The organism is Streptomyces sp. NPDC048600 (genome assembly GCF_055587025.1).
Window position 1 is genome coordinate 152023 of sequence record NZ_JBVJGZ010000014.1, and the last position, 57288, is coordinate 209310.

Annotated in this window: 46 protein-coding genes (1 of these 46 only partly in view); 14 read left to right on the forward strand and 32 right to left on the reverse strand. The window is 74.3% G+C overall.

The features are described 5' to 3' along the window. The first annotated feature begins 162 nt into the window (after positions 1–162). Both ACZ6SQ_RS20495 and ACZ6SQ_RS20500 read left to right on the forward strand, forming a co-directional pair. A complete protein-coding gene (locus ACZ6SQ_RS20495; protein ID WP_469563940.1) occupies positions 163–1389 on the forward strand; it encodes a chloride channel protein in 1227 nt (408 codons plus the stop codon). Between the two features lie 3 nt (positions 1390–1392). After that, a complete protein-coding gene (locus tag ACZ6SQ_RS20500) occupies positions 1393–3408 on the forward strand; it encodes a SpoIIE family protein phosphatase (protein ID WP_469563943.1) in 2016 nt (671 codons plus the stop codon). An 11-nt stretch (positions 3409–3419) separates the two neighbouring features. Here ACZ6SQ_RS20500 and ACZ6SQ_RS20505 read toward each other — a convergent pair whose 3' ends face one another. The 17 genes from ACZ6SQ_RS20505 to ACZ6SQ_RS20585 all read right to left on the reverse strand — a co-directional run bounded on the left by ACZ6SQ_RS20505 (position 3420) and on the right by ACZ6SQ_RS20585 (position 25467). Beyond that, the gene (locus ACZ6SQ_RS20505; RefSeq protein ID WP_469563946.1) at positions 3420–5051 is read right to left on the reverse strand and encodes a TRAFAC clade GTPase domain-containing protein; all 1632 of its coding nucleotides are present in this window, start codon (positions 5049–5051) and stop codon (positions 3420–3422) included. 1 nt (position 5052) lies between these two features. Further along, positions 5053–7620 carry a GTPase-associated protein 1-related protein gene (locus ACZ6SQ_RS20510; RefSeq protein WP_469563949.1) on the reverse strand — a complete coding sequence of 856 codons (2568 nt, stop codon included), beginning with the start codon at positions 7618–7620 and terminating at the stop codon, positions 5053–5055. Further along, positions 7572–8774: a TRAFAC clade GTPase domain-containing protein gene (locus tag ACZ6SQ_RS20515; RefSeq protein ID WP_386385918.1), complete on the reverse strand. Its 1203-nt coding sequence runs from the start codon at positions 8772–8774 to the stop codon at positions 7572–7574. The genes ACZ6SQ_RS20510 and ACZ6SQ_RS20515 overlap by 49 nt, the downstream gene beginning before the upstream one ends. A gap of 1 nt (position 8775) precedes the next feature. Beyond that, positions 8776–10581: an Hsp70 family protein gene (locus tag ACZ6SQ_RS20520; RefSeq protein ID WP_469563952.1), complete on the reverse strand. Its 1806-nt coding sequence runs from the start codon at positions 10579–10581 to the stop codon at positions 8776–8778. A 2-nt stretch (positions 10582–10583) separates the two neighbouring features. Continuing rightward, entirely contained in the window at positions 10584–12659 is a 2076-nt protein-coding gene (locus tag ACZ6SQ_RS20525; protein ID WP_469563956.1) for an AAA family ATPase, read from the reverse strand. Further along, positions 12656–14086: a hypothetical protein gene (locus tag ACZ6SQ_RS20530; RefSeq protein WP_469563959.1), complete on the reverse strand. Its 1431-nt coding sequence runs from the start codon at positions 14084–14086 to the stop codon at positions 12656–12658. Before ACZ6SQ_RS20530 ends, ACZ6SQ_RS20525 begins: the two co-directional genes overlap by 4 nt. After that, positions 14083–14760 carry a 4Fe-4S single cluster domain-containing protein gene (locus ACZ6SQ_RS20535; protein ID WP_469563961.1) on the reverse strand — a complete coding sequence of 226 codons (678 nt, stop codon included), beginning with the start codon at positions 14758–14760 and terminating at the stop codon, positions 14083–14085. The genes ACZ6SQ_RS20530 and ACZ6SQ_RS20535 overlap by 4 nt, the downstream gene beginning before the upstream one ends. Continuing rightward, positions 14757–15860 (reverse strand): hypothetical protein, encoded by a 1104-nt coding sequence (locus tag ACZ6SQ_RS20540; protein WP_469563963.1) that lies wholly within the window; start codon positions 15858–15860, stop codon positions 14757–14759. The genes ACZ6SQ_RS20535 and ACZ6SQ_RS20540 overlap by 4 nt, the downstream gene beginning before the upstream one ends. Beyond that, complete coding sequence (locus tag ACZ6SQ_RS20545) at positions 15851–16828, reverse strand: protein phosphatase 2C domain-containing protein (protein ID WP_469563965.1); 978 nt, start codon at positions 16826–16828, stop codon at positions 15851–15853. Before ACZ6SQ_RS20545 ends, ACZ6SQ_RS20540 begins: the two co-directional genes overlap by 10 nt. Continuing rightward, positions 16825–17586, reverse strand: coding sequence for a vWA domain-containing protein (locus ACZ6SQ_RS20550; RefSeq protein ID WP_389321580.1), 762 nt, complete (start codon positions 17584–17586; stop codon positions 16825–16827). The genes ACZ6SQ_RS20545 and ACZ6SQ_RS20550 overlap by 4 nt, the downstream gene beginning before the upstream one ends. Next, on the reverse strand, positions 17583–17792 hold the full coding sequence (locus ACZ6SQ_RS20555) for a hypothetical protein (RefSeq protein ID WP_389321582.1): 210 nt from the start codon (positions 17790–17792) through the stop codon (positions 17583–17585). Before ACZ6SQ_RS20555 ends, ACZ6SQ_RS20550 begins: the two co-directional genes overlap by 4 nt. A gap of 183 nt (positions 17793–17975) precedes the next feature. Next, entirely contained in the window at positions 17976–19067 is a 1092-nt protein-coding gene (locus ACZ6SQ_RS20560) for a macro domain-containing protein (protein WP_469563969.1), read from the reverse strand. A gap of 58 nt (positions 19068–19125) precedes the next feature. Continuing rightward, positions 19126–19869, reverse strand: coding sequence for an RES domain-containing protein (locus tag ACZ6SQ_RS20565; protein WP_469563972.1), 744 nt, complete (start codon positions 19867–19869; stop codon positions 19126–19128). Then, entirely contained in the window at positions 19869–20552 is a 684-nt protein-coding gene (locus ACZ6SQ_RS20570; RefSeq protein WP_469563974.1) for a hypothetical protein, read from the reverse strand. The genes ACZ6SQ_RS20565 and ACZ6SQ_RS20570 overlap by 1 nt, the downstream gene beginning before the upstream one ends. Next, positions 20549–23869 (reverse strand): CHAT domain-containing protein, encoded by a 3321-nt coding sequence (locus ACZ6SQ_RS20575; protein ID WP_469563977.1) that lies wholly within the window; start codon positions 23867–23869, stop codon positions 20549–20551. Before ACZ6SQ_RS20575 ends, ACZ6SQ_RS20570 begins: the two co-directional genes overlap by 4 nt. A gap of 25 nt (positions 23870–23894) precedes the next feature. Continuing rightward, positions 23895–24479: a hypothetical protein gene (locus ACZ6SQ_RS20580; protein WP_469563979.1), complete on the reverse strand. Its 585-nt coding sequence runs from the start codon at positions 24477–24479 to the stop codon at positions 23895–23897. A 130-nt stretch (positions 24480–24609) separates the two neighbouring features. Beyond that, positions 24610–25467 (reverse strand): LysR family transcriptional regulator, encoded by an 858-nt coding sequence (locus ACZ6SQ_RS20585; RefSeq protein WP_469563982.1) that lies wholly within the window; start codon positions 25465–25467, stop codon positions 24610–24612. Positions 25468–25640: 173 nt separating this feature from the next. On the opposite strand from ACZ6SQ_RS20585, the gene ACZ6SQ_RS20590 reads away from it, so the two are divergent. The 3 genes from ACZ6SQ_RS20590 (at position 25641) to ACZ6SQ_RS20600 (ending at position 28179) form a co-directional block, all read left to right on the forward strand. After that, entirely contained in the window at positions 25641–26444 is an 804-nt protein-coding gene (locus ACZ6SQ_RS20590; RefSeq protein WP_469564065.1) for an EamA family transporter, read from the forward strand. Between the two features lie 462 nt (positions 26445–26906). Next, positions 26907–27707, forward strand: coding sequence for a polysaccharide deacetylase family protein (locus ACZ6SQ_RS20595; RefSeq protein ID WP_469563985.1), 801 nt, complete (start codon positions 26907–26909; stop codon positions 27705–27707). A gap of 31 nt (positions 27708–27738) precedes the next feature. After that, a complete protein-coding gene (locus ACZ6SQ_RS20600; protein ID WP_469563988.1) occupies positions 27739–28179 on the forward strand; it encodes an SRPBCC family protein in 441 nt (146 codons plus the stop codon). A gap of 30 nt (positions 28180–28209) precedes the next feature. On the opposite strand, the gene ACZ6SQ_RS20605 is transcribed toward ACZ6SQ_RS20600, so the two are convergent. The 5 genes from ACZ6SQ_RS20605 to ACZ6SQ_RS20625 all read right to left on the reverse strand — a co-directional run bounded on the left by ACZ6SQ_RS20605 (position 28210) and on the right by ACZ6SQ_RS20625 (position 35007). Next, complete coding sequence (locus ACZ6SQ_RS20605) at positions 28210–29361, reverse strand: XdhC family protein (RefSeq protein WP_469563991.1); 1152 nt, start codon at positions 29359–29361, stop codon at positions 28210–28212. Positions 29362–29455: 94 nt separating this feature from the next. Next, positions 29456–30922, reverse strand: a complete 1467-nt coding sequence (locus ACZ6SQ_RS20610) for an NCS2 family permease (RefSeq protein ID WP_469563996.1) — start codon at positions 30920–30922, stop codon at positions 29456–29458. A gap of 217 nt (positions 30923–31139) precedes the next feature. Continuing rightward, on the reverse strand, positions 31140–33524 hold the full coding sequence (locus ACZ6SQ_RS20615) for a xanthine dehydrogenase family protein molybdopterin-binding subunit (RefSeq protein WP_469563999.1): 2385 nt from the start codon (positions 33522–33524) through the stop codon (positions 31140–31142). Positions 33525–33529: 5 nt separating this feature from the next. Continuing rightward, entirely contained in the window at positions 33530–34117 is a 588-nt protein-coding gene (locus tag ACZ6SQ_RS20620) for a (2Fe-2S)-binding protein (RefSeq protein WP_386385949.1), read from the reverse strand. Beyond that, positions 34117–35007, reverse strand: a complete 891-nt coding sequence (locus ACZ6SQ_RS20625) for an FAD binding domain-containing protein (RefSeq protein ID WP_469564002.1) — start codon at positions 35005–35007, stop codon at positions 34117–34119. The genes ACZ6SQ_RS20620 and ACZ6SQ_RS20625 overlap by 1 nt, the downstream gene beginning before the upstream one ends. Before the next feature lie 370 nt (positions 35008–35377). Between ACZ6SQ_RS20625 and ACZ6SQ_RS20630 the strand changes: the two genes are divergently transcribed. Further along, positions 35378–37081 carry a PucR family transcriptional regulator gene (locus ACZ6SQ_RS20630; RefSeq protein ID WP_469564005.1) on the forward strand — a complete coding sequence of 568 codons (1704 nt, stop codon included), beginning with the start codon at positions 35378–35380 and terminating at the stop codon, positions 37079–37081. Positions 37082–37263: 182 nt separating this feature from the next. Further along, positions 37264–38040, forward strand: a complete 777-nt coding sequence (locus ACZ6SQ_RS20635) for a hypothetical protein (protein ID WP_386385955.1) — start codon at positions 37264–37266, stop codon at positions 38038–38040. Positions 38041–38236: 196 nt separating this feature from the next. On the opposite strand, the gene ACZ6SQ_RS20640 is transcribed toward ACZ6SQ_RS20635, so the two are convergent. Beyond that, positions 38237–39028: a GntR family transcriptional regulator gene (locus ACZ6SQ_RS20640; RefSeq protein WP_469564008.1), complete on the reverse strand. Its 792-nt coding sequence runs from the start codon at positions 39026–39028 to the stop codon at positions 38237–38239. Between the two features lie 250 nt (positions 39029–39278). Here ACZ6SQ_RS20640 and ACZ6SQ_RS20645 point away from each other — a divergent pair, with 250 nt between their 5' ends. Together ACZ6SQ_RS20645 and ACZ6SQ_RS20650 are read left to right on the forward strand one after the other, a co-directional pair. Further along, positions 39279–40118: a (2Fe-2S)-binding protein gene (locus tag ACZ6SQ_RS20645; protein WP_469564010.1), complete on the forward strand. Its 840-nt coding sequence runs from the start codon at positions 39279–39281 to the stop codon at positions 40116–40118. Positions 40119–40425: 307 nt separating this feature from the next. Continuing rightward, positions 40426–41472: a DUF2637 domain-containing protein gene (locus ACZ6SQ_RS20650; protein ID WP_469564014.1), complete on the forward strand. Its 1047-nt coding sequence runs from the start codon at positions 40426–40428 to the stop codon at positions 41470–41472. Positions 41473–41570: 98 nt separating this feature from the next. Here ACZ6SQ_RS20650 and ACZ6SQ_RS20655 read toward each other — a convergent pair whose 3' ends face one another. The 3 genes from ACZ6SQ_RS20655 to ACZ6SQ_RS20665 form a co-directional block, all read right to left on the reverse strand. Beyond that, on the reverse strand, positions 41571–42044 hold the full coding sequence (locus tag ACZ6SQ_RS20655) for an ATP-binding protein (RefSeq protein ID WP_386385961.1): 474 nt from the start codon (positions 42042–42044) through the stop codon (positions 41571–41573). 126 nt (positions 42045–42170) lie between these two features. After that, entirely contained in the window at positions 42171–43913 is a 1743-nt protein-coding gene (locus ACZ6SQ_RS20660) for a pyruvate dehydrogenase (RefSeq protein ID WP_469564018.1), read from the reverse strand. A gap of 68 nt (positions 43914–43981) precedes the next feature. Beyond that, on the reverse strand, positions 43982–45502 hold the full coding sequence (locus ACZ6SQ_RS20665; protein ID WP_469564021.1) for a protein phosphatase 2C domain-containing protein: 1521 nt from the start codon (positions 45500–45502) through the stop codon (positions 43982–43984). Between the two features lie 367 nt (positions 45503–45869). On the opposite strand from ACZ6SQ_RS20665, the gene ACZ6SQ_RS20670 reads away from it, so the two are divergent. From ACZ6SQ_RS20670 to ACZ6SQ_RS20680, 3 genes are all read left to right on the forward strand, one after another. Beyond that, positions 45870–46853 carry a helix-turn-helix transcriptional regulator gene (locus ACZ6SQ_RS20670; protein ID WP_469564023.1) on the forward strand — a complete coding sequence of 328 codons (984 nt, stop codon included), beginning with the start codon at positions 45870–45872 and terminating at the stop codon, positions 46851–46853. A gap of 62 nt (positions 46854–46915) precedes the next feature. Beyond that, positions 46916–47398 (forward strand): DUF456 domain-containing protein, encoded by a 483-nt coding sequence (locus ACZ6SQ_RS20675; protein WP_469564026.1) that lies wholly within the window; start codon positions 46916–46918, stop codon positions 47396–47398. A 143-nt stretch (positions 47399–47541) separates the two neighbouring features. Beyond that, a complete protein-coding gene (locus ACZ6SQ_RS20680; protein WP_386385970.1) occupies positions 47542–47910 on the forward strand; it encodes a PPOX class F420-dependent oxidoreductase in 369 nt (122 codons plus the stop codon). Between the two features lie 24 nt (positions 47911–47934). Here the strand turns inward: ACZ6SQ_RS20680 and ACZ6SQ_RS20685 are convergent, their stop codons facing one another. From ACZ6SQ_RS20685 to ACZ6SQ_RS20705, 5 genes are all read right to left on the reverse strand, one after another. Further along, complete coding sequence (locus tag ACZ6SQ_RS20685; RefSeq protein ID WP_469564030.1) at positions 47935–48417, reverse strand: methylated-DNA--[protein]-cysteine S-methyltransferase; 483 nt, start codon at positions 48415–48417, stop codon at positions 47935–47937. Beyond that, positions 48414–49814: a DNA-3-methyladenine glycosylase 2 family protein gene (locus ACZ6SQ_RS20690; protein ID WP_469564067.1), complete on the reverse strand. Its 1401-nt coding sequence runs from the start codon at positions 49812–49814 to the stop codon at positions 48414–48416. The genes ACZ6SQ_RS20685 and ACZ6SQ_RS20690 overlap by 4 nt, the downstream gene beginning before the upstream one ends. 309 nt (positions 49815–50123) lie before the next feature. Further along, positions 50124–51221 carry a ribosome small subunit-dependent GTPase A gene (gene rsgA / locus ACZ6SQ_RS20695; protein ID WP_469564033.1) on the reverse strand — a complete coding sequence of 366 codons (1098 nt, stop codon included), beginning with the start codon at positions 51219–51221 and terminating at the stop codon, positions 50124–50126. Between the two features lie 240 nt (positions 51222–51461). After that, positions 51462–52955, reverse strand: a complete 1494-nt coding sequence (locus tag ACZ6SQ_RS20700; RefSeq protein WP_469564034.1) for a cellulose binding domain-containing protein — start codon at positions 52953–52955, stop codon at positions 51462–51464. Between the two features lie 175 nt (positions 52956–53130). Then, entirely contained in the window at positions 53131–54450 is a 1320-nt protein-coding gene (locus ACZ6SQ_RS20705) for a radical SAM protein (protein WP_386387462.1), read from the reverse strand. 147 nt (positions 54451–54597) lie between these two features. Between ACZ6SQ_RS20705 and ACZ6SQ_RS20710 the strand changes: the two genes are divergently transcribed. After that, complete coding sequence (locus tag ACZ6SQ_RS20710) at positions 54598–55848, forward strand: FAD-binding protein (protein ID WP_469564037.1); 1251 nt, start codon at positions 54598–54600, stop codon at positions 55846–55848. Positions 55849–55866: 18 nt separating this feature from the next. Here the strand turns inward: ACZ6SQ_RS20710 and ACZ6SQ_RS20715 are convergent, their stop codons facing one another. Next, the gene (locus tag ACZ6SQ_RS20715) at positions 55867–56394 is read right to left on the reverse strand and encodes a hypothetical protein (RefSeq protein ID WP_469564069.1); all 528 of its coding nucleotides are present in this window, start codon (positions 56392–56394) and stop codon (positions 55867–55869) included. A gap of 300 nt (positions 56395–56694) precedes the next feature. Between ACZ6SQ_RS20715 and ACZ6SQ_RS20720 the strand changes: the two genes are divergently transcribed. Beyond that, a protein-coding gene (locus tag ACZ6SQ_RS20720; protein ID WP_469564040.1) for a CHAT domain-containing protein crosses the window boundary here: on the forward strand, positions 56695–57288 show its start. The gene runs 3690 nt beyond the window's last position; 594 of the gene's 4284 nt are visible here — the first part of the coding sequence; its start codon is at positions 56695–56697; the stop codon falls past the right edge of the window.

The window sequence follows — 57288 nt, forward strand, 5'->3', positions numbered from 1 at the left end:
GGGGGGGGGGGGGGGGGTGGGGGGGGGGGGGGGGGGGGGGGGCGTCTGGGGTCCTGCCCCCCCCCCCCCCCCCCCCCCCCCGCTCCCGCGCCCCCGGATCTGCGCACCGTCCTGCTCAGCCGCCGCTATCTGAAGCTTCTGCTGGTGTGCGGGGTGCTGGGTGTGCCCATCGCGCTGGCCTGCTTCTTCTTCGTGAGCTTCCAGCACCAGCTCCAGCACTGGGTGTGGGAGTCGCTGCCGGAGGCCGTCGGGTACGACCGCGCCCCGTGGTGGTGGCCGCTGCCCGCACTGCTGCTCGCCGGACTGATCCTCGCGCCGATCGTCACCCGGATGCCGGGCGGCGGCGGCCACGTGCCGGTGCACGGACTCGGCGGCGGCCGGCCGCTCGGCCCGAAGGACCTGCCCGGTGTCGTGCTCGCCGCGCTCGCCACACTCCCGCTCGGCGTGGTCCTCGGCCCGGAGGCGCCGCTGATGGCGCTCGGCAGCGGACTCGCCCTTCTCGTCGTGCAGTTCTCCCGCCGGGCGCAGGAGCCGAAGGCGACCGCGATGCTCGCCACGGCCGGTTCCACCGCCGCCATCTCCACCATCCTGGGCGGCCCGGTGGTGGCGGCCGTGATGGTCGTGGAGGCCGCCGGGTTCGGCGGGCCGCAGCTCGTCGCCGTGCTTCTGCCCTGTCTCGTCGCCAGCGGCACGGGCGCGCTGGTCTTCACCGGCTTCGGCGACTGGACCGGGCTGTCCATCGGCGCCCTCGCGCTGCCGAACGTACCGCCGAACGTCAAACCGGACGCCGGTGACTTCCTGTGGGGCATCCCGGTGGCCGCACTGGTCGCGCTGGTCGTCGCGGGCGCCCACCGCATCGGCTACGGCACCGAGGCCTGGACCGGGCGGCACAAGGCGCGGCGCACCGTCGCGGTCGCGGTCGCGGCGGGTGTCTGTCTGAGCGCCTACGCCGTCGTCACCGGCCGCAACCCGCAAGAGGCCGCGCTCTCCGGTCAGGCCGCGCTCGGGCAGCTCGCCGCCGACCCGCAGAGCTGGTCGGTGGGGGCGCTGGTGGCGCTCGTCGTGTGCAAGGGCCTGGCCTGGGGCATCAGCCTCGGCGCGCTGCGCGGCGGCCCGATCTTCCCGTCCGTGCTGCTGGGCGGGGCGACCGCGATGGCCTTCTCCGGCCTGGCCGGTCTCGGCCCGACGCCCGCGCTCGCCCTGGGCATCACCGCGGCGGCCGCAGTCGTCACCAGACTTCCGCTGACCAGCGCGGTGCTCACCACCCTGCTGCTGGGCGGCGACGCCTACGACCAAATGCCGCTGATCGTCATCTCCTCGGTCGTCGCGACCGTCGTCGGACAGCTGGTGAACCCGCCCGAACCCAAGCCGCAGCCCGCGAGGGGGTAGGCCGTGGGACCCGACCCGGACGCCGAGAAGCACCGGCCGCCGCCGGACGAGGTGCTGCGCCCCCTCGGGGCGGACCTGTTCGACGTGCTGACCGCCGAGTCGCTGGTGGACGTGCATGTGCTCGACCGCGAGCTCGCCGTCGTGCGCTCCGCGTCGAGCCCCGCGCGGCTCGGACTCGCCCTGTCGGTCCCGGAGGTGCGTCAGGCGCTGCGCACGGCCCTGGCGACGCGTGCCCCGGTCCGTGATCTGCAGTGCGCGGTGCGGCGCGCCACGCTGTCCGTCTCGGCCTTCCCCCTGCGCGGCCCGGACGGCGGTGCGCTGGGCCTGGCCGTGACCGTCACCGACCTCACCGCGCGCGAGCGCGCCGGGCACCGCGTGGGCCTGCTGGAGCAGGCGTCCGTGGTGATCGGCAGCTCGCTGGACGTCTTCCGGACGGCGGCGGAGCTGGCCGACATCTCCGTGCCCGCCTTCGCGGACGCGATCGCCGTGGACGTGCTCGACTCGGTCCTGCACGGCGAGGCCCCGGCCCCCGGCCCGCTGCTGGACGCGGTCACCGTCCGCCGCGCGGCCTTCGCCGCGATGCCGGGTGCCGATGTCGCCGGGGTGCACGCCATCGGCGGCGTACGGCTGATGCGGCGTGCCACCCCCTACACGGACGCCCTCGCGGATCTCACCCCGCGGCTGGTGAACGACCTCACCGGGCTGGACCAGGAGGAGTGGCTGGAGCGCGATCCGAAGCGCGCCGAGCTGTTCCGGCGCAACAGCGCACACGCCATGCTCGTGCTGCCGCTCACCGCCCGGGGCGTGGTGCTGGGCCTGGCCGTGCTGTACCGGGCGGGCGAGTCGGAGCCGTTCGACGACGTGGACGTCGACATGGGCAAGGTGCTGGCGGCGCGGGCCGCGCTCTGTCTGGACAACGCCCGGCTCTACACCCGTGAGCGCACCCTCGCCCGGATCGCCCAGCGCGACCTGGTCCCGGCGCGGGTGCCCCACTCCCGGGCCGTCGAGACCGCCCACACCTATCTCCCCGTGGCCGCGGGCGGTACCTGGTTCGATGTGATCCCGCTGTCCGGCGCCCGGGTCGCCCTGGTCTCCGGCGACGTCCAGGGCAGCGGGCTGCGCGCCGCTACCGCGATGGGGCAACTGCGCACGGCCGTGCACGCGTTCGCCGCGATGGATCTGGAGCCCGCCGAACTCCTCACCCGGCTGCACGAACTGACGGCCCGTCTGGCGATGGAACAGCAGCACGGCGGTCCCGAGTACGAGCTCGCGGCGGGCTGTCTCTATGTCGTCCACGACCCGGTGGAGCTGCGCTGCGAGGCCGCCGCCGCGGCGCACCCGGCGCCCGTGGTGGCCGTGCCCGGCGCACCGCCGTACAGCCTCGACGTCGACCAGGGTCCGCAGCTGGGCAGCGGCACCGCCTCGTACCGTACGACGTCGGTGGCCATGCCGGCGGACAGTCTGCTCGCCCTGTTCAACCGGGGCCTGGTACCCGGCGGTGATCCGGCCGCGCTGGAGAGCCGGCTGGCCGGGCTGCGGGACCGACCGCTGCGGCAGGTGTGCGACGCCGTGGTGGGCGCGCTGCTGCCGCAGGGGCCCGAGGACGACGCCCTGCTGCTCCTGGCGCGCACCCGGGCCCTCGGCCCCGACACCACCGTCTCCTGGACCCTGCCCGACGATCCGCGCAGCGCGGCGCGGGCCCGGCGGCTGGTGGCCGGGCGGCTCGCCGAGTGGGGGCTCGACGGGGAGGTCGCGGAGGCCGCCGAGCTGATCGTCAGCGAGCTGGTCACCAACGCGGTGCGGTACGCCTCGGGGCCGCTCGATCTGCGGCTGATCCGGGACAACGTCCTGATCTGCGAGGTCACCGACACCAACAGCGCCTCCCCGCATCTGCGGCTGGCCGACGAGAACGACGAGGGCGGTCGCGGCATGTACCTCGTCGGCCGCTTCGCCGACCGGTGGGGCACCCGTGCGCTGGCCCGGGGCAAGACGATCTGGGCCGAGCAGCGGCTGACCTGAGACGGAAGGGCCTAGCGGCGCCGTGGGCGAGGGAGCAGGGGGCGGCGGCCGGGCCGGCGGAGGGTCGTGGTCTTCCCCGGGCGGACCGGCCGGTGCGGGCCGTCGGCCGTACCGTGCAGGCACCAGGCCACGAACGGTACGAGGCTCGGGTCGACCGCGCCGTCCTCGTCGGTCACGGCGGCCGTGAAGAAGTACCGCACCTCCCGGAACTCCAGCTCCATCGCCTGCACCAGGTTCCCCAGGCCGAGTCCCCCGGTCAGCCAGGCGCGGGCGGCGGCGCTGTCGTCGAGCCGCTCGGGGAGCACTCCGTGGCCCGCGAGCAGGTCCGTCTTGCTGACGGCGACGGCCAGCCGGGGCCGGGTGCCGCGCTCGCCGAGCCGGGCCACCGTCTGGGAGGCGTTGGCGAACACGGTGTCGGGCCGGTCCGTGGAGGCGAGGGTGCGGTCCACGGCGGGGCCGCCCGCGGCGTCGAGCAGTTCCCAGGTCACGTCCACGGCCAGCGGGTCCAGTACGAACACGACCGTGCGGGCGGCCCGTACGTAGCGCAGGGCGTCGGTGTCCTCGCCCTTGGCGAAGTGCTCGCCGGCCGCGTCGAAGAGGTGCACCAGCTGCTCGGAGCGTCCCCGGCCGAGGATCGCCGAGTGGGCCCTGGCGAGGTTGCGCTGGGTGGCGCGGGTGTGTCCGCGCATGGCCAGGACCTCCCGCAGCACCCGGTAGCCGGCCACCGAGTCCTCGTCCGCGAGCCGCAGTTCGGGCCCGCCGGACCCGGCCGCGGACTCCAGGGTCATCAGCATGGCCGCCATCAGCTGGGTCTTGCCGGCCGCCCGGCCGCCGACCAGCGGCACCGCGATCTCCCGGGCGTGCCCGGCGTCCCGGTTGAGCGGCTTGCCGCAGTGCGCGTGCGTACAGAACGCGGCGAGCCGGTTCCTGCGGCGCATCAGGATCAGCAGGGTCGGCATCCGGGCCCCGCAGGCGCAGCGGCGCCGGACGATGCCGTACCGGCCCGGCCGGATGTCGCTGTGCCGCCGTCGGCACTCCGCGCGCGGGCAGGCGTACGACGGGTAGGGCACGCGTTCGTAGCAGTGCGGGCAGAGCACGCCCCGGTCGAGGCCCTTCAGGCGCAGCACGGCCCGGTCGAGTCCGCGCAGCACGGCCGCGAGCAGCCGGGCCGCGAGGTGGAGCAGCAGGACGAGAAGCGCGTGCAGGCCGAGCAGGAGCAGCAGCAGCGGCAGGGACAGCACGGCGCCGAGGGCGAGACCGGCCAGCAGCGCCAGTGCCTGTGCGATCTTCAGCGCGCCCGGTTCCCTGGCCTGGGTCAGCCGTTCCTGGGCCAGTGTCCGGAAGCGGTCCCCGACGGACCGGCCCCACATGGCCGCGCCCAGATTGACGATCTGGTGCAGATCGCGGACGGCGGGCCCGAAGAGGTAGTTGCGGTACGCGGGGACGGGCTCGTCCTCGGGGCGGTACGGCGGGATCGTCCGGTACTCGGCCGTGCGCCGGACCATGACGCCGATGAGCAGCCGCCCGTAGCGCCACAGCAGCTCACCCACCAGGCCGAGCGCGCGCACCACGATCGTGCAGGCCCCGATCGCCACGAAGATCCCGAGCACCGAGGCGAGGATCACCACCCACGCTTCACCCATGTCATGCCCTCCCCTCGGGGCCGCGGCCGGGCCGTCCGAACCGGCGCAGGTCGGTGAGCCGGCGCCAGCCCTTCGTGGCGGCGCGGCGCTCGCGGGCCAGTTCCACGGCGGCGTCGGCGACGTCCGCGTCGTGCGGCCGGACGACGGCGGCGAGCCGCTCGATGTCCTCGCCCCGCCATTCGAAGACGGCCACGGAGACGATGCGGTCCACGAGGGTCGCATGGCTCTCGGGCAGCCCCAGGCGTCCGCGGCGGGCCAGAGCGAGGCCGCCGACATGGCCGAGCAGTCCTTCCGTGACGGGGTGCCCGCGTTCACGGGCCCGCACGGTCCGTCTGTGGAGCTCGCGCAGATAGCGGTCCGCGGTCTCGAAGGTGAGGTCGCGCAGCATCCCCGGGACCACTCCCGGCTCGACGGGCGCGACGGCCAGCGCCCCGGCGAGCCGCAGCTTGCGCAGCGCCCGGACCGGCGCGGGCAGCGGGTCCCCGGCGAACTCCGCCGCGAGCCGTGCCGCGTCCGGGGTCTCCTTCAGGCGCGCCTCCAGGTCGAGCGTGCGCCGCACGGTCGCGACGGTGTCCGGCGTCAGCCAGGCGCGGCGCTCCGGCGCGTCGAGCAGCCCGCACAGGTCGAGCAGCGTCGTCAGCCCGGCCTCGTCGGTGACCTCGCGCTGCACCGCCCGCCCGAACCACTCGGCGAGCGACCCGTCCCCGCCCCTCCCCCCTGCGCCGCCCAGGGGCAGCGCGGCCGCCAGCCGTACGGCCTCCCGGTGGGTCCACGGGGTGCCGCGCCACACGGCGCGCAGCAGCGCGCCGTCGGGGAGGGCCTGGCCGCGCACCTCGAGAATCCGCAGCAACGTCTGCGCCGAGATGGCCGGTTCCCGCTCCGCCGCCGCCAGCAGATGGTGCTCCTGGAGCAGCGGGCGGCCCGCCAGGTCTTCGAACCTCAGCAGTTCCGCGGGGAACTGGGCGAACAGCTCGTGCTGTCCGGCGCGCCCGTCGAGGAGTTCGTCGAGCCGGGCGAGCAGCGCGCCGCGGAACTCGGCGGAGACGGACAGCAGCCTTCTGACGTCGGCCCGCAGGGCCGGGTCCGGTGTCCGGCCCGTCGCCACGCGCAGGAGTCCGGCGGCCAGCTCGCGGCAGACCCGGGCCCGTTGCGCGGCCGGCGGCGCGACCTCGGCGTCCACGGCCCACAGCAGCAGCCGGGCCCGTTCCCGGGCCGTGTCCGCCTCACTGGCGAGCCGCTCCCACAACTCCACGGCCTTCAGCAGCAGTTCGGCGCTGCCGCTGACCGGCTCGGGCGCCACGGCGGTCGGCGCGCCACGCACATAGGCCCGCAACCGGGTTTCGAGCAGGGCTCCTTCGAGTTCGCGGTGCAGGTCGCGGTCGCCGCCGTCGCGGGCGGCGCGGGCGAGGGCGTCGAGCTGCGTCTCCCCGCTCGCGAGGCGGCCGCGCCACAGGTCGCGGGCCACGACCGCACGGGTGGTGCCGAGATGGGCGGCGCCGGGCAGCCAGTTCAGGACGGCCGCGACATCGGGCCGGGCCAGTCGCACCCCGCCCGCCGCGGCGGCGGCCGCGACCGGGGGATGCCAGTCGCCGGGGTGGTGTTCGGTGCCGTCGGTGTACTCCGCCGCCCAGGACCACACCGAGCGGACCGAGCTCACCCCGATCCGGGTGAGCAGCCGCACCACGTGGTGCACCGGGACCGTCTCGGGGAAGCGGCCCGCCGCGAAGTCGAAGAGCAGGAAGGCGTCCTCGTCGTCCGGCCCGATCTCCGGACGGGCCTCGGGCACGCTGCCGATGAGATGGTGCCGGCCCCGGGTCGGGCGCAGCATGTAGGTGGAGAAGGACAGCTGGCGGGCCAGCGGTGGCGGCAGCAGGAAGCTCACCGCGGCGAACCAGTGCGCGATCCGCTCGGTGGACCGGTCCACCAGCACAACCGAGGGCCCTCCGGCCAGCGCCTGGAACGCCGCCGCGAGCAGCTGGTCCAGCTGCTCGGCGTGGCGGCGTCCGGCGAGGAACTCCCCCACCGCGCGGGCGTCGAGCGGCCCGGCGGGCACCGGGCCGCGGTCGCCGCCGAGGGGCGGCAGTTCCGGGCGCGCCGACACGGCGGACGTCCACACCGGCGAGCCCCACAGCTCGATGGCGAGCCGTCCGCCGCAGGCCGCCGCGAAGTCCTCGGCCGACGGCGAATGCAGCGCGTGCGCGAAGTAGTTGCCGAACCGGCGGGCCGAGTCACGGCCCACGTAGCGGACGTTGACCAGGGTCGTGCCCTGTCCGGAGCCGGGTCCGGGCGCCGCCGGGGAGAAGCAGAGGGTGACCGGGCAGCGGGCCAGCTGCTCGGGGGTCTCCGACTCGGCGAGCGGGCGCGGCGGGTCGTAGCCGGCCAGGGACTCCACGGTGTGCATGGCCTCGGTGGTGACCCCGGGGCTCACGGCGTTGAACTGGAAGCCGGAGAAGCCGCTGAGCCCGCGCTCGCAGGAGGTGTAGTACAGCTGCTCCACGGCACCGTCCGCCGGACCGGGGGTCATCGGCGGCCCGTCCTCGGCACCGAGCCGTACTCGCTGAGCAGCCACAGCAGCGGGTCCGTCACCCGGTAGGGCTGGATTCCGGTGCGGGCGACCCGGGCGTCCGCCGTGGGGGTGTGGCCGAGGGCGGAGACCCCGAAGTACCGGTAGCGGCTGTAGGTGTTCTCCAGCAGCCGGTCGATCGGCACGCCGTCCCAGCCCTTGAGCAGGGTCCGCACCTCCTCGTGGACGCTGAGGCTGTCCTCCTCGTCGAAGCGGTCGCCGGACGGCGGGTGCGCCCGCAGCGGGCTGCCCTTGTCGAGCACGTGCCAGAAGGCGTCCATCTTCGTGAAGACCACCGCGACGGGTGTGTCGATGCGGGAGGTGCCGGAGCGTCTCGCCAGCCGGCCCTGGCCCGCCCGGGTGAGCAGCAGGTTGGTCACCTTGCTCACCAGGTTGTGCGGGCTGTCGACGCCCTCGGTGCCGGGCAGCGCGGTCCCCGGGCGCGACAGCGGCCGCGCGCCGGACATCTGGAGCGGGTCGAGCAGCAGCACGATGCCGTCGGCGCCCATCAGATAGCGGGTGTTGAGCTCCATGTTCTCGCGGGAGTTGAAGTCCTCGCCCGCGGTGTCGAAGAACGACAGGACGGTGTGCTGGGGCCGGTCCCCGAACAGTCCGCGGCGGCGCAGCCCGAACCGGAAGACCAGCGGATCGACCCGGTTGTCGTTGGTGACGGCCGTCCGGGTGCCCGCGAACAACTGCCCGTCGCGGTAGAGGTGTTCCTGGTAGTCGGTGTGGAAGCGCTGCAGGGTGGCGTCGTCGGCGCCGACCAGGGCGGCCCCGAACGCGGTCCCGACCCTGTTCATCATCTCGTGCAGCAGGACGGTGGTGTAGACGGTCTTGCCGGACGCCTTGGCGCCCACCATGGCGATCATCCGGTTCTCCACCATCCCGAACTGGGCGGGCAGGGTGGAGTGGCAGACCGGGCAGATCCGGAAGGTGGTCTCGCCCTCGCAGTCCGGGCACATGGCCGTCGCCGAGCGCCCGTCCGCCGTGAAGGCCGGTCCGACCTCGCCGCGCTGGCCCATCCGGTCGGCGAGGACGTCGTCGCGGCGCCGCACGCAGCGTTTGTGGGTGCGGCTGAGCCTGCTGTTGCAGCGGAAGGCGATCTCGCGGGCGGCGAAGGTCTCGTAGCAGTAGGGGCAGGTCAGTCTGCGCGCCATGTCAGGTCACCCGCAGTCGGTGGAGCGCCGTGGGGCGCACGTCGGGAGCGGAGTCGGAGTCGGTGGCGGCGTCCGGGTGGGCCGGGAAGCAGACCAGCCAGGACGTGCCACGGGTCGCGGGCAGCGGGAACTCCACCCGCAGCGGCACCCGCGCGGTGATCCGCTGCGCGGGCAGGTCGTGGACGACCGTGCCCTCGGCGGCGCTCGCGGGACGGTAGTGGCCGACGCCGTGCACGATCCGCAGGGCGGGCAGTTCGCAGCCGGTGTCGGAGGTGAAGGTGACCGTCGCGATCCGCCCGCCCAGCCGCCGCCGTACGGACGGCTCGTACTCGACGACGGGCGGTTCGGCGCCGACCAGCAGCGCGGAGGAGCCCTCGCAGTCCACGGCGGGCTCGGCGACCAGTGCCTCCACGGTGAGGGTCACGGCTCCGCGCCCCACCGGGAGATCGAGGCCGCCGTCGTGCTCGTACACCCGGCGCGGGCACTGGATGTCCCCGGTGTCCCGGGAGCCGCCCACGGTGTCCCCCTCGACCCGCCAGCGCACCCGCGCGGTGCGGGCGCCGGGCGGCCAGGCCCACAGCACGAGGAGATGGGTTCCGCGGCGGATGGCCTGGAGCTCGTCGACGGGGACGGCGAAGAGGGTCTCGGGGCCGGGGGTGACGGCCGGCTCGGGGGCGGGCGCGGGGGCCGGGGTGGGCGCGGGGGCCGGGATCGGCTCGGCCTCGGGCTCCGGCTCCGGCTCCGGCATCGGTGGCGAGGCCGGTATCGGGGTCGGGATCGGCTCGGGCTCGGGTTCCGGTTCCGGTTCCGGCGGGTGCGGGGTGCGGGACGCGGGCTCCGGGTCCTCGCGCGAGGCCGGGGACCACGGACGCGCGTCCTCGGGGCGTACGGTCGGCCAGGGCTCGGGGCCGGCCCCGTGCGCGGCGGAGCCCGGCTCCGGGTCCTCCCGGTGCGGGGCCGGGCCCTGCCTGACCCGCAGGGCGCCGAAGTCCGCGAGGTGCAGCAGGCCGCCGACGACGGCGTGGGCCGGGTCGGCGGCACGCACCTGGAGGCCGAGCGCGCCCTCCAGCCAGGCGTCGGTGCCCGGCGTCGCGGAGAGTCCGCCCGCGAGGAGCACGGCGTCCGGCGGGCTCGTGGTCCGCGCGCACAGGTCGGCGACCGCCCGCCGGGCCCGCTCGCGCAGCGGCCGCACCACCCGGTCGAGGGTCTCCCGGTCGAGCACGACCTCCGCCTCGCCGACCCGCTCGACGGCGGTCTCCCGCCCCTGGTCGCCGAGGGCGCGGCGCAGCCGTTCGGCGGCGGCCGGGGCGGCGGACCTCTCCAAGTCGGGTGTGCGGTGCAGCAGTTCGGCCGCGAGGGCGGTGTCCCAGTCGTCCCCTCCGAGGGCGTGCCGCTCGGCGTCGACGATCCGGACCGTGCGGTCGTGGGCGACGGCGAGCACCGCCAGGTCCAGCGTGGTCGCACCCTGGTCCAGGACGAGGACCGTGCGGTCCGTGCCCTCGACGACCGCGCGGTAGTGCAGGGCGACGGCCACCGGCTCGGCGATCGTGTGGAGCACGGTCAGCCCCGCGGCCTCGGCGGCCCGCCGCAGCGGGCCCTCCGCGCGCTCGCCGTCCTCGTCCAGCGGCAGCGCGAGCGCGACGGACCCCTGCGAGGGCACGTCCCGGGCGGCGGCCAGGGCGGTGAGCGCGTCCGCGGCGGTGCCGGGACCGCCGGGCCCGAAGTCCACCATCGCCACGACGGGCCGGCCCTCCCCGTCGCGCCGGGCGATCCGTCCGTAGCGGTGACCGACGTCGATGCCGTACACCGTCAGGCTCCTCTCTCCGCCGTGACACGGGGCGTTCCGTCCCGGTCGACGCCGACCAGGACCCGGTCCCCGGCGGTCGGCCGGTGCTCGATGAAGTGCCGGACCACCGCCGCCCGCAGGGCCTCCAGCTCGTTGCGGATCTGCCGGCCGCCGTACGCCCGCCGCTCCGGGTCGGCCATCCGGCCGGTGATCCACGGATGCACCCCGGCCCCGTCGACGACGAGTTCGACCTGATGGCGCTCGCGCACGGACTCGGCGAGCTGCCCGAGGAGCCGGTCCGCGATCCGTACGACGTGGTCGTGGCGGAGCATGTCGAAGACGACCACGCCGGGCTTGAGCCGTCCGTAGATCTCCGGCCGTCCGATCTCCCGGAACTTCTCCTCCACCGCCCGCGTGAAGTGCCCGCGCAGCCGGTCGTACGACAGGTCGTCGCCGGACTCGGCGAGGAGGTCCTGGACGGCGTCGGCGCCGGTGTTGGAGGTGAAGATGATCAGACACTGGGAGAAGTGCGCGGTCTGGCCGCGGCCGTCGGTGAGGCGGCCGTCCTCCAGGATCTGGAGGAACTTGTCCAGGACCTTGGGGTGGGCCTTCTCGATCTCGTCGAAGAGCAGCACGCTGAACGGCCGTTCCTGCACCCGCCGGGTGAGCTCCCCGCCCTGCTCGTAGCCGATGTAGCCGGGCGGCGCCCCGGCGAGCCGTTCGGCGGCGTGCTCCTGCTGGTACTCGCTCATGTCGAACCGGGCGTAGGCGCTCTGGTCGCCGAACATCAACTCGGCCACGGCCTTGGCGAGTTCGGTCTTGCCGACACCCGTGGGGCCGACGAAGAAGAAGGCGCCGCGCGGACGGGCGGTCCCGGAGTCGCCGAAGTCGACGCCCACGAAAGCCGATTGGAGCACCCCGGCGACCGCCGACACGGCCGCGGGCTGGCCCACGACCCGCTCGCCGAGTGCCTCGCCGGCCCGCCCGACGACCTCCCGGTCCAGCTGGGTCCACGGGTCCACGCTCACATTGAGCCGGTGCAGCTCCAGGAGCTTGTCGGGTTTCTGCACGGGAGAGGACCGCAGCCACGAGGTGCGCGAGAGCGCGTGGATGTCCCAGCCGGCCATGCCGTCGGTGGCGCCGACGAGCGCCTCCACCTCCCCGCGGCTCGCCTGCGGGCCGCCGTTGAACTCCTCGCGCAGCATGCTCAGCCAGAGCCTGCGCTGGCTCGGGTCCGGCGGCCCGATGTGCAGGGTCGCGACCCGCGGGTCGTCCAGCACGAACCAGCCGGGCAGCCGGCCCACGTCCCCGACCGCGCACAGCACGGCGTTCCTCGGGTGCGGGGCGGGCCCGCTGTGCGGTCCGGGGTACGGCACCACGGCCTCGGTCATCGCGGCGCGCAGCCGCATCCAGCCGAGGTGCGCGTCGGCCCGGTCCGCCGCCAGATGGTGGTCGACGTCCTGGAAGACGAACGCGGTCGCCGCCTCGGGCGAGGCGACCAGCCGGCGCACGACCGCCGTCACGTCCTCGAAGGAGCTCGCCCGGCGGCCCGCCCTGGGCCGGAACAGGCCGTCCTGCGCCCGGCGCCGCTCCTCGCCGCGCCGGGTGTCGGAGAGGCCGGGGGTACCGGGAGTACCCGGGTTGCCGGGGTTGCCGGGGGACTCGGCGGCCTCCGGGCCGCCGCTCCGGTCCTCGGCGGGCGGCGGCGTGCGCTGGTCGCGGGGCAGGGCGGCGACCAGCTTGTCGAACCGTTCGGCGTGCCCGGGCAGAGGGAAGGTGAGTCCGTCCACCGGGTCCCACCAGCCGACGACGTCGGCGCCCCACGCCTCCAGCGCCCCGGAGACGAGCGAGCGGAAGGAGGCGGGCCGGTCCTCGAACCACCAGCGGTCGCGGATCCGCCCGTCCAGGATCACCTGCCGGCCGCGGCGCAGCTCCCAGCGCAGCGAGACCGCCCACAGCGGCATCATGCCGTCGGCGGGTACGGGGCCGTTCTCCCGCGCCTCGGGGCGGACCGGGGTGGTGCCGGGACCGGCGGCCGGAGGGGGGCCGGGCGTCGGGGACTTCTCCAGCCAGGAGCGCCCCGGGTCGGGCGTGGTCATCGGTTCCTCCGCTCCTGCGTGCCGGGCAGCCGGCGGGCCGTGGTGCGCGGCGGTTTGCCGTCCCAGGTCAGCTCGCCGGGGGTGAAGCCGGAGCCGTCCAGGGCCCGGTGCACCAGGTCGAGCAGTTCCTCGGGGGCGCAGACCGCCTCGCCGCTCGCCGCCGGCCTGACCGACATGTCCGGCTCCCCGTCCACGTGGTAGGTGAGCAGGGGCGTGCCGTCGGACTCGGTGCGCACGGTCGCCTCGTACACCGCCCCGCTCTGCCGCTCGAAGGACAGCACGAGCAGTTCCCCGCGGTCCTCGCCGCCCGTGAAGTCGAGACCCGCGTCGGTCATGGCGTCCTTGAGCGCGCGGGCGAGTTCGGTGCGGCGGGCGTGGGCGAGCTGGAGTTCGTCGAGCCGCTCCTCGACGGAGGGCAGGAGGGTCTCCAGGGCGGCGACGGCGTCCAGGGCGGCGCGCGTCCGCCGCGCGTCGAGCGCCTCGGCGGCGGTCCGCAGGGTCCGCTCGATCTCCGCGGTCAGTTCCGGCGCGCCCAGGTCCGCCGCGTCGCGCACCGCGTCCCGCGTGCCGTCCTCGACGACGCCGAACCGGTCCAGCGCCTCGGCGAGCGCTGCCCGTTCGGCCTCCTCGCGGGCCGCTCGCTCCTCCTCGGCCCGTGCCGCCTCCTCCTCGGCGCGCAGGGCCTCCTCCTCGGCGCGTGCGGTGGCGTCCTCGACCGCGCGGGCGACGGTGTGGGCGTGCCGGGTCAGGGCGTGCTCGGCGGTGCCGAGCAGTGCCTCGAAACGGATCTCGGCGTCGGGCTGCGCCGCCAACGCGTCGAGTCGGTCCAGCAGTTCGGCGCAGGCCCGGGACCCGGCGGCGTCATGGGCGGCCGCGTCGGCGCCCAGGCCTGCGAGGCGCTGCCGCAGCTCGCTCAGGACCGCTCCCGGGTCGGGGCGGGCGCCGGCCGCCTGTCCGGCCGCGCCACCCGACGCGACGACGATGCGGCCGCGCAGCTCCTCGATGTCCGCACTGAGCGGCCGGGCTCCGCCCAGCCCGGCCCGCAGTTCCGTCAACCGCTGCTGGAGAGAGGCCAGTTCGGTGACGCGGTCCGGGGCCACGCGCAGCGGTGCGAGCAGGCTCTCGGCCTCGTCGAGTCGGCGGGCGTCCGCCCGGCCCTGTTCCTCGCGCAGACCGGCCGCGTGGGACTCCTGCCGGACGCGGCGGCGTTCGGCGAGTTCGGCCCGGCGGCGTTCGGCGGCGGCCCGTGCGCGGGCCTGGCGTTCGGCGAGCTGCCGGGCCCGCTCGGCGGCCAGCGCCTCGCGTTCGGCCCGGCGCTCCTCCTCGCGTGCCCTGCGCGCCGCCGCACGGGTGGCCCGCAGCGTCATGCCGAGGGCCATCAGCCCGGGGTCGAGGGAGACGACGCTGTACATGGGTGAGCCGCTCATGGGGTCCTCCGGCCTTTCTGTGTGCGGTCGGTGCGCGGTACGAATCCCCGTGCCTCCAGGCGCGCTTCCAGGGTTTCCCGGAAGCCGGGCACGGGCGGCACCCCGGCCCAGGAGAAGGAGCCGTCGGCGCCCATCGACACCTCGACGCCCGCGCTGGTGTCGTCCTCGTCCGCGATCTGGGCCACGAGCGCGGCGTAGCGGTCGGTGAGGGCGAGCAGGCGCTGGTTGGCCGAGCCGCGCCAGCGCAGGGGGGCGTGCCGGGTGGCGACGTACGGCCCGTCCACCAGGAGGTCGAGCCGGTCGAGCAGGGCCTGTTGGGCCGGGGTGCCGCGGCGCAGCGCCTCGTGCCGGAAGCCCGAGTAGGCCATCGCCGAGAAGCCGGGCCGCCGTTCGCGTACGGCGTCCAGCAGCGCGGCGAGCGCCTCGGCCTGGGCGAACGGCTCGCCGCCGGACAGCGTGACGCCCTCCACGTCCGTCAACGCGGCCAGGTGTGCCGCCAGTTCGGATACGGCGACCGGGGTACCGCCCTCGAAGGGGAGGGTCTCGGCGGCCACGCAGCCCTTGCAGCGCAGCGGGCAGCCCTGCACCCAGACGACGGCCCGGACGCCGGGTCCGAGGACCGTGCAGCGGTCCAGGGTCCGCGCGAGGGACAGGGTGTCCGCGGGCCCGGTCATGCCGGCTCCGGGTAGCTGTCCAGGCCGCGCCGGGCCTGGTCGCACCACGGGCACCAGGGCCGTTCCGCGGTGTGCACATGAGTGGCTCGCTCGGTGCACCGTGTCAGGCGGCCGGGTGCTCGCGCCGCGGCCAGTTCCCCGGCCCACTCGGCCGCCGTGGGCCGGGGTCCGGTCCCCGAGAAGGCCGCGCGCAGGAGCGTGCCGAGCGCGCGTGGCAGCAGGTCGGAGGGCGGCGCGGTGCGCGGCAGCACCACCGAGGTCCGGTCGAGCAGCCGGCAGCGGCCGTGCAGCACGTTGTCGTCGAGGGAGAGGTAGTCGCCGTCGGCCGGATGCCCGGCGAACGGGTGGAGCCCGCCCATGAGGAGCTGGTGGACGAGGACCGCGAGGGCGAAGGCGTCGGTGGACTCGTCGGGCGGCACGGGCAGCCGCTCCCCCTCCTCCGGGCCGGGCGCCCCGCCGTTTGCCCAGGCCGGCTCCGGTCCTGTCCGTTCCGGTCCCGTCCGTTCCGGTGCCAGCCGTTCCGGTGCCGTGTACCCCGGTGTCCGCATCCGGCCGGGGAACACGTCGTGGCCGTCGGTGAACTGCCAGGAGTCGACGTCCGCCATGCCCACCCGGCCGTGTGCGTCGGCCCAGAGGTTGTCCGGGTTCAGGTCGCCCACCACATAGCCCTCGGCGTGCAGGTCGGCGAGCAGCCGGGCCAGTGCCTCGGCGGCGGCGAGGGCCGTGGCCCAGGTGGCGCCGGGCAGCGCGTCCAGCCGTCCGGCCGGGGTGAGCAGCGAGGCGAACGGCAGGAAGTCGCGCCGCAGATCGGGCATCAGATAGCCCTCCACGTCCTCCCGGACCGTGCGCACGGCGGCGAGGGGCCAGGCGACCCGCTGCGGTGTCCCGGCGAGCAGCCGTACGGTCCTCGGTTCACGGCGCTGCCGTACGAGCCGTTCCACCCTGCGCCGGTAGGCGACCGGGTCGGCCGGGTCGGGCACCAGCTTGGCGACCAGGGTGCCGTCGTGTCCGACCGCGTACACCAGGCCTTCGGAGCCGGCGCCGATCCGTTCGGTGAGCAGCCACTCCCGGCCGCCGCGCGAGACCACCCTCACCCCCATCGCCCGTCGCCCTCCGTGAGCGCGCACAACAGCGTCAGGTCGTCCCCGGTGCGTTCGGCGGCGGCCGTCCCGGACAGCACGGCGTGCAGCGGTTCGGCGCTCCCGCCGCAGCGGCGCAGCGCGGCCGCCAGGGGCGGCAGGAAGCGGGGGCTGGGCAACGGCCCGGCGGCGTCGGGCAGTCCGCGTACGGAGGGGTGGTCGAGCGCGAGCGGCGCGCAGCCGTCGGTGGCGAGGACGACACCGGACAGCTCGGGCTCCCACACGGTGAAGGTCCGCACCCGCAGCCGGGCGGACGGGGAGGTCGTGTACGCCGGAGGGGGGCCGCCCGGCTCGGGCGGCGGCAGCACCAGGTGACAGCGCTCGGCGGGGGCGGCGGCGCGACCGGGGTCGTCGTCGCGGTCGGGGACGTCCACGCGGTCGGGGTCGTTCGGGACGGTCGCGGCCGTCAGGCTCTCGGGGCTGTCGGTGCCGTCCGGGGTGTCGGTGCCGTCCGGGCTCCCGGAGGCGCCTCGGCCGTCGGAACCGCCCCCGCCGTCGGGCCCGTTCGCTCGGGTGAGTACCGCCGCGAAGCAGTCGCCCAGGGACACGAACGCCACCCACGGCGGCCGTAAGAACGCCACGAGCAGCGCGGCGGCCAGGTCGTCGGGCCCCTCGCCGTCCTCGTCCCCGGTGAGCGCGCGGGCCCGGCGTGAGCACGTCCCGGCGAGGAGGGCGCCGCGCTCGGCGGTCCACGCGGTCCACTCCGGCGCGCCCGCGTCCCGGCCGGGCGGCGGTACGGCCGCGAGGACCCGGCAGGCGGTGTCGACGGCGAGGTGGGCGCCGAGGGCCGCGCGCGGCCGCGAGCCGACTCCGTCGGCCACCGCGAGGACGGCCCCGTGGCCGATGCGTACCGCGCGGAAGGCGTCCTCGCCGCCCCGGCCCGCGTCACGGTGCGCGGCTCCGGCCACGGACGCGCCCGCGACGATCACTGGTACTCCCCCTCGATCTCGGCCATCCGCGCCCGGCGGGCCGCGAGGTCCGCGACCTGGGCGTGGACGGCGTCGGCGTCCTGCACCGCGCCGAACCGGTCGGAGCTGTAGAAGAGCAGGTCGAGAATCTGGCCGAAACCGAGCCGGTCGAGCAGGTGCGCGCCCTTCGGCGCGAGGACGCGCAGCAGGTCGAGGTCCGCGCCGTGCACACCGACGGCCTGGAACACCCATGCGCGTTCCTGCTCGCCCTGCCGCAGCGCCCGCGCGGTGTCCTGGAGGGCCTCGGCGTCCAGGGGCCTGCCCTCGGCGTCGCTGGGCGCGCCGTCGGTCAGGACCCACAGGAACGGCCGGATCACCTGCACCCGGCGCGCCCTCAGTGTGCTCAGCCGCTCCCGGGCGAGGGCGAGCGCCGCGTCCACGGCGTCCGTCATGCGGGTGTACCCGGACGCGGCGAGCCGGGGCGGCCGCATCCCGTCCACGGGCACGAACAGCCGGTCGGCGGGGAGCGACTCCACCGGGACAAGGGTCCGTTCGCGGGGATCGTAGGCGCGCACCTGCGAGTCGAAGGTGATCAGACAGACCTCGACGCGCGAGCGCAGCCGCCCGTGGCGCCGTACGCCGTCGAACCACGCGGTCAGGGCGTCGTTGAGTTCGTCGATCCGGGGCCGCTCGGCGGGGCGGCCCATGGAGGCCGAGGTGTCCAGCAGCAGCACGACCGGCTGTCGCTCGTCGAAGCCCTCGCCGAAGGCCGTCGTCACGCCGCCCCCTCGGGCGCAGGACGGACGAGGAGACGTCCGCCGGACGGATCGGCGCGCACCTCGGCCGCGGTGCCGGGCAGCAGGCCCGGTGCCTCCGGAAGGGCGCGCAGCAGGACTCCTTCGACGAGCACGTACACGTCGGGATCGGGCCAGGTCGTCACCCGGCCCACCGCACCGTGCGCCCATCGCACCATTCCCCCGTCCATGCGATTCACAGTAGGTGATGTCCCGTCAACTCAAGCAGGAGTCAATGCAATTGAAGTGAACCAGTGCGCAAGGTCGGGGACGGGTCGCCGACGGGTCGTGGGATGGTCGCCGCCCGCACGCGCACCGCGGGGCGCCTCGGGACCGCGGGGCGCCGGCGCCCGGGCGGACCCTGTCGGGTGCCGTCAGGCCGTGCCGCGCCGGCCGCTCGGGCGGAACCGTTCGGGCAGACGCTCCACGAGGTCGGCGGCGCGGGTGTCGCGGACCACGACATGGATCTCCCAGTCCGCCCCGCGCGCGGCCTCCGCCTCGACGGCCGCCCAGATCGCGTCGAGGCTGACCTGACGGGGCAGTCCGCCGCGGCCCGCCCCGAGCAGCGGGAAGCACACCGAGCGCAACCCGGGCCACTCCCCGGCGCGTTCCTCGGCCATCACCTCGAACACCCGGGTCGCCGCGCGGGTGATGTCGGCGGGCAGCACCTCGTAGTCGTTGGTCCCGGCGCGTGGCACGGCCACCACGGCGTGGTAGATCCGCCGCACCCCGTGGGCGGCGAGCGCCCCGCCGTCGGTGGCCGCGACCGTGCCGGGCAGCACGGGCCGGCCCGCGGTTCCGTGCCGCCCGGTCCAGGCGCGCAGCGCGTCGCTCACCGGGTCGGCGACCAGGTCGCCGGTCACCCCGCGCACGGAACCGGCCCGGCGCAGCGAGGCGGCGACCGAGGACTTGTAGGTCTCGGGCAGCGCGAGGTGGGTGTTGGCGGGTGAGACCACGACGTCCACGTCGCGCAGCAGGTCCACGGGGTGGACATGGACCGTGAGCGGCAGGGCGCGGCCCCCGGCGGGCACCTCGACGACGCGGTGCGTACGTGTGCCGCCGTCCGCCGTCGTCCCTTCCGGCTGCCGCGCGGGCGCCCCGGTGCCGGCGGCGAGCCGGGCGACGGCCTCGGCGATCTGCTCCAGGACCATCACCTCGTGGTCCTTGCGGAAGCGTTCGACGCTCACGCCGTACACCTCGGCCGCGCGGCGCCGCCGGTCGGCGGCCGGCCAGTCCCGGGTCCCCTGGGCGAGGCCGAGGGTGTACGCGGCGGCCGTGCGCAGGGTGCCCGCGTCCAGCCCGGATACGGCCCGGCGGAGCAGTCCCTCGACCGACCCGTCGGGCGCGCCGCGTTCGGCAGCCCGGCGCAGCGCCGTCAGTTCCACTCCGCGCAGCCTGACCAGGCCGGCCCGGCGGACGGCCTTCAGTTCGGCCACTATCGACGCATGATCGGCCCCCGTTGGCATGCGCGCCACGATCGCACCGGCCGCCACGGCCGACAAGCCGCGGGTCCGGCGTACCGCATCACTCCGGCCACGGCGGCACCACGGCCGCGCGCAGCGGCGCGAGCAGCCGGTTGACCTCGGCGACCCCGGCGGGCGAGCCCAGTTCGGCCAGGGCCCGGCCGGGCCGGTCCGCGAAGGGTCCCCCCGGCGCGAAAGGTCCCGCCGGGCCGGACCCGTCCGGTCGCCGCTTCCCGTCCTCGACCGGGGTGAGCGGCTCGGGCCCGCAGCGGTCCTCGAAGAGCACCGTGGCGAGCCGTGGCCGCATCCGCCGCGACTGCCAGACGAGGCCCATGGCGTCGGGCGCCTGGGCCCGGATCTCGCTGCACCAGCGGCGGGTCTTGGCGTACCGGTCGTCGCCCTCGGACTCCAGCAGCCAGGAGTCCTGGCAGACGGCCGCCAGGTCCACCTCGCCGATCAGCGACACCAGCAGGAGGTCGGCGCGGGCGACGAGCGGGGTGAGGGATCTGCCGCGCACGGCGGCGTAGGGCACGAGCCGGGTCCCCGTCCCCGGGTCGAAGTCCAGCGACCGCAGGAGTGTCTCGGCGAGGGCGGCGGCCGGGTCGTCTGCGAGGTACAGATACGGGTAGGGGTCGGCGGTGGTGCCGTCGAAGCGGTTGCCGCCGAAGTGGGTGTCGGCGGAGACGGGGTTGAACCCGGTGGCGGGGCGGCGGCCGGAGTGCATGCGCCAGAGCACCGTGCCCGCCTCGATCACATGCTCGCGCGGCTGCATGGCGTAGGCCGCGGGGGAGATGTTGCCGGGCATCAGCCGTCCTCCGCCAGTGCGCGGGCGGCGCCCGTGAGGACGTCGTCGGGCAGTTCGCCGAGGAGCGCGGCGGGCGCTCCGCCCAGCGCGCGGTTCCCGCTCAGCCACCAGTCGGCCGCGCCCCAGGGGTCGATGTCGGCGAGCAGTAGCCGGTTGATCCGCAGGACGACCGGGAGGGGGCCGCCCGTACCGGTCCGGCCGCCGTCGAACTGGAAGGCGGGGTAGTGCCGTTCGCCCCGCGCGTCCTCCAGGGCGATCAGTTCGCGCGGGGGCGGTTCGCTGTGCCGGGCGCCGAGTTGTCCACGGCCGAGCGCGGGCGCGGCGAGCAGCCTCCGCTTGGCCGCGGCGATGACGTCGTACGCCGGGTCGGCCGACGGTCGCGGGGCGGCGAGAGCCAGCAGCAACTCCCCCGCGCGCAGGGGGATGTCGGGCGCCGGGGTGCCACCGGCCAGTCGGGTGCCGTCGAGGGCCCGGCGGACGGTGTGGTCCAGCGGAAGCGGCAGCAGGGCGTGCCGGACCCCCTGGAGCGCCCGCCGGACGGCACGGGGGTCGCTGCTCGGCGCGCCGGCCAACTCCCCCATCCGGGTGAGGAGTACGCCGAACCGCTCCTCACCGAGGCCGGTCCGGACGCTGTCGGCGTGCTCACCGACGAGGGCCATCAGGTCCTGCGGACCGGTACTCATCGCGTGCCTTCCCCCGCCGTGCGCCGGGCCGGTCCGGGATGGCCCTGGTGGATGAACGCCGCCCACAGGGCGGGCCGTTCGAGTCCGGGGCGATCCATCTCGCGGACGAGTTCGGGGCTCATCCGGGGCGGTGCCTCGCGGTGCGGGTCGAGCATCCACCGCTGGGTCATGTGCAGGGCGTCGGCCGGACCGAGCCCGTCGACCGCGACCAGGTGGTGGAACACGCCCATCATCAGTGCAGAGGCGCCGTCCTGGGTGGTCCAGCGCGAGCCGACCACGTCGCGTGCGCCGCTCGCCACGAACGCGGTGGTCAGGGTCAGCGCCTCGTCGTGGTCCTGCCGGGTCAGGTCCGTCTCGCAGGCGCTGAGCACCACCAACGGGCCCTCCTCGCCCGACGTTTCGGCGGGTGCTGCGTCCAGGAGGCGGGTGACCGTCAGCATGCCGAGGTCGGGCCGCGCCCCCGGGCCGCCGTCCTCGGGCGGAAGGGTCTCGGCGCCCTCCGGGAACGCCAGGTGCAGCGCCGACTGCGTGGGGTCGACACCGGCGGAGCCGTGCGAGGCGATGTGCAGCAGGGACAGCGGTTCCCTCAGCAGCCCGAGCAGTTCCCCGGGGGTGCCGGCCGCCACGGGTTCCACGGGCGGCTCGTAGAACTCGCCCACCAGCCGTGCGCCGGGGTAGTACGCGGCGTGCAGCGCGGTCGCCTCCCGTTCGGCGTGGGTCAGTTCGAAGCGCGGGTCGGCCACGAGGACGGGGGCGGCGCCCGGGTCCCGGCGCCCGCGTCCGGCGGTGCGCAGGAACTGTCCGCCGGAGGCCGCGTAGGTGATCACCATGATCTGGCAGGCGTACGCGGCCCGCGCGGTCTCGGGCAGCCTGGCGGCGTGCCAGGGCACGGCGCCCAGCCTGCCGCACGGCACCAGCACGATGCGCGGTGGTCCCGGGCGGTCGCGGCGCCGTTCCTCGTTGGCGGCGAGCCGCTCCGCCACGGCGCTGATCAGCGGGCCGACGGCGGCGTCGTAGGCCCAGCGGAGCACGTCCTCCAGGGCCTGCTCCCAGACCGCCTCGGCGTCCGGATCGACCTCGGAGCGCGCGTTCGCGGCCCGGAGGTAGGCATCCAGGGGCGCCGCCCCGGGGCCGGAGAGCAGCGGGAGCCGAAGGACACCGGTTCCGGTGTCGGGCCCCACCAGGACCGCCATGCCCGGCTGTTCCCGGTGCCCGGGCAGCAGGTAGAAGAGGGCGTCGGCGTCCGCCTCGGCCAGCCCGGCCCGGAGTTCCGCCACGGTCGGGGTGGTGAACAGGGCGCCCTGCTCGCGGTATCCGAGCGCTTCGAGGGCCTTGCGGCGCAAGGTGCTGGGCAGTTCGCGGGGCAGCTCGCCGACGGGCCGTGCTCCCTTGCCCCAGCGCCGCCAGGCGTCGGCGATGTCCTGACGGCCGCGGGCCTCGAGGAGTTCGGGTACGGCGGCGGACGCCGCGGCGGAGTGCAGCACCAGGGCGCGGCCCAGTTCCAGGGCGGCGACCGTCTCCTCCACCCGGCCGTTGCGCGCCGACCAGCGGGCCGCGTGCAGCCCCCGGTCGGCGCCGGTACGGGCGGTGGCGAGGCCGTGCTCGGAGCCGAGTTGCAGTACGACGTCCGCGGCGAGGGAGTTGAGCCCCTCCATCGCCGCGCCGGTCGCCGCGGCCTCGTCCTCCCTGCTCCGCCGCGCCCAGCGGGTCTGGTACACCTCCGCGAGCCGCCACAGCGCGTCGGCCGCGAAATGATGCCGCTCACCGCGCCGCAGCGCGTCCCTGACCTGCTCCAGCTCGGCGATCGCGGCGTCCAGATCGGCGGGGTCGTCCGTCGACTCGTAGCGGGTGAGGAGGGTGTCGGCGGCGAACCAGCGCTCCAGGGTGGTCGCCTCGGGCCGTGCGGAGAGATCGCCGTGCAGGAGCGACGGATCGCGGGTGGCCCTGGCCCGCAACGCCCGGTTGCGGGCGATGGACATGTCCAGGTAGGTCCGCATCACAGGGGGTGTCCGAGCCGCCGCCTCCTCGGCCTTCTCCATGCAGTCGAAGCTGCGGCGCAGGGCGTCGGTGTCCCCGAGCAGCCGGGCCCGCTCCAGATGGGCCTCGGCCAGGGCGGACGACAGCATGGCGCGGAACATGTGTTCGGGGCCGAGGGAGCCCTCGAGGTCCGTGAGTGCGGTGATGACGTCGTCCATCCCTGCCTCGTCCCGGTCCTCCTTGGCTTTCACCAGGCGCTGCATGAGCAGCGGAAGCCGCATCATGACGTTCCCGTCGGCCCCGAATCTCTCCGGGCCGACCGCGGCCAGTGACTCCAGGACGGATGTCGTCCGCTCGGCGGCCTCCCGGGCCACGTCGCGGTCCCCCAGGTTCCCGCCCAGCGCCGGGCCGAGGTTCAGCAGTCCCCTGGCCGACCCCTCGAAGGAGGCGGCCGTGGTGGCGTCGAACGCCGGGTTGTCACGGGCGTCGAGCAGGCCGCCGAGCGCCTGGTTCAGCAGATCGGGATCTCCTGCCCTGATGGCGTCGAGGGCGGAGAACATCGCGGGCATCGCTTCCTCGGGGCGCAGGGCACGCTTCACTGCGTCCAGTGCCTCGTCACGCACTTTGTCGTGCGGGGACCGCGTCTGCCGCGTGCCCTCCTCGGCGGCGGGGTCCCCGGGAGCCGTGCCGAACAGCCGTCGCACCTCCGCCACGTGCGGAAAGTCGTCCGGCAGCACGTCGAGGAGCCGGGCGAGGCCGCCCGGCCGGTCCATGCCGTCGAGTACGTCCACGAAGCCCGCCAGCTGCTCCATGGCGCGCGCCGCCTCCGGAGGCAGCTCCGCGGCACGGATGTCGGGCAGGAGTTCCCTGATCTCGCTCGCCAGCGCGGCCTGGTCCTCGGCGCTCTGCCGCGTGTACCAGGCGAGGACGTCCTCGGGCCTCGGGGCTTTACCGATCCCGCCGCCCAGCTCCGGATACGGCACGAGCAGCATCGACAGCCAGTGCGCCGAGTACCGCCTGCTCTCCTCGTCCATGGCCGCGCCCGGCCGCCGTGCCGCGCGCAGCAGCCGCCGGCCCTCCACGCGGTCGGCGGGGTCCGCCCCGGCCGACAGATACCGCGCCGCGAGCACCACTCCCCGCCCCAGCGCGATTCTGGCCCGCAACGGTTCGTCATGGCCCAGCACCGCTTCCAGTTCGGCGAGTTCGGCGACGGACCGGTCGAACTCCGCCCGCCCCGGCACGGGTCGGCCCTCCTCGGGAAGTAATCGCAGGGCGCGCTCCGTCGCGTCGGCGACCCACGCCCGCAGGGCCCGAAGGCCCCCGCTCTCCACCCCGTCCATCGCTCCCCCTCGTTCTCCCCGTACCTCAGGACGGCTCGGCCGGCGACCGGTCGTCCGCGGACTCCGGTCCTTCCCCGCATTCGCCACCCGACACACCCAGATCACGCCTCATCTCTCCCCGCAGGAACCGCAGTCGGCCCCACAGCGCGTCGATCGTCCGCTGGGCGGCCTCCGGCGAGTCCCCCTCGCGCGGGTCGCCGTCGTCGAGCCGGCGCACCGTGCCGTAGAGGGCGTTCAGGGCACGGTTGACCTCGCCGGCGAGGTCGAGGATCGGGTCCGGCACCCGCAGCTGCGCGTCCGCGTGGACGTCCCGGTGCAGATCGCGCGCCTCGGTGAGCCGACGGCGTACGGGCTCCGCGTCACCGCCCCGCCGGATGGCGTGCAACTGGTCGCTGAGCGCGGCGAGATAGTGCCGCGCGGACATGTTCAGCGCCACGTACGCGCCGCGCCGGGCGGCCACCTCCTCGTGGACCGCGCGCCGCCGCTCGGCCCGGTCCAGCTCGCGCAACCGCCCCCTGTCGGCGGCGCGTTGGGTCAGCAGGGCGGAGAGCAGGGTGCCGGCCACGCCGGTCACCGCGACCGCCCAGGCGGTCGCACCACCGACGTCCACGGCATCCCCTTCCTCCGCCCTGCCGACCGGCTCCCCCTGTCCAGCAGAGCACGCCGCACCCGGGCGAGGGGCCGCCCGGCCGGGGAACGACCACCCGGCGCCCGGGGAACGACCGGCGCGGCGAACGCGCTCAGCCCGCTGCCCGGTAGAGCTCCGTGAGGAGTTCGACGACCGGCCGGGCCGCGGGATGCGGGTCGTCCCGCCACCAGGCCAGGCGGACGGCGACCGGAGCCGCGTCGCGCACCGGGCGGTAGACGACGCCGGGACGTCGGTACTGGTGGGCGGTGGACTCGGCGGTCATGCCGACGCAGCGGCCCGAGGCGATCACCGTGAGCCAGTCGTCCACGTCGTGGGTCTCCTCGACGGCCGGCCGGGACTCGGGCGGCCACAGCTCCGGGGTGGTGGTGCCGGTACGGCGGTCCACCAGCAGGGTGCGTTCGCTCAGGTCGGCCAGCCGCAGCGAGCGGCGGCGGGCCAGCGGATCGTCGGCGGCGAGCGCGCACAGCCTGCGCTCCAGGCCGACGATCGCGCTGTCGAAGCGCCGGTCCTCCGGTGGTCTGCGCACCACCGCCAGGTCGCAACTGCCCTCGGCCAGGCCCGCGGTGGGGGAGTTGACGCGGACCAGATGGAGTTCGACGGCGGGCTGCGCGGCGCTCCAGCGGCGCTGGAAGGCGAGCGTGTGGCGGCCCAGCGCGGCCCACGCGTAGCCCACCCGCAGCCGCCGGGCACCCTGCCCGGCCTCCCGGACCAGGTCGTCCACCTCGGCGAGCACCCGCCGCGCGTGCGTGAGGACGCGCAGCCCGGTGGCGGTGGGCGTCACCGAGCGGGAGGTGCGCCGCAGCAGCCGTGCGCCCAGGGCCTCCTCGAGTGCGGCGAGGGTGCGCGACACGGCCGCCTGGGAGACGCCCAGGCTGAGCGCGGCGTCGGTGAAGGTGCCCTCCTCGACGATCGCGACCAGACAGCGCAGGTGGCGTAGCTCCACATCCATGAGTCCAGCGTATAGATCAGCCGGTCCATGCATTTTGCGCAAGCCCGCGCCCGACGCACTCTCGGACCATGCCGACCGCCGCCAGCACCTCCGCCGCCACCACGGCCGCCTCCGACTCCGCCTCCAACTCCGCCGCCGGGCCGCGGCGGGTACGCCTCGCGGGCGTCGCCACGATGGTCGGCAGCGGGCTGTCCAACCAGACCGGAGCCGCCCTCGGCGCGCTCGCCTTCCCGGTGATCGGGCCCGTCGGGGTCGTCGCGGTGCGCCAGTACGTCGCCGCCGCCGTGCTCTCGGCCGTGGCCCGGCCCCGGCTGCGTTCGCTGACCGGGCGGCAGTGGCGGCCGGTGCTGCTGCTGGCGCTGGTGTTCGGGACCATGAACCTGTCGCTGTACAGCGCGGTGGACCGGATCGGTCTGGGGCTCGCCGTGACGCTGGAGTTCGTCGGGCCGCTGGTCATCGCGCTGGCCGGGGCGCGGCGGCGGCTGGACGCCGGGTGCGCGCTGGTCGCCGCGGCGGGTGTGGTCACCCTGATGCGGCCCCGGCCCTCGGCCGACTGTCTCGGGATGGGCCTCGGGCTGCTGGCGGCCGGCTGCTGGGCCTCGTACATCCTGCTCAACCGGACGATCGGTGAGCGCATCCCCGGGGCGCGGGGGGCGGCGGCCGCGTCCGTGGTCTCGGCCTGTCTGTTCCTGCCCGTCGGCGCCGTCGTCGTGGCGGTCCGTCCGCCGACCGCCGGAGCGCTGGGGTATGCCGTGGCGGCCGGGGTGCTGTCCTCGGCTGTGCCGTATCTCGCCGACCTGTTCACCCTGCGGCGCGTGCCGGCCCAGGCGTTCGGTCTCTTCATGAGCGTCAACCCCGTGCTGGCGGCGCTGGTCGGGCTCCTCGTCCTCGGTCAACGGCTTGGCTTCGCCGAGTGGGTGGGGATCGGGGCGGTTGTTGTCGCCAACGGGGTGAGCGCGGCTACGCGGCGGCCCTGACGGGGGTTGCGGGGTGGGCTGGCCCGAGGGGTGTTGCGGGGTGGGGTGGTGCGGGTGCGTCGCCGCGTACGGGTCCGTCGTGGCCGCTCGCGCAGTTCCCCGCGCCCCAAAAAGATTGCGCAGTTCCCCGCGCCCCCAAAGGCCTGCGCAGTTCCTCGCGCCCCAAAAAGCTGTGCGCAGTTCCCCGCGCCCCCAAAGGTTTGCGCCGTTCCCCGCGCCCCCAAAAAGCTGTGCGCAGTTCCCCGCGCCCCTTAAATGGCCCCCGGCGTTCCCCTCTCCGTCCCCAGGCAGTTCGCAGTTCCTCGCGACGCTGACTGCGATCGGGCACCCAGGGGCGCGGGGAACTGCGCGACCAGCCACCGACGCACCCGCACCCGCCCGCACAAGGCACGCCTCAAGCGCAGAAAAGCGCAGGCCAGGAGGCTATTCACCGCGTATATAACGACTGTGTATAGTCCCGGCATGCCTTCTCTGACCAAGAAGCTTCCGACCCGGAAGATGAAGAACACGGGGCCCGGGTTCCACGCCGCACGCCTCGCCACCGCGGCCGCCGCCCTGACACTCGCGCTCACGGGATGCACGAGCCTGGAGACGACCGCGCCGAGCACCGTGCGGGCGCGGGCCGTCCCGGGCGCGCCCGCGCAACTGGGAACCGTCGACTGCCGCAAGGCCAAGTGCATCGCGCTGACCTTCGACGCGGGACCGAGCGAGAACTCGCCGCGACTGCTGGACATCCTCCGGCGCGAACAGGTCCCCGCGACCTTCTTCCTGCTCGGCAAGCGGCACATCGACACCTATCCGGAGCTGGTGCGGCGAATGGCCGACGAGGGCCACGAACTGGCCAGCCACACCTGGACCCACCGCATACTCACCGACCTGGAGCCGGACGAGATACGCGCCGAACTGACGCGCCCGAACGAGGAGATAGCCCGGCTCACCGGACGCGCCGTGACCCTGATGCGCCCGCCGCAGGGCCGCACCGACGACACCGTGCACGAGATCTGCCGCGAGCTGGGCCTCTCGGAGGTCCTGTGGAGCGTGACGGCGAAGGACTACAAGACGAACGACCCGGCGCTGATCCGGCAGCGCGTCCTGGATCAGTCCTCCCGCGACGGCATCATCCTGCTGCACGACATCTACCCGGGGACCGTCCCGGCCGTGCCCGGCATCATCAAGGACCTCAAGGAACGCGGCTATGTCTTCGTGACGGTCCCTCAACTCCTGGCCCCCGGAAAGGCAGAGCCGGGGAAGGTCTACCGCTAGGGCGTGGCCGAAGGGGTTCTAGGATCCTTGCGTGGTCCTTCTCCTCCTCCGGCGCACCGTGGCGCTCCCGATCGACGAGGTCTGGCGCCGGCTCACGGACTGGCCCCGGCACGGCGACGCGGTCCCGTTCACCCGCGTCACGGCGACCCCGGCCCCGCCCACCCGGCAGGGCACGGTCGTCGTGGCCCGCAGCGGACTCGGCCCGCTCGGCTTCGACGACCGGATGGACGTCACCGTGTGGCGGCCCCCGGCCGACGGCGGGCCGGGGCTGTGCCGGCTGGAGAAGCGCGGCCGGGTGGTGCGCGGCTGGGCCGAGATCGAGGTGCTGCCGGAGCCGGACGGGCGGACCCGTGTGCTGTGGCGGGAGGAGCTGGGGGTGCGGTTCCTGCCCGGGGCCGTCGACCCGCTGCTGGGGGCCGCGGCCCGCGCGACGTTCGGCCGGGCGGTCGACAGGCTGCTCGGTACGGCCTGATCACAAGGTCGGCCGCCCCGCCCGAGACTCCTACGCCACCGACCCGATGCGCCCCGCGGGTTCCGAGGCCAGGTCGTGGTGGATCGGCGTGTGCGCCCCGGTCAGCGAGACCCCGCTGCCGCCGCGCCGGTCGGCCACGATCTCCGCGGCGATGGACAGGGCCGTCTCCTCGGGCGTACGGGCGCCGAGGTCCAGGCCGATCGGGGAACGCAGGCGGGCCAGCTCCAGTTCGGTGACGCCGACCTCGCGCAGCCGGTCGTTGCGCTCCAGATGGGTGCGGCGCGAGCCCATCGCCCCGACGTACGCCACCGGCAGCCGCAGCGCGAGCTTCAGCAGGGGCACGTCGAACTTGGCGTCATGGGTGAGGACGCACAGGACGGTCCGGCCGTCGGTGTCCGTGCGCTCCAGGTACGTGTGCGGCCACTCGACGACGATCTCGTCGGCGTCGGGGAACCGGGCGGCGGTCGCGAAGACGGGGCGGGCGTCGCACACCGTGACGTGGTAGCCGAGGAACTTGCCGACGCGGACCAGCGCGGAGGCGAAGTCGATCGCGCCGAAGACGATCATGCGCGGGGCGGGGACGGAGGACTCGACCAGCAGGGTGAGCGGCGCCCCGCACCGCGAGCCCTGCTCCCCGATCTCCAGCGTGCCGGTGCGGCCCGCGTCCAGGAAGGCACCCGCCTCGGCCACGACCGTGCGGTCCAGCTCGGGGTGGCCGCCGAGGCCGCCCTCCCAGGTGCCGTCGGCCCGCACCAGCAGGGCGCGGCCCCTGAGGTCCGCGGGGCCGGACACGATCCGCGCCACCGCCGCCGCCTCCCCTCGCGCGGCGGCGGTGAGGGCGGACGCGGCCACCGGCCGGACGGGGTCGCCCGCCCGGACCGGGGTGACCAGGATGTCGATGACGCCGCCGCAGGTCAGCCCCACGGCGAAGGCGTCGTCGTCGCTGTATCCGAAGCGCTCCAGGACGGTCCCGCCGTCCTCGATGGCCTGTTGGCACAGCTCGTACACCGCGCCCTCCACACAGCCGCCGGACACCGAGCCGATCGCCGTGCCGTCGGCGTCCACCGCGAGGGCGGCACCGGGCCGGCGCGGGGCGCTGCCGCCGACCGCCACCACCGTGGCGACGGCGAAGTCACGGCCCTGCTCGACCCACCGGTTCAGCTCCTCGGCGATGTCCAGCATGTCTCGGTCTCCTTAACAGCGGTTGCGTGGCGGGGTGTTGCACGGCCCGGGCGAGTGGGGCGTCCGGGCCTTCCATGATGGTGGCCGAAAGGCCCTAGTGGACGCCGAGCCAGCCCTCGATCGGGTTCAGGGCGAAGTAGACCAGGAAGATCACGGTCAGGCCCCACATGAAGACACCGATCTCGCGGGCCTTGCCCTGGGCGGCCTTGATGGCGACGTAGGCGATGACACCGGCCGCCACACCCGTGGTGATGGTGTACGTGAACGGCATCAGAACGACCGTGAGGAACACCGGGATCGCGGTGGCCCGGTCGGACCAGTCCACGTGCCGGGCGTTCATCATCATCATCGCGCCGATGACCACCAGGGCCGCGGCGGCGACCTCGCCGGGCACGATCGCGGTGAGCGGGGTGAAGAAGAGGCAGGCCGCGAAGAACAGGCCGGTGACCACGGAGGACAGGCCGGTGCGGGCGCCCTCGCCGACGCCGGTGGCGGACTCGACGAACACGGTCTGGCCGGACGCGCCGGACACACCGCCGATCGCGCCGCCCGCGCCGTCGATGAACAGCGCCTTGGACAGGCCCGGCATCCGGCCCTGCTCGTCGGCGAGCTTGGCCTCGGTGCCGACGCCGATGATGGTGGCCATCGCGTCGAAGAAGCCGGCCAGCACCAGGGTGAAGACGATCATGCCGACGGTCATCGCGCCGACCTCGCCCCAGCCGCCGAACTCGACCTGTCCGAAGATCGAGAAGTCGGGCATCGAGACCGCGCTGCCGTGCAGTTCGGGGGTGCCGGACGCCCACTGCTTCGGGTCGACGACACCCACGGCGTTGAGGATCACGGCGAGCACGGTGCCGCCGACGATGCCGATCAGGATGGCGCCGGGCACACCGCGCGCCTGGAGCATGAAGATCGCGAGCAGGGTGACGGAGAACAGCAGCACGGGCCAGCCCGCGAGTTCACCGCCCGGGCCGAGGAGCACGGGACCGCCCCCGGGCGCCGGGTTCTCGTGCACGAACCCGGCCTTGACCAGGCCGATCAGCGCGACGAACAGGCCGATGCCCATGGTGATGGCGTGCTTGAGGGCGAGCGGGATGGCGTTCATGATCATCTCGCGCAGGCCGGTGACGACCAGCAGCATGATGACGACGCCGTACATCACGCACATGCCCATGGCCTGCGGCCAGGTCATCGCGGGCGCGACCTGCGAGGCGAGGACGCCGGAGACGGAGAGGCCGGCGGCGAGGGCGAGCGGCACCTTGCCGACGAAACCCATCAGCAGCGTGGTGAGGGCGGCCGCGAAGGCGGTCGCGGTGATCAGGGCCTTCTGGCCGAGGATGTCCCCCGCCACGTCCTTGCCGGACAGGATCAGGGGGTTGAGCAGCAGGATGTACGCCATCGCCATGAAGGTGGTGACGCCGCCGCGCACCTCGCGCGCGACGGTGGATCCCCGCTGGGATATGTGGAAGTACCGGTCGAGCCAAGCACGTCCGGCCGGGACTCGGGTTCCTTCGCCCGAGTCCTCCGCGACGGTCTTCGGCTCCAGTGACTGCTGGGTCATGTGGGCCTGCTCCCAAGGTTCAAAGGGGCACCCTTGACAACCGCCCTGGCGGTTGCGGGATTTGGGAAAGTGGTGCGGCCGCACGACCCGGGGGACGGCCCGAGACGAACGATCAGTCTGCTTCCGGCCACGCCGCGAGCGGTGCGGCGGGCCGAGGGGTACTCCGGGCGGCGCGGAGGAGGTTGTGACGTTCCGTGCACCGCCCGGAGAGTGTGTTTCACGCCGTGCCGGTGAGGTGTTCCGGTCGTACCGGCGTGCGGTCCAGCTCCAGCCCGGTCGCGGCGCGGACGGCCGCGAGCACGGCCGGCGTCGACGACAGGGTGGGGGCCTCGCCGATGCCGCGCAGCCCGTACGGGGCGTGCTCGTCGGCGAGTTCGAGCACGTCGACGGGGATGGTCGGCGTGTCGAGAATCGTGGGGATCAGGTAGTCCGTGAAGGAGGGGTTCCTGACCTTGGCCGTCTTCGGGTCGACGATGATCTCCTCCATGACCGCCACGCCCAGTCCCTGGGTGGTGCCGCCCTGGATCTGGCCGATGACGGACAGCGGGTTGAGGGCCTTGCCGACGTCCTGGGCGCAGGCCAGCTCGATGACCTTGACCAGGCCGAGTTCGGTGTCGACCTCGACGACCGCGCGGTGCGCGGCGAAGGAGTACTGGACGTGGCCGTTGCCCTGGCCGGTGCGCAGGTCGAAGGCCTCGGTGGGGCGGTGCCGCCACTCCTCCTCCAGCTCCACGGCCTCGTTCTCCAGCACGTCCACCAGGTCGGCGAGGACCTCTCCGCCGTCGGTGACGACCTTGCCGCCCTCCAGGAGCAGTTCGGCGGTCGCCCAGGCCGGGTGGTAGGAGCCGAACTTGCGGCGGCCGATCTCCAGCACCCGTTCGCGCACCAGCTCGCAGGCGTTCTTCACGGCACCGCCGGTGACATAGGTCTGCCGGGAGGCCGAGGTCGAACCCGCCGAGCCCACCTGGGTGTCGGCCGGGTGGATGGTGACCTGGGTGACGCCGAGCTCGGTACGGGCGATCTGCGCGTGGACGGTGACACCGCCCTGGCCGACCTCCGCCATGGCCGTGTGCACGGTCACGACGGGCTCACCGGCCAGGACCTCCATGCGGACCTTCGCCGTGGAGTAGTCGTCGAAGCCCTCGGAGAAACCGACGTTCTTGATGCCGACCGCGTAGCCGATCCCGCGTACGACGCCCTCGCCGTGGGTGGTGTTGGACAGGCCGCCCGGCAGCTGCCGTACGTCCGCGCCCTCGCTGGACTCCCACTGGCGCTCCGGCGGCAGGGGCATCGCCTTGACGCGGCGCAGCAGTTCGGCGACCGGGGCCGGGGAGTCGACCGGCTGTCCGGTCGGCAGGAGCGTGCCCTGCTCCATGGCGTTGAGCTGACGGAACTCCACCGGGTCCATGCCCAGCTTCTTGGCCAGCTTGTCCATCTGCGCCTCGTAGGCGAAGCACGCCTGGACCGCGCCGAAGCCGCGCATGGCGCCGCAGGGCGGGTTGTTGGTGTAGAGGGCGATGGCCTCGATGTCGACGTCCTCGACGACGTAGGGGCCGACGGACAGCGAGGAGGCGTTGCCGACCACGGCCGGGGAGGCGGAGGCGTAGGCGCCGCCGTCCAGGACGATGCGGCACTTGAGGTGGGTGAGCTTGCCGTCCCTGGTGGCGCCGTGCTCGTAGTAGAGCTTGGCGGGGTGGCGGTGGACGTGTCCGAAGAAGGACTCGAAGCGGTTGTAGACGATCTTGACCGGCTTGTTGGTGCGCAGGGCCAGCAGACAGGCGTGGATCTGCATGGAGAGGTCCTCGCGGCCGCCGAACGCGCCGCCGACGCCGGACAGCGTCATGCGCACCTTCTCCTCGGGCAGGCCGAGGACGGGCGCGATCTGGCGCAGGTCGGAGTGCAGCCACTGGGTGGCGATGTAGAGGTGGACGCCGCCGTCCTCCTCGGGCACGGCGAGACCGGACTCGGGGCCGAGGAAGGCCTGGTCCTGCATGCCGAAGGTGTACTCGCCGGTGACGATCACGTCGGCCCGCTTCGCGGCCTCGGCCGCGTCGCCGCGGACGATGGGCTGGCGGTGGACGATGTTCGGGTGCGGGACATGGCCCGCGTGGTGGTCGTCGCGGCCCTCGTGGATCAGGATCGCGTCGGGGGCGGTGGCGGAGGCCTCGTCGGTGACGACGGGCAGTTCCCGGTACTCCACCTTGATCTTCGCGGCGGCGCGGCGGGCCGTCTCCGGGTGGTCGGCGGCGACGATGGCCACCGGTTCGCCGTGGTGACGGACCTTGCCGTGGGCGAGGACCGGGGTGTCCTGGATCTCCAGGCCGTAGTTCTTCACCTCGGTCGGCAGGTCGTCGTACGTCATGACGGCGTACACGCCGGGCATCGCGAGGGCCTCGGCGGTGTCGATGGAGACGATCTCGGCGTGGGCGACGGTGGAGCGCAGGATCTGGCCCCAGAGCATGTCCTCGTGCCACATGTCGGACGAGTACGCGAACTCGCCGGTGACCTTGAGGGTGCCGTCGGGGCGGAGCGTGGACTCGCCGATGCCGCCCCTGGTCCGGGAGCCCTGGGTGATCTTCGTGGGAGCGCCGTTGGTCGGCATGGTGGTCAGACCCCCTCGGACTGGCGGGCGGCGGCCAGGCGGACCGCGTCCATGATCTTCTCGTAGCCCGTGCAGCGGCACAGGTTGCCCGACAGGGCCTCGCGGATGTCCGCGTCGGTCGGGTTGGGGTTGCGCTCCAGCATCTCGTCGGCGGCGACGAGCAGGCCGGGGGTGCAGAAGCCGCACTGGACGGCGCCGGCGTCGATGAACGCCTGCTGGACGGGAGAGAGTTCCTCGCCCTCGCCGGTCTGCGAGTCGGTGCCGCCCTTGGCCTGCCAGCCCTGGGCGTCCTGGAGGGAGGTGCCGCAGGCGCCGGTCGCACAGCCGCCGTGCTCGGCGCGCTGTCTGGCGTAGTCCGCCAGTCCCTCGACGGTGACGACCTCGCGGCCCTCGGCCTGGCCGGCCGCGACCAGGCAGGAGCAGACGGGAACGCCGTCCAGGCGGACCGTGCAGGAACCGCACTCGCCCTGTTCGCAGGCGTTCTTGGAGCCGGGCAGGCCGAGGCGCTCGCGCAGGACGTAGAGCAGGCTCTCGCCCTCCCAGACGTCGTCGGCCTCCTGGGGACGTCCGTTGACGGTGAAGTTGACGCGCATTACGCAGCTCCCTCCGAGATGCGGCGGGCGCCGCGGTACGACTCCCAGGTCCAGGTGAGCGTCCGGCGGGCCATGACGCCGACCGCGTGGCGGCGGTAGCTCGCGGTGCCCCGGACGTCGTCGATCGGGTTGCAGGCGGCGGAGCACAGCTCCGCGAACTGCTTGGCGACCGACGGGGTGATGATCTTTCCGTTGTCCCAGAAACCGCCCTCTTCGAGGGCCGCGTTCAGGAACTCCTCGGCCGTCTTCGCCCGGACGGGTGTCGGGGCGGCGGATCCGATGCCGGTGCGCACCGTGCGGGTCTCGGGGTGCAGGGCGAGACCGAACGCGCACACGGCGATGACCATGGCGTTGCGGGTGCCGACCTTGGAGTACTGCTGGGGGCCGTCGGCCTTCTTGATGTGCACGGCCCGGATCAGCTCGTCGGGGGCGAGCGCGTTGCGCTTGACGCCGGTGTAGAAGGCGTCGATCGGGATCAGCCGGGAGCCGCGTACGGACTCCGCCTCGACCTCGGCGCCCGCCGCGAGCAGGGCCGGGTGGGCGTCCCCGGCCGGGGAGGCGGTGCCGAGGTTGCCGCCGACGCCGCCGCGGTTGCGGATCTGGGGGGAGGCGACGGTGTGCGAGGCGAGCGCGAGGCCCGGCAGTTCGCCGCGGAGGTTCTCCATGATCTTCGTGTAGGGCACGGAGGCGCCGAGCCGCACGCTCGCCTCGCCGACCTCCCACTCGTAGAGGTCGCCGACTCGGGTGAGGTCCAGGAGGTACTCGGGCCGGCGGTGGTCGAAGTTGATCTCGACCATCACGTCGGTGCCACCCGCAATCGGCACAGCGGTGGGGTGCTCCGCCTTCGCGGCGAGCGCCTCCTCCCAGCTGGCGGGGCGAAGGAAGTCCATGACCGGCTCTCTTCTTCGTCTCGTGGGTCGTTCAGATTGAGCCAATCCGTGTGCGGCGGGCCCGGCTCGTTCATGTCCTGTTAACGCGGAGTGGGGCCAGTACACAGCGCGGTGCTCCGGTCGGGTCAGTCACCGAAACCATGAAGGAGTTGGCTGGTCGTCGCGGGCATCTTGTAGATTCGTATGAACGGAGGTCATCAGTAACCTCCCCGCTCTCCTGTGGAAACGTGAGACACACCCCGCGTGACCTGGGACACGGCCCGGACCGGCGGTCCGGCGACCCCCGAGCACGGACCGGCCGCCCCGCGGACGGGTCCGACGCGTCAAGAATCATCGTAGTTTTCGAGACAAAAGAACGGCGGCGACGAGAATGCGGCTGCGCGCACTGCTGGACACCGACGCGCTGGGCCTGAAGCTGCTCGGCGGCGAGGACGAGCTGGACCGCACCGTGCGCGGCGTCATGACGACCGACCTCAAGGACCCGAGCCGCTATCTGGCCGGTGGCGAGCTGGTCCTGACGGGCCTGGCCTGGCGCCGGGACACCGACGACTCCGAACCCTTCGTTCGAATCCTCGCCCAGGCCGGTGTCGCGGCGCTCGCGGCCGGCGAGGCGGAGCTCGGGGACGTGCCCGACGATCTGGTCCTGGCCTGCGCCCGGCACCGGCTGCCGCTGTTCGCGGTGCACGAGTCGGTCGCCTTCGCGACCATCACCGAGCATGTCGTACGGCAGGTCAGCGGCGAGCGGGCCGGGGACCTGGCGGCCGTCGTGGACCGGCACCGGCGGATGATGACCTCCGGCCCCGCGGGCGGCGGGCCCGACGTGGTCCTGGACCTGCTCGGCTCCGACCTCGACCTGCGCGCCTGGGTGCTCTCCCCGGCCGGACGGCTGATCGCGGGCCCCAAGCTCGGCGGGCCCGCGCTGCCCGCCGAGACGTGCGCGCGGCTGGCGGGCGAGCACCTGGCGGCCGTCCGCACCGGACGGCGCGGCCCGCACCGGGTGCAGGCCGGCCCGACGACGTACAGCCTGTTCCCGATTCGCAGCTGGGGCCACCGCCCGCCGGGCACCGCGGCCGGACGGGCCCCGCAGGCCGCCGCGCGGGACGTGCGCGAGAGCGTGCTGTCGGACTGGCTGCTGGCCGTCGAGGCGGACGCGGGCGACTGGCCCGAGGAGCGTCTGGACCTGGTGCACGGCGTCACCCAGCTGATCGCGGTCGAGCGCGACCGCCGCGACGCCGCCCGCACGGTCCGGCGCCGGCTCGCCCAGGAGGTGCTGGAGCTGGTCCAGACGGGCGCGGCGCCCGCCGAGATCGCCGCCCGGCTGCGGGTCGCGGCGCCGGTGCTGCTGCCCGGCCTCGGGGCCGCGCCGCACTGGCAGGTGGTGGTGGCCCGCGTGGAGTGGGAGGGCGGCGAACTGGAGGGCGGCCCGGTCGCGCAGTCCCTCCTGGAGGAGATCCTCGTCGACCCGAACAGCACCGGCCCCGAGCCCTCCGACCGGATCGCCGTCGCCCACACCGGCGACGAGGCCATCGCCCTGGTGCCGCTCCCGGCGGTCGGCGGCGACTCCGACGGCCCGGACCCCGGCGTCCTGGCCGACGCGCTGCTGGCGGCCGTACGGGAGCCGCTGGCGGCGGGCCTGGACGACGACGGGCGTCTCACCCTCGGCGTCAGCGCGGCCGTGCACTCGGCCGAGGGGCTGCGGGGGGCGCTGGAGGAGGCACGGCACGCGCGGCGCGTCGCGGCGGCCCGGCCCGGCCGGGTGTGCGCGGCCGGGCACCAGGAGCTGGCCTCGCACGTGCTGCTGCTGCCGTTCGTCCCCGACGACGTCCGACGCGCCTTCACCGCCCGGCTGCTGGACCCGCTGCGCGACTACGACCGCCGCCACCGCGCCGAGCTCATCCCGACCCTGGAGGCCTTCCTGGAGTGCGACGGCTCCTGGACCCGCTGCGCCTCCCGGCTCCACCTCCACGTCAACACGCTGCGCTACCGCGTCGGCCGGATCGAGCAGCTGACGAGTCGTGATCTGTCCCGCCTCGAGGACAAGCTGGACTTCTTCCTGGCACTGCGGATGAGCTGAGCTCCCGGGGGGTATGTGCCAGGCACCGCGCGGCGGGCGGCGATTCGCCGGACGGCCCCGGGGCGGGTGCGGCGGCACACGACTTTGTGAAATCCTTCACCCACCCCCTTGGCCGGGCCCAGTGATCCGTGCTGAGATGCCGCCACCACTCAAGGCTCGATGGCGTGCTCGGGGAGGGCGAGGTGGCGTATACCGCCATGTCTGGTTACGGAACGACCGCTGGTGACGATCCACTCCAGACAGCGGTTTGGCGGTTGCGCTCGCGGGCCTGCTGGGCCGACGCTGCCGCGTTGCTCCAACCGTCCTCCGCGGCGGCCGCGTTGCAGCGGGCCGCGCTGCTGGTGGAACGCTGTCTGTACACCGAGCAGGGCTGGGACGCGGCGGAGGACGCGCTGCGGGTGGCCGAGGCCGTGGCGCACAGCGACGAGGAGCGGGGCGGGGCGGCTTGTGAACGCGGGCACTTGGCCTACGCCGCCACCCTGCTGGGGGTGCGCGACCGCGCCGACGAGGCGCGGGCCGCGCTCGGCCGGGCTGCCGCGCTGATCAGCCCCGACACCGCCGGACGGGCCCTGCTGGACTACCGGCGCGGGCTGGTCGCGCAGAACCTCAGCGGCTCGGCGCAGGCCGCGCGGGCGGCGTTCCGCCGGGCCCACGCGGGCGCCGCCGCGCACGCCGACCCGCTGCTGCTGTCCTCCACCTGGCGGCATCTGGCCGGACTGGCGCTGCGGGAGGGCGAGTTGGCCGAGGCCCGGCACGGCTTCGCCGAATCACTGCGGCTGCGCGAGGAGTTGGGCTACCTGGTCGGCACTGCCCCGGCCCTGGCCTCCCTCGCCGACGCCGAGACCGAACCGGAGGCCTCCCGGTTGCGTGAGGAGGCCCGCCGCCTGTTCCGCCTCCTGGGCGGCGTCCCGACCTGGCTGGCAGCCCAACTGGCCCCACCCCCAGCAGCCACAGCCTGACCCCCGCCCCTCAAGGGGCGCGGGGAACTGCGCAGTCTTTCAGGGGCGCGGGGAGCTGAGCGAACGGCCACACTCAACCGGCACCCGAAAAACCGACAGCAACACCCCCAGGGGCGCGGGGAACTGCGCGAACAACCACACACAACCGGCACCCGAAAAACCGGCGGAACCCCCTACTGCCCGGGAACGCCCAGCCTCAGACGGCAGGTCGGAAGTGCTCCCCCAACAGCCCCCGCACCCACTCCCCGTCCCCGGCCATCAGCGCCTCCAGCAGAGCGGCATGCTGCGCGGCATCAGCCATCAGCTCGGTACGCAGATGACGACCGGTTGTCAGCGGCCACTGCGCCCGCCGGTGCAGATCGTCGGCGATACGGACGAGCTGATCGTTCCCGGCGACGGAGAGCAGGGCACGGTGGAAGGCACGATCGGCGTCGGCATAGGCCGCCCGGCACCCGGCGGAGGCGGCGAGAACGGTGGCCTCCGCGAGGGGCCGCAGCTCGGCCCACCGCTCGGCGGGCACGGTCGCCGCGAGCCGTGTCAGCACCGGCACCTCCAGCAGGGAGCGCACCTCGGCCAGCTCGACGAGCTCACGGGCGTCCCGCCGCACGACGCGGAAGCCGCGGTTGGGCACGACCTCGACGGCGCCCTCCTGGGCGAGCTGCTGCATGGCCTCGCGCACGGGCGTGGCGGAGACGCCGAACTGCTCGCCGAGCGCGGGCGCGGAGTAGACGGTGCCGGGGGTCAGCTCACCGGTGACGAGGGCGGTGCGCAGCGCGTCGAGGATCTGGCCGCGCACGGAGGAGCGCTGCACGAGGGGCCGCGGGGCCGGGACGGGCGCCTCGGCGGCGGGGTGCTCACCGCGCACCGCGGCGGCCTCGGTGCCGCGCTCACGGGCCTCCGGGGTGGCCACCTGCTGCTGCGGCACCCGGACCGGGCCCGGCTCCGGAAGGCCCGTCGCGGCGGCGAAGCCCTGCGCGCCCTGGTTCACGGGTCCTCCTCCGGGCTTGTCGGTACTTGGGGTCATTACGGCGGGTTGTTACTCGTCCGTCAAGCACCTTAGGCCCAAGGTGGGGCAGTTCAAATTCCGGACCGACCTAGTAAGGTAAGCCTTGCCTACTCCGGGCGCGCGCCCCCCGCTCGCGCCCGCACCCCCGTCCGCCCCCTTCCCCACTCCCACCCCGCCCCAGCCCCTCCCCACCCCGCCCCGCTCGCCCCTCTCGTGAATCGGTGGTCCCGGTATGCCTGTCCCCGTCTCGGCCCTCGCGGACGCCCATGCCCGCCTCACCGAGGCCTACCCGGGACTGACCGTCACCGAGCTGAGCGGACGGGAGCCCCTGCCCGAGGGCGGCGGCTGGGTCACCGCGGCCTCGCTCGCGGCGGGCGGGGAGGCCCTGGATGCCTTCCTGGCCTGGGACGAGGCCCAGATCCTGCGGGACTACGGCCAGCGCGGCCGCCCGGACGTCGTCGCCGGCTTCGGCCTGCACCGCTACGCCTGGCCCGCCTGTCTGCTGTTCACCGTGCCGTGGTTCCTGCACCGCCGGGTGCCCCGCCACGGCGTGGCCGACGTGTCCTACGACCGCACCGCAGGCCGGCTGGCCGTACGCACCGCCTCGTTCGCCTGCCTGCCCGGCGACCCGGCCGCCGCCCTGCCCGGCGCCCGCGTGGTCGACGGCGAGGACGCCCTGCGTGCCGAGCTGCGCGCGGCGGTGGCCGAACACCTGGAGCCGCTGTTCGCGGCCTTCGGCCCGCGCATGCGGCGGCGCGGCCGGGCCCTGTGGGGCATGGCCACCGACGAGGTGGTCGAGGGCCTGTGGTACGTCGCCGGACAGCTCGGCGCGGACGCGGAGCGGCGGGCGAGGCGCGAGCTGGAGCTGCTGCTGCCCGGCTCGGCCGTGCCGTACGTCGGCGCCCCCGGGTTCCGCGAGCTGACCGGGCCGAAGGGCGAGACCCTGCCGACCCGGGACCGGGCGAGCTGCTGCCTCTTCTACACCCTGCGCCCCGAGGACACCTGTGTGACCTGCCCGCGCACCTGCGACACCGACCGGGTCGCCAAACTGACTTCCGCCGCTGCCGCCTGACGTTCGTTCAGTCGGCAGGAACAGGGGTGCGCAGCCGCTAGGATCGTCGCGGACGAGGCCCCCGAATCGGTTACAGCGGTTTCACAATTTCCTCACCCTGCACAGTAACTTTCCGTGGAACCACCCGTACGGGTAGTCTTATTCGAACTCAACTCCCGCGCCTCAAGCGGCAGTTCGAGCAGATCGCCGTCCTGGCCAACCCCTTGCACTTCGTTGGCGGCCTCTTGCCCCGAAACCCCCTGAGGACCGGAGGGCTTGGGCCACTATGGCGGGCGTTACGCCCTATCCCAATGCAAGGGACCCCTAGATGAGACTGACCGACATATCGCTGAACTGGCTGCTTCCGGGCGCCGTACTGCTCCTGGGCATGCTGGCGGCGGTGGCGGTGCTGCGCGGCAAGCGCGCCTCGGGGAAGGACTCTGGCACGGAGGACTCGTGGGAGCGCAGCGAGGAGCGCCGCAGGCGCAAGGAGGCCCTGTACGGCACGTTCTCCTATGTACTGCTGTTCTGCTGTGCCGCGGTGGCGGCCGCGCTGTCCTTCCACGGTCTGGTCGGCTTCGGCGAACAGAACCTCGGCCTGACGAACGGCTGGCAGTACCTGGTCCCGTTCGGCCTGGACGGGGCGGCCATGTTCTGCTCCGTCCTCGCGGTGCGTGAGGCCAGCCACGGCGACGCCGCTCTCGGCTCCCGGATACTCGTGTGGACCTTCGCCTTCGCCGCGGCCTGGTTCAACTGGGTGCACGCTCCGCGCGGCATCGACCACGCGGGCGCCCCGCACTTCTTCGCGGGCATGTCCCTCTCCGCGGCGGTGCTGTTCGACCGGGCGCTGAAGCAGACCCGCCGGGCCGCGCTGCGCGAGCAGGGCCTGGTGCCCCGCCCGCTGCCGCAGATCCGCATGGTCCGCTGGCTGCGGGCGCCGCGTGAGACGTACCGCGCCTGGTCGCTCATGCTCCTGGAGAACGTGCGCAGCCTGGACGAGGCCGTCGAGGAGGTGCGCGAGGACATGCGCCAGAAGGAGGAGACCCAGCGGCGCCGCCGTGAGCAGCAGCGCGTGGAGCGGGCTCAGCTGAAGGCCATCAGCCGGGGCCACCGCGGTCCGTTCCCCGGCCGTGGCCTCGGACGGCAGGCGGAGATGCCGGCCGTGGAGCGAGCGAGTTCCGAGCGTGTCTCCGCGGAGCCTGCCATATCGACGCCGGAGCAGTTGCCCGTGCGTTCGCGGCCCTCCCTCCAGCCGGTGCGCCAGAGTACTGAGCCGATCACCGTCGACCTCACCGCGGAGGACGACACCATGGCCCTGCCGCGCCTGGACTCCCTGGAGCGCAAGCTCAAGGACCTGGAGCAGCAGTTCGGCTAGAGCCTGACAGGCCTGCCGGACAGGCCCGGGCGATACGAGGTACACGCGGCAGGGGCACGGTTCGTCAGGGGCCGTGCCCCTGCCGCGTGGTCAGGGGTTCACGCGGCGTCCGCGCCGAGCTCGAACCAGACGGACTTGCCCACTCCGTGCGCCTGTACGCCCCAGTCGTCGGCGAGCGACTCGACCAGGATCAGACCCCGTCCGTGCGTACCGTCGTCGGCGGCCGGTACGCGTGGCCGGGGCCTCGCGCCCACGAAGTCCCGTACCTCCACGCGCAGTCCGCGGGTGGAGACGACGGCGGTCAGGACCGCTTCACGGTCGGTGTGCACGAGTGCGTTGGTGACGAGTTCGCTGGTGAGCAGCTCCGCGATGTCCGCTCGTCCCGGCCTCCCCCAGTGCCGTAACAGTTCCCGCAGCTCCCGGCGTGCCTCGGGCACCGCCCCGAGGTCCGCGCGGCCCAGTCTGCGGCTGAGCTGTGGCCCCCGTTCGGGAGCACCGGTGGCCCGGTCCCGGGCCGAGTGTGAGGACGTGCCGAATGTCAGCGGACCGCCCCTTGGTACCTGCCTGTTCATGACCCCCGCCTGCGCGCCGATGCCGGTTTCCCTCCTGCTCGAACACGTTCACGGGAATCCATGCCCCGTGGGCACCGGGACAGTCATACCGGTTGGCACGACTGCCGGACATCCGGACCTCTCGGGTCAGGGCCGGGGGACGTTGCGCAGATTGGAGCGGGCCATCTGGAGCATCCGCCCCACGCCTCCGTCCAGCACAATCTTCGAAGCGGACAGCGCGAATCCGGTCACCATGTCGGCGCTGATCCTCGGCGGGATCGACAGCGCGTTCGGGTCGGTCACGACATCCACGAGCGCGGGTCCCTTGTGCTTGAAGGCGTCCTTGAGCGCGCCTGCGAGCTGTCTCGGCTTCTCCACCCGGACGCCGTAGGCGCCGCAGGCGCGGGCGACGGCCGCGAAGTCCGGGTTCTTGTTCGCGGTGCCGTACGACGGCAGACCGGCGACGAGCATCTCCAACTCGACCATGCCGAGCGAGGAGTTGTCGAACAGCACCACCTTCACGGGCAGGTCGTACTGGACGAGGGTGAGGAAGTCGCCCATCAGCATGGCGAATCCGCCGTCCCCGGACATCGACACCACCTGCCGGCCGCGGTCGGTGAACTGCGCGCCGATCGCCATCGGCAGCGCGTTGGCCATCGAGCCGTGGGAGAAGGAGCCGATGATCCGCCGCCGCCCGTTGGGCGTGAGGTAACGGGCCGCCCAGACGTTGCACATGCCGGTGTCGACGGTGAACACCGCGTCGTCGTCGGCGAGTTCGTCGAGCACGGAGGCCACGTACTCGGGGTGGATGGGCACATGCCGGTCCACCTTGCGGGTGTAGGCCTTGACCACCCCCTCCAGCGCCTCGGCGTGCTTCCTCAGCATCTTGTCCAGGAAGCGCCGGTTCTCCTTGGTCCGCACTCGCGGGACGAGACAGCGCAGGGTCTCCTTGACGTCGCCCCACACCGCGAGGTCCAGCCGGGAGCGGCGGCCGAGGCGTTCGGGCCGTACGTCGACCTGGGCGATGGTCACGTCGTCGGGCAGGAAGGCGTTGTACGGGAAGTCGGTGCCCAGCAGGATCAGCAGGTCGCACTGGTGGGTGGCCTCGTAGGCGGCGCCGTAGCCGAGCAGGCCGCTCATGCCGACGTCGTAGGGGTTGTCGTACTGGATCCACTCCTTGCCGCGCAGGGCGTGGCCCACCGGGGACTTGATCTTCCCCGCGAACTCCATCACCTCGGCGTGGGCGCCCGCGGTGCCGCTGCCGCAGAACAGGGTGATCCGTTCGGCGCGGTCGATCAGCTCGACCAGCTTGTCGATCTCCGCGTCACCGGGGCGCACCGTCGGCCGGTCGGTCACCAGCGCGGTCTCGACCGGCTTGTCCGGGGCGGGCTGGGCGGCGATGTCGCCGGGCAGGGCGACCACGCTGACGCCGCCCCGGCCGATCGCGTGCTGGACAGCGGTCTGGAGCAGCCGGGGCATCTGCCGCGGACTGGAGATCAGCTCGCTGTAGTGACTGCATTCGCGGAACAGCTGGTCCGGGTGGGTCTCCTGGAAGTAGCCGAGGCCGATCTCGCCGGAGGGGATCTGCGAGGCGAGCGCGAGGACCGGGGCCATGGAGCGGTGGGCGTCGTACAGGCCGTTGATCAGATGGAGGTTGCCGGGGCCGCAGGAGCCGGCGCAGGCGGTCAGTCTCCCGGTGATCTGGGCCTCCGCGCCGGCCGCGAAGGCGGCGGTCTCCTCGTGGCGCACATGCACCCAGTCGACGGCGGAGTTGCGGCGTACGGCGTCCACGACGGGGTTGAGGCTGTCGCCCACGACGCCGTACAGGCGTCTGACCCCGGCGCGGGCGAGGATGTCCACGAACTGTTCGGCGACGTTCTGCTTGGCCATGGCGGTCGGGTGCCCTTCGGTCTCCGGGAGGATCCCTGTGGGTTTCCATCAATCCACACCCGGCGCCGCTACGCCTCCCACACGGCGGCCGCCGTACGGTCGTCGGCGTACCCCTTGACCCGGGCCTGGGCGTCGGCGAGGAAGGCCGCGAGGCCGGGTGCCTCGGGGCCGGACCACCGCTCGGTGAGGTGCGCGCACAGCTCGGGTTCGCCGCGCAGGGGCTCCGCGAGGCCGTCCGTGCACAGCAGCAGGGTGTCACCCGGCCGGGCTACCGAGGCGCGGAAGCGGAAGGGTTCGCGCGGTGGCTGCGGGGCGGGTTCGTAGGGGCTCGGGGGCTTCGGGATGCCGAGCTCCAGGGTCAGCCGGTCGCCCTCGGGGGTCTCGGCGGGCGTCGCGGCGAGCGCGTCGGCGGAGGGCGAGCCGAAGCCGACGACGGGCTCCCCCGTCACCTCGGTCGCCGCGGGCTCGATGTCCCGCCACACCCCGTCCCGCAGCCGGAACAGCCCGCCCGCGCCGACCCCGAAGAACACCCGGGTACGGCACTCGGGGTCCCCCGGCAGCAGCAGACAGCGCAGGGTCGCCGCGTACTCCGCCGGGGAGACTCCCTGCTCGGCGGCGCCGGCGCGCAGCTTTCCGAGGCTGCGGTCGGTGAGGCGGTGCAGCCCTGACTTCAGGTCGCCGCGCCGGCCGGTGCGGATGTCCTCCGCGAGGCGGACATGGCTGCGTCCTACGGCCTGCCCGATCCACCGGCACACCTCGGCCGCCGCCCGGTGCGCCCCGGGGGTGGCCCGCGCGCCGGTCGCCATCGCGACGAGCACCAGCGCCTGCTCACCGGCGCCGAACCGGGCGACGAGCAGCGCGTCCCGGCGCGGCTCGCCGCGGTACCGGGCCGAGTCGCCGCGCACGGACACCGCCCTCAGGGTGCCCGCGCCGCACCGGGCGCCGTCCAGCACGGTGTCCGCGACCAGGTCCGCGAGGTCGCCGGGGTCGGCCGGGGGCAGGGTGGTGGGTTCGGCCTCGTAGGTGGGCGGACCGGAGCCGAGGTGGACGGGCCGGGGGGCGCGGGTCACGGAGAGCCGGCGGGTGTCGGTGTCCTTCGGGGAGTCGTCCGGGAGCGGTGCCGCGTCACCGGTGGTCGACGTGGTGCCGCCCGCCGGCGGCCGCGGTGCCGGGGCGGCCGGGCCGGAGTCGGCCGGGAGGCCGGCCGGACCGCCCTGGGTGGCGGTCGGGCGCTCCCCGGGGGCGCGGGTCCTCGGCGGGCGGGACGCGGAGCGCGGGGCGCCGGTGCCGTCGTCGGCGGGAGCGGGAGAGCGGGCGGGCGCACGCGGATCCGGTTCACGGGCGTCCTCGACGGCGTCGGCGGGCACCCTGCCACCGCCCCCGTCACCCGCGCGGGGCCCCGGGACCGAGAGGGTCCCACCGGAGTCCGCGGGGTCCTCCCCCGCCACCCCGGAGGCCGAGGCGAAACGGTCGTCCAGGGAATCCGCGGCGCCCGTGGGGCCGGTGTCCGAAGTGCGGTCGTCGTACAGCTGCCCCCACCAGTCGTCCTCGGGAACGGGATCGGTGGGCCTTCCCCCCTGCTGGCTCATGACCGTCATTGTCCACCGCGCGGGCGGGTTGAAAACGGGGCATCAGGAAAATCCCGTGCGCCCGGGCCCAGGCTGACGGCGTGTCAGGGAGCCTTCGAACGAAGGTGCCAGGGCCTGCCGGGCGTCGCGCGGCGCACAGGAAGCCGTCGTCACGGCCCTCACGGGGCCACCGGGCGGCTCCACCCCCCACGGGAGAACCGCCCGGTGACGTCTGTGCGATCCGGTCCGGATCAGTGAACCGTTGGCCAACACATTGGCAGAGCGATCAGACCTACGGGGATGATGTCCGAGGCGGATTTGCGCCGTGGCCGGTTTCCGCCAGGGCCGGTCCGCTTGGAGTCGGGAATTCCGGGAGGGACGGCGCCTGATGCTCACGGCGATAGGGCTGGACGAGACGCACGAGTCGGCGTACCGCGCGCTGGTGGCGGTGGGCGCGGCCGACGTACCGGATCTGGCCCGGCTCCTGGCACTGGGCGAGCACGACACCGAGCGCGCGCTGCGCCGACTGGAGCAGCACGGCCTGGCCGCCCAGACCCCGGCGCGTCCCGGCCACTGGGTCGCCGCCCCGCCGGGTGTGGCGCTGGGGGCGCTGCTCACCCAGCGGCGGCACGAGCTGGAACAGGCGGAGCTGGCGGCGGCGCTGCTCGCCGAGGAGTACCGCGCGGCCACGGCCGAACCGGCCGCGCACGACCTGGTCGAGGTGGTGACCGGGGCGGCCGCCGTCAGCCAGCGCTTCCTCCAGCTGCAGCTGGGCGCCGCCGACGAGGTCTGCGCGCTGGTCACCGGCAATCCCGTGGCCGTCACCGGCATGGAGAACGAGGCCGAGGAGCAGGCCGCCCGGCGCGGGGTGCGCTACCGGGTCGTGCTGGAGCGCGCGGCGCTGGACCGGCCCGAGGGCATGACCGAGCTGAGCGCCGCGCTCGGCCGGGACGAGCAGGTGCGTGTGGTGGACCGGGTGCCGACCAAGCTGGTGGTCGTCGACCGCACACTGGCCCTGGTGCCGCTGACCTCGCACACCGCCGAGCCCGCCGCGCTGGTCGTGCGCGCCGACGGGCTGCTGGAGCTGCTGTTCGGCCTGTTCGAGTCGGTCTGGCGGGACGCCCTGCCGCTGCGCATCGGCGCGTCCGGCGTCGGCGAGGAGACCCCGGACGGCCCCGACGCCACCGACCTGGAGATCCTCTCCCTGCTGCTGGCCGGGCTGACCGACGCGAGCGTCGCCAAGCAGCTCGACCTGGGCCTGCGGACCGTACAGCGCCGGGTGAAGCACCTGATGGAACTGGCCGGCGCGACGACCCGGCTCCAGCTGGGCTGGCACGCCTACGAACGGGGCTGGGTGGCGCGCGAGCGGTAGCCGTGCCCGTCGCCCGTTCACGCTGACCTGCGACGCAGGGCGTCCTCCTGCACGCTGGGCAGATGGGCGTGTGGGAGATCCTGCTGGTCGGCACGGTGATCCTGCTCGGCCTGGGCGGGGTGCTGGTGCCCGGCGTCCCGGGGTCGTGGCTGGTGTGGGCCGCGGTGCTGTGGTGGGCGCTGAAGGACCCGCAACCGGTGGCGTGGTGGGTGCTGGTCGGGGCCACGCTCGCGCTGTTCCTGTCCCAGGTGGTGCGCTGGGCACTGCCGCCGAGGCGGCTGCGCGCCAGCGGCGCCACCCCACGGATGGCGGTGTACGCGGGGACGGGCGCGTTCCTCGGGTTCTTCCTGATCCCTGTGCTGGGGGCGATCCCCGGCTTCATGGGGGGCATCTACCTGTCCGAGCGGCTGCGCCTGGGCCGCGGCGGCGATGCCCGCGCCGCGCTGCGCCAGGCGATGCGCAACGGCGGCTCCAGTGTGCTCACGGAACTGTTCACCTGCATGCTGATCGCCGGGGCGTGGCTGGGCGCGGTGATCTGGGGCTGACCGGGGCACACGGACGTAGGCCCTCGGGTCCAGGCCCTGTCGTCGAACTCCCGCCTGCCCCGCGGGCGACGACGGGAGTTTGACGACAGGACCTAGGGCGCGCTGCCGATGTGCGGGGCGCCGCGGGGTGCTTGGCTTCCGCCATGACCGAATTCAGCGAGGCCGAGCGCGCCTACCTGAGGACGCAGCGGCTGGGCCGGCTGGCGACCGTCGACCCCGAGGGTCAGCCGCAGGCCAACCCCGTGGGCTTCTTCCCGCAGGACGACGGCACCATCCTGGTCGGCGGACTCGCCATGGGCCGCACCAAGAAGTGGCGCAACCTCCGGAGCAACCCGAAGGTCGCCCTGGTGGTCGACGACATCGTGAGCCTGCGGCCGTGGCGGGTGCGCGGCGTCGACATCCGGGGCGAGGCGGAGCTCCTCACCGGCCCGCACGAGCTGGGCCCGCACTTCAGCGAGGAGGTCATCCGCATCCACCCCCGGCGCATCCACAGCTGGGGCCTGGAGGACTAGGGGCTACACGCTACGGGCTACGGGCTAGAGGGCCTCTTCGAGGCCGAGCAGCAGCCGCTTGCGCTCCAGGCCCGCCGCGTAGCCGACGAGGGAGCCGTCCGCGCCGATCACGCGGTGGCAGGGGCGCAGCACCAGCAGCGGGTTGGCGCCGATCGCGGTGCCGACGGCTCGTACGGCGGCCCTGGAGGCGCCGATGCGGGCGGCGATCTCGCCGTAGCTGACGGTCGAGCCGTAGGGCACGGACTCCAGGGCCGTCCACACCCGCTCGCGGAACGCGGTGCCCTCGCTGCGCAGCGGCAGCGAGAACTCCTTCAGGTCGTGCGCGAAGTACGCGGCGAGCTGCTCCCCGGCCTCCCGGAACAGCCCGGGATCGTGCGCCCAGTCCTCCCGCACGCTCCGCCCGCCCTTCTGCCCGGGCAGGGACAGCGAGGTCAGGGTGCCGTCGGGGTCGGCGGTGAGCAGGATCGGCCCGAGCGGGCTGTCGAGACGGGTCCAGTGCGTGGTCATGCGTACTCCAGATCACGGGCCGTGCGCACATGGCGTACGGCGTACGAGCGCCAGGGGCGCCAGGCGTCGGGGACGTCCTCGCCGGGCGGGGGGACGTCGGGGTCGCCGAGGGCGCGGGTGCGGACGGCGGCGATCACGGCGGCGTCCATGCCGGGCAGCGAGCGCAGCGCCGCCTCGGCGTCGTCCCGGTCGGCGCCCGGGTCCAGCCGTAGGGTCCCGTCCGCGAGCGCGACGGCAAGCGGCCCCGCCGTCCCGTCCGGCTCGGCCTCGGCGAGGACGGCCGGCTCGGGGAACAGGTGGGTGAGGCTTCCGCAGGGTGCGTCGAGGGCCTTGCCGTAGGCGCGCACGAGACGCTCGGCCTCGCCACGCCCCACCAGGGCCCGTATCGCCAGTTCGTCCGGGTCGGCGGCGCCGGGCGAGCGCAGCCCCGGCCGGGCGGCGACCAGCGGGGCGAGCCGGGGGTCGGCCCCGAGCCGCTCGTCGACGGCGTACGGGTCGGCGTCCAGGTCGAACAGCCGCCGCAGCCGCTGCACGGCCGTGGTGAGATCGCGCGGGTCGGTGAGGTGGAGCCGGGCCTCCAGCCAGCCGCCGGGATGCGCGGCTCCCGGGGCGCCCGCCGCGGTCCGCTCCTCGACGGCCGCGATCCCGGTCCCGTACGGCAGCCGCAGCGTACGGCGGTAGACGCGCGCCCCGGCCGGGCCGCCGACCTCCTCCACCCCGGGCACGGCCTCGTGCGCGAGCAGGTCGAACACCGCGGCGGCGGAGTACGGCCCGCGGTGGGCGAGGCGCAGCGGAATCCCCGCGGTGGGGGTCCCGGCGCGCCGGGGCCTGTGCCCGCCCCGGGGCGCGGCGGCGCGCAGTCCGCTGGGGGTGAGGGCGTAGACGGTCCTGACGGTGTCGTTGAACTGCCTGACGCTCGCGAAGCCCGAGGCGAAGGCGATCTCGGTGACGGGCAGCTCGGTCGTCTGGAGCAGCACCCGCGCGGTGTGCGCCCGCTGGGCGCGGGCCAGCGCGACCGGCCCGGCGCCCAGCTCGGCGGTGAGCTGCCGCTGGACCTGCCGGGCGCTGTATCCCAGCCGCCCGGCGAGCCCGCCCACGCCCTCCCGGTCCACGACCCCGTCCCCGATCAGCCGCACGGCCCGTCCCACGACGTCCGCGCGGGCGTTCCACTCGGCCGACCCGGGCGAGGCGTCCGGCCGGCACCGCCGGCAGGCCCGGAACCCTTGCCCCTGGGCGGCGGCGGCCGTGGGGAAGAACCTCACGTTGCGCCGCTTGGGGGTCACGGCCGGACAGCTCGGCCGGCAGTAGATCCCGGTCGTCGACACGGCGAAGTAGAACGCCCCGTCGAACCGGGCATCCCTGCTCCGCACCGCCTCGTACCTGCTGTCCTCATCCATCACACCCCCAGTCTCCGCCCCCGCCCGACGCCCCGCTGGCGGCTTTCGGACACAGAACTCCCCCACCCGCCCGCCCTTCAAAGATCGCGCAGTTCCCCGCGCCCCTTAAGCGGCGCGGGGAACTACACAATCTCTCGGGGGCACGGGGGGCCGCGCATTCTTCTAGGGGCGCGAGGAACTGCGCAATCTTTTGGGGTGCGGGGAACTGCGCAACCCTTCAGGGGCGCGGGGAACTGCGCAGTCCTCAGGGGCGCGGGGAACTGCGCGAAAAGTCACGACCACCCGGCACCCGAAACCCGGCACCGGCCCCTACCGCCCCCCGCGCTTGAACTCCATCGCGGCCCTCCCAGCCGCCCCCTTCCGCTTCCACTCCTTACGAATCTCCGCCCGAACCCGCGCATCCGTCTTCGCCACGATCCGCTGATTCTCCCGGAGCAACTTCCGATAACTGTCCAGCCGCCGCTGAGAAAGCTCCCCGCTCTCCAGCGCGGAGCGCACCGCACAGCCCGGCTCCGCCTCATGCGCACAGTCGTGGAACCGGCACCGCTCCGCCAGCGACTCGATCTCGGCGAACGTCTGCCCGACCCCGCCCTCGGCGTCCCACAGCCCGACCCCCCGCAGCCCGGGCGTGTCGATCAGCGCACCGCCCCCGGGCAGCAGCATCAGATTGCGGGTGGTGGTCGTGTGCCGCCCCTTGCCGTCCGCGTCCCGGGTGGCCTGGACGTCCATGACGTCCACCCCCAGCAGCGCGTTGGCCAGCGTGGACTTGCCCGCACCGGACTGCCCGAGCAGCACGGACGTACCGCCGCCGACGGTCGCGGCGAGGACGTCGAGCCCCTCCCCGTCGTGCGCGCTGACGGTCAGCACGGTCACACCGGGCGCGGTGGTCTCCACGTCCTGGACGAGATACGCCAGGGCGACCGGGTCGGGCACGAGGTCGGCCTTGGTGAGGACGACCACCGGCTGGGCTCCCGACTCCCAGGCCAGGGCGAGGAACCGCTCGACCCGGCCGAGGTCGAGCTCGACGGCCAGCGAGACGGCGACGATCGCGTGGTCGACGTTGGCGGCGAGGATCTGCCCCTCGGACCGCTTGGAGGAGGTGGACCGCACGAACGCGGTACGGCGCGGCAGATACGCGCGGACGTAACGGGGACTGCCGTCGGCCTCGAGGGCGACCCAGTCGCCGGTGCAGACGACCCGCAGCGGGTCGTGCGGGGTGACGAAGGCGGTGTCGGCCCGGACGGTCCCGTCGGCGGTGACGACGTCGCACTGGCCGCGGTCGACCCGGACGACCCGGCCGGGCAGCAGGCCCTCGGTGTCGTAGGGGGCGAACTCGTCCGCCCATGCCTCGTCCCAGCCGTAGGGAGCGAGAGCGGTGAAAGCGTCAGCGAAAGCGCTGGAGGTCAAGGGGAACCCTTCCCAAGGGCGGCCCCGGCGAAGGAAAGTGTGTCAGCCGGCGGCCACGGAGGTGGACTTGATGATCTGAATGCGGGCAGCGCCCATCGCAGTGACAGCCATCGTCGGCACCTCCTCGTTCACGACTCGCCTCGGAAAGAACACGCACACCGTAGCCGCAACCCCCTCGGGCTCGTCAACGGGTTTTCCCCTCGCGCCCCGGGCCCGGTGTCCTCCGGGCCCGGACACGTCTCAACCGCCCGCGCACACCTTCCCGTTGAGGGCGAAGCCGCTGGCCGGGCCGTTCTCGTCGTACCAGGAGCCGAGGAAGCCGAAGGACAGGCGGCCTCCGGCGGGGACGGCCCGGTTGTAGGACGCGGCGGTGACGGCGACCTGGGAGCCCTGCTGGGTGTAGTCCGCGTCCCACATCTGGGTCACCCGCTGCCCGGCCGGGAAGGACCAGGTCAGCCGCCAGTCGTCGAGGGCCTGCTCGGTGGTGACGGTGACGGTGGCCTGGAAGCCGTCGGGCCACTCGTTGTCGACGGTGTAGGTGGCCCGGCAGGCGGGCGGGGCGCTGGGCGAGGGGGCGGGCGCGGTGGCGGTCGTCGGGGCCGTGCCCTGGGTTCTGGGGACGGTCTTGACGGACGGCTGCCCGGAAGCGCCGTCCGGGGTCCTCGCCGCGGACGGGGACGGCGACGGGGCCGCCGGGGAACCGGTGGTGCCCGGCGAGGAGGGCGCCCGCGTGGGCTCCTGCGGCGAGGGCCGGGTGTCCGCGACCGGCCGCCGGTCGTCGGTGCCGCCCCGCGCGGCCTCGTCGCCCGCGCCGCCGAACGGCATCAGCGAGACGGCCAGCGCCAGCATCGAGACGAGGACCGCGGCGACGATCAGACCGTTGCGCAGCACCCGCCCCCGGTTGCCCGGCTCCGTCTCCGCGCCGAAGTCGGGCCGGCCGGGGCCGAGCCGGACCTCGGCCGCGCGGCGGCGGCGTTCCAGATAGGCGAGGCCGCCCCAGCCGATGACGCCGCCGGCCAGGGCCGCGGGCAGTCCGCCGCCGTGCGGGCGCAGACAGGCGGCGGCCTCGGCGCACTGGGCGCAGCGGGCGAGGTGGTGGGAGAGGTCCTCGGGGGTCTCGCCGACCGGGGCCCGGGTGACGGCGTCGAGCAGCCGGGCGTAGGCGCGGCACTCGGCGTCCATGGGCCGGTCGAGATGGCCGCGCCGGCAGCGGTCGCGGAACAGGCCGCGCACCTCGGCGAGTTCCTCGGCGAGGCCGGTCGGGTCCAGGCGCAGCCTGCGGGCCACGGCCGCCGACGGCAGCGACTCGACCTCGGTCAGCCACAGCAGGTCCGCGTCCGACTCCTGCATGTCGCGCAGGGCGCGCAGGGCGAGGGGGCGGCGCAGCGGCGGGCCGGTGTAGCGGGCGGCCTGTTCGGAGTGCAGCCACAGCCGCAGGTCGGGGGCGAGGCGGTGGCCGTGCCCCTGGGTCTCCCAGGCGGCGGCGGTGGCGCGTACGGCGGTCAGCAGCTGGGGGACGGCGGGCAGCCGGGGGACGCGGCGGCCCGGGTTGCCGCCGGTGCCGCTCTCCTCGGCGCGCAGCTCGCGCAGGCCCTCGGTGAGCGCCTGGTGGGCGAGGTCGTGTGCGGCCGCGGAGCCGGACGTGCACAGGTCGGCGTAGGACAGGACCGTGTCCCAGTACTCGGAGAAGAGCGCCGCCTCGGTGGCGTTCCGCGGGCTCGGCAGGTCGGGCATGACTCTCCTGCATGGATATGCGAGGTCAACTCGCCTCAGGAGATGGGGAGTTGTGGGGAAACCCCGCTACAGACCGAGCCTTTCACGTATTCGACACAACTGACAAGCGAGCTGTTCAGATGCCGACGGGCCCCGACTCCGTTGGGAGCGGGGCCCGTCGGCGGGTGCGCGCGGGTCAGACGGCGGCCGGATCCGCGGCCGGGAGGCTGTCCATGAAGGAGCTGACGGAGAACACCGCGTTGCCGGGTCCGGGCGGGCCGTATCCGGGCGGGGAGGTCAGGCCGAACTCGTCCATGGTGGCGCGGTAGGCCTCCAGCAGACGGATGTGGTACTCCAGCGGGGCGCCCTGCGGGTTGGCCTTGCCGAGCGGGGTGGTGGGCTCCGGGCACCAGGTGGTGAAACGGGGCGTGATGCCCTGCGACATGAAGAAGCGCAGGCCCTCGGTGGTGGACGCGACGGCCTCGTCGACGGTGGTGAAGCCGAACGGCTCGGCCATCTCCACGCCCGCGACGAAGTTGGGGATGACGTTGCGCGCGCCGAACACGTCGGCCGAGTCGAGGATGCGCCGGTGCCACTCGTCGCGGCCGACGTAGCGCTCCTTGCCGGGGCAGTACAGCTCGAACAGGCGGCGGTCCCACACCTCGTAGTTGGGGTGGTAGATCTGCACGCCGTAGTCCTTGAACCGCTGCACGTCGTCCTTGGGCAGCGCCTGCGCGACGACCTTGCCGATCCAGCGGCCGGGGAAGTGCTCCTCGATGGCCTTGGCGTACATGCCGTAGAAGTCGGCCTCGTCGCGGCCCTGGAGCTTGGAGGTGATGGCGCCGCCGGTGAGCGTGTACGCGGTCGACGCCTTCGCGGTGTCGTACCGGTTGATGATCTCCAGCGCCTCCAGGACCTCGTCGACGTCCTTCACACCCGTGTACGGGCGCCCGGCGGCCTTGTGCTGGCGCCAGTTGTGGTTGATGTCGCAGTACTGGCACTCCTCCTTGGCGCCGAAGTACTGGCAGACCCGGAAGACGGTGAGGTAGATCAGATAGCCCCACTGGATGGTCGGGGCGACCTCCATCACGGACTTCCCGTTGGAGAGCTTGTGCCGGTAGTACTCCGGCATGGGCGGCACACCCACGTCCGCGATCCGCGTGCCGTCCAGGTAGAGGCCGAGCAGGCCCTCCTCGTCGGCGGCGACCCGGTAGGGAGAGGCGGGGTTCACCCGTACGGAGACCACGGTGCGGCGCAGGTCGTAGGGCCCGCCGGTGAGGATGATCTCCTCCGGGGGCCGGCGCAGCGCGGCCTCGCCCAGCTCGGGGAGGGTGCCGTGGTCGAAGGAGAAGATGAAGTACGACTTGGGTTTCACCTCTCCGCTCTCGTTGTCGCTGAGGGCGGACGCGTCGAAGGCCACGCCTCCGCGAAGCAGGTCCTCCTTGAAGACGGCCTCCCGCGGCACGTGCGGGAAGCGCTCCATCAGATCCTCGACGAGCGCGGTGCGGCTGCCCATCCCGTGTCTCCTCCCTAGTCCAGTCGTACGACTCCTCACGGTATGCCCCTTCCCGATCGGACGCGCAGGCGGGTCCGGGCTCGGGGCGGTCCGGCCCGTGGTGATGTGATGTAACCGACACGCTCCACACCTCGGAGAGGGGACCGCATGACCGGCAGCGCGGCGGTGACGAACTGGGCGGGCAACATCACCTACGCCGTCGGCGAGCTGCGCCGGCCGCGGACACCGGACGCCCTGCGGGCGCTGGTCGCCGGGAGCCCCGCGGTGCGGGTGCTGGGCAGCGGGCACTCGTTCAACCGGATCGCCGAGCCGCCGCCGGGCGGGGTGCTGCTCTCGCTGGAGGCGCTGGACGCCGGGATCGAGGTGGACACCGCGGCCCGTACCGTCCGGGTCGGCGGCGGTGTCCGCTACGCCCGGCTCGCCGAGGCGGTGCACGCGCGGGGGCTCGCCCTGCCGAACATGGCCTCGCTGCCGCACATCTCGGTGGCCGGTTCGGTGGCGACCGGCACACACGGTTCGGGGGTGCGCAACGGCTCGCTGGCGGCGGCCGTGCGCGAGGTGGAGCTGCTGACAGCCGACGGGTCCACGGTGGTGATCGGCCGGGGCGACGAACGGTTCGGCGGCGCGGTGACCGCGCTCGGCGCGCTCGGGGTCGTCACGGCGCTGACGCTGGACCTGGAGCCGGCCTTCGAGGTCGAGCAGCATGTTTTCACCGAACTGCCTCTGGCGGGGCTGGACTTCGAGAAGGTGGCGGGGGCCGCGTACAGCGTGAGCCTGTTCACCGACTGGCGGGCCCCCGGCTTCCGGCAGGTGTGGCTGAAGCGGCGCACCGACCAGCCTCTCGCGGAGTTCCCCTGGGCCGCCCCGGCAGGCGAGCCACGGCACCCCGTGCCCGGCATGCCCGCGGTGAACTGCACCGAGCAGCTCGGGGTGCCCGGCCCCTGGCACCGGCGGCTGCCGCACTTCCGCGCCGAGTTCACGCCCAGCAGCGGGGAGGAGCTGCAGAGCGAGTACCTGATGGCGCGCCCGTACGCCGAGGCGGCGCTGGGTGCGCTCGACCGGGTCCGGGACACCGTGGCGCCCGTGCTGCAGATCTGCGAGGTGCGCACGGTCGCCGCCGACGAGCAGTGGCTGAGCCCGGCGTACGGGCGGGACTCGGTGGCGGTGCACTTCACCTGGGTCGCCGACGCCGGGGCCGTGCTGCCGGTGGTGCGGGCCGTGGAGGCGGCGCTGGAGCCGTTCGGGGCGCGGCCGCACTGGGGCAAGGTGTTCGAGACGCCGACGGCGCGGGTGCGCTCCCTGTATCCGCGCGGGGACGACTTCGCGGCGCTGGCCCGGGAGCTGGACCCGGCGGGGAAGTTCGGCAACGCCTTCGTGCGGGACGTGTTCGGCGGCTGAACTCCCCCGTGCGGGGTCTCAGTGGTCGGCGCAGCAGGGTGTCGGTTCGGGCACCTCGAAGGGGACGAGCACACCGCCCGCGGCGGGCATGGCGGCAAGGACGAGGTCACCGTGCCGCCACTGCGGGCGGACGTGGTCGCGGGTGACCACGGGGGTCTCCGGGGGCGGTGCGCCCGGAGAGCCGAGGACGGTCACCCGGTCGATCGCGGTGCGCCGGGTGACCACGGGGGTCTCCGGGGGCGGTGCGCCCGGAGAGCCGAGGACGGTCACCCGGTCGATCGCGGTGCGCCCGAGCAGTTCGGCGACCGTGAGGGTGCCGGTGACGGCGGCGGAGCCCGGGTACAGGACGGCTCGGCCGGCGGTGTCGGGGAGGCCGTCGGTCACCTCGTACCCCCGGGCGGCGAGTCCTTCGCGGGCGGCGCGCAGATCCCGCGGCGTGGGCAGGGTGAGGGAGACCGCGACCCGCGGCCGGCCGTCGCGCAGCAGGTGCGTGCAGCCGAACGCGCCCTCGGGGAGGGCGAGTCCGGCCGCCAGCGTGTGCAGCAGACCACAGGTCGAGCCACGGGTCGGCGTCGCCGACCACGTCGATGGCGGGCCCGCCGGGTCGACGTTCTACTCCAACCCCATCTGGGTCCTGCCCGCATGACCGGCCGCTCCCTGACCGTGGACACGGGGGAGCGGGACCTGCGCGCGGCCGACCGTGAACGACCGGGGCGTGGAAGCCGGTGCCACGTGCGCGACGGCTCGCCGAGCGGTTCACAGTTCTCCCAACTGATGTATGTGGCAGGCTTGTTGACGCGGTGCCGGAAGTGATGGAAGGAACCCGCGGAGCGGACGGGAGACCGGATGGGCGACCGGGACGAACTGCTGGCCGAGTTGCGCGACCTGATCGACGCGGCCGTCGACCGGCAGGACGGCACCGCGCTGCGCACACCCGCCGCCGAGCGCACGGCCGCCGCGCTCACCGCTGCCACGGACCCGGCCGCGGATCCCGAGGCGGCCTACGTCCTGGGCTGGTTCCATTGGCTGGGCTTCGAGACGTCACCCGACCCCGGCGGCCAGGACCCGGCACTGGTGGAGGCCGTCCGGCTGCTCGCCCCGGTGTACGACGCCGCGCCCCAGGCGATGCCCGACCTGCTGCGCCTGATGCTGAAGGGCGGCCCGCAGGACGGCGTGAGCGGCGGGGCCGCGCTCGAACTCGGCCTGGCCGTCACCCTCGCCTACGAACGCGGCCGGCATCTCCCGCTGCTGAAGCGGGCGGTGACCCTGTTCCGGGCCGCGGTCGCGGGCCCTTTCGAGATTCCGCTGGACCGCGCGATGGCCCTGAGCAACCTCGGCCACGCCCTGCGGATGCTGCACGAGGAGGGCGCCGGGGGCGGGGAGCTGGACGAGGCGGTCGCGGTGGCCCGGCAGGCCGTCGCCGTCACCGAGCACCCCGAA

Coding starts and splice junctions, on each gene's coding strand:
- ACZ6SQ_RS20630 (WP_469564005.1), top strand. CDS start 35,378: ATGCGGCTGCGCGCACTGCTGGACACCGACGCGCTGGGCCTGAAGCTG.
- ACZ6SQ_RS20605 (WP_469563991.1), bottom strand. CDS start 29,361: ATGCTGGACATCGCCGAGGAGCTGAACCGGTGGGTCGAGCAGGGCCGT.
- ACZ6SQ_RS20700 (WP_469564034.1), bottom strand. CDS start 52,955: ATGCCCGACCTGCCGAGCCCGCGGAACGCCACCGAGGCGGCGCTCTTC.
- ACZ6SQ_RS20610 (WP_469563996.1), bottom strand. CDS start 30,922: ATGACCCAGCAGTCACTGGAGCCGAAGACCGTCGCGGAGGACTCGGGC.
- ACZ6SQ_RS20515 (WP_386385918.1), bottom strand. CDS start 8,774: ATGGCGCGCAGACTGACCTGCCCCTACTGCTACGAGACCTTCGCCGCC.
- ACZ6SQ_RS20570 (WP_469563974.1), bottom strand. CDS start 20,552: ATGAGTACCGGTCCGCAGGACCTGATGGCCCTCGTCGGTGAGCACGCC.
- ACZ6SQ_RS20705 (WP_386387462.1), bottom strand. CDS start 54,450: ATGGGCAGCCGCACCGCGCTCGTCGAGGATCTGATGGAGCGCTTCCCG.
- ACZ6SQ_RS20530 (WP_469563959.1), bottom strand. CDS start 14,086: ATGAGCGGCTCACCCATGTACAGCGTCGTCTCCCTCGACCCCGGGCTG.
- ACZ6SQ_RS20660 (WP_469564018.1), bottom strand. CDS start 43,913: ATGGCCAAGCAGAACGTCGCCGAACAGTTCGTGGACATCCTCGCCCGC.
- ACZ6SQ_RS20645 (WP_469564010.1), top strand. CDS start 39,279: ATGCCTGTCCCCGTCTCGGCCCTCGCGGACGCCCATGCCCGCCTCACC.
- ACZ6SQ_RS20575 (WP_469563977.1), bottom strand. CDS start 23,869: ATGGACGGGGTGGAGAGCGGGGGCCTTCGGGCCCTGCGGGCGTGGGTC.
- ACZ6SQ_RS20675 (WP_469564026.1), top strand. CDS start 46,916: ATGGGCGTGTGGGAGATCCTGCTGGTCGGCACGGTGATCCTGCTCGGC.
- ACZ6SQ_RS20565 (WP_469563972.1), bottom strand. CDS start 19,869: ATGCCCGGCAACATCTCCCCCGCGGCCTACGCCATGCAGCCGCGCGAG.
- ACZ6SQ_RS20690 (WP_469564067.1), bottom strand. CDS start 49,814: ATGGATGAGGACAGCAGGTACGAGGCGGTGCGGAGCAGGGATGCCCGG.
- ACZ6SQ_RS20670 (WP_469564023.1), top strand. CDS start 45,870: ATGCTCACGGCGATAGGGCTGGACGAGACGCACGAGTCGGCGTACCGC.
- ACZ6SQ_RS20535 (WP_469563961.1), bottom strand. CDS start 14,760: ATGACCGGGCCCGCGGACACCCTGTCCCTCGCGCGGACCCTGGACCGC.
- ACZ6SQ_RS20505 (WP_469563946.1), bottom strand. CDS start 5,051: ATGGGTGAAGCGTGGGTGGTGATCCTCGCCTCGGTGCTCGGGATCTTC.
- ACZ6SQ_RS20650 (WP_469564014.1), top strand. CDS start 40,426: ATGAGACTGACCGACATATCGCTGAACTGGCTGCTTCCGGGCGCCGTA.
- ACZ6SQ_RS20555 (WP_389321582.1), bottom strand. CDS start 17,792: ATGGACGGGGGAATGGTGCGATGGGCGCACGGTGCGGTGGGCCGGGTG.
- ACZ6SQ_RS20590 (WP_469564065.1), top strand. CDS start 25,641: ATGGTCGGCAGCGGGCTGTCCAACCAGACCGGAGCCGCCCTCGGCGCG.
- ACZ6SQ_RS20540 (WP_469563963.1), bottom strand. CDS start 15,860: ATGGGGGTGAGGGTGGTCTCGCGCGGCGGCCGGGAGTGGCTGCTCACC.
- ACZ6SQ_RS20710 (WP_469564037.1), top strand. CDS start 54,598: ATGACCGGCAGCGCGGCGGTGACGAACTGGGCGGGCAACATCACCTAC.
- ACZ6SQ_RS20585 (WP_469563982.1), bottom strand. CDS start 25,467: ATGGATGTGGAGCTACGCCACCTGCGCTGTCTGGTCGCGATCGTCGAG.
- ACZ6SQ_RS20665 (WP_469564021.1), bottom strand. CDS start 45,502: ATGAGCCAGCAGGGGGGAAGGCCCACCGATCCCGTTCCCGAGGACGAC.
- ACZ6SQ_RS20685 (WP_469564030.1), bottom strand. CDS start 48,417: ATGACCACGCACTGGACCCGTCTCGACAGCCCGCTCGGGCCGATCCTG.
- ACZ6SQ_RS20625 (WP_469564002.1), bottom strand. CDS start 35,007: ATGGACTTCCTTCGCCCCGCCAGCTGGGAGGAGGCGCTCGCCGCGAAG.
- ACZ6SQ_RS20680 (WP_386385970.1), top strand. CDS start 47,542: ATGACCGAATTCAGCGAGGCCGAGCGCGCCTACCTGAGGACGCAGCGG.
- ACZ6SQ_RS20615 (WP_469563999.1), bottom strand. CDS start 33,524: ATGCCGACCAACGGCGCTCCCACGAAGATCACCCAGGGCTCCCGGACC.
- ACZ6SQ_RS20560 (WP_469563969.1), bottom strand. CDS start 19,067: ATGCCAACGGGGGCCGATCATGCGTCGATAGTGGCCGAACTGAAGGCC.
- ACZ6SQ_RS20525 (WP_469563956.1), bottom strand. CDS start 12,659: ATGACCACGCCCGACCCGGGGCGCTCCTGGCTGGAGAAGTCCCCGACG.
- ACZ6SQ_RS20595 (WP_469563985.1), top strand. CDS start 26,907: ATGCCTTCTCTGACCAAGAAGCTTCCGACCCGGAAGATGAAGAACACG.
- ACZ6SQ_RS20620 (WP_386385949.1), bottom strand. CDS start 34,117: ATGCGCGTCAACTTCACCGTCAACGGACGTCCCCAGGAGGCCGACGAC.
- ACZ6SQ_RS20655 (WP_386385961.1), bottom strand. CDS start 42,044: ATGAACAGGCAGGTACCAAGGGGCGGTCCGCTGACATTCGGCACGTCC.